This window comes from Rathayibacter sp. VKM Ac-2762 (genome assembly GCF_009866585.1).
GTDB lineage: Bacteria > Actinomycetota > Actinomycetes > Actinomycetales > Microbacteriaceae > Rathayibacter.
Genome location: NZ_CP047419.1, coordinates 3,323,752 through 3,378,881, shown reverse-complemented (window position 1 = coordinate 3,378,881; position 55,130 = coordinate 3,323,752). Strand labels below are relative to the sequence as shown.

Sequence of the window (55,130 nt, the reverse complement as noted above, 5' to 3'; positions counted from 1 at the left end):
GCGCCGGGTCGATCGACGCCGCCGCGTCCCGGACGGCGAGGCGCACCTGGACGGCGAGCACGGTGATCTGCTCCTCGACCTCGTGCAGCGCCTCGGCCGAGGGCGCGGCGGCGGGCATCAGGAGCGCTCGATCACGTCGACGGAGCCGGTGGGAGCAGCGTGCCGGGCGTGCCCGACCGGCTCCTCCTGCCGCTCCTCGTCGGCGTGGCGGCCGTGTCCGACGGGAGTGGCCTCGCGACCCTCCCGGGCGTGCGTCGCGTCGTCCGTCCGCCTGGCCTGGCCGACGGGGCGGAGCGCCGCCTGGCCGTCCGAGGCGGCGATGAGGGCGTCCTCCGCGGCCTGCAGCGGAGTGGTCGGCTCCGCCTTGAGCTGCACCGCGTTCTTCGAGCCGAGGCTCACGTTGGGCAGGAGGACGACGGCGATCAGCGTGACCACGGCGAGCGGGATGCTGTAGAGGAACACGTCGCCCACGCCGATCCCGTAGGCGCTCTCGACCACGACGCGCACGGCGTCGGGCAGGGTGGCCGGCTGCGGGATCGTGCCGCTGCCCAGCGCCTGCGCGGCGAGAGCCTGGTCGGCGGGAGCGAGCCCCGCGATGCCGGTCTTGATGCGGTCGGCGATCACGGTGCCGAGCATCGAGCCCAGGACCGAGACTCCGACGGTGCCGCCGAGGCTGCGGAAGAACGTGACCGCGCTGGTCGCGACGCCGAGGTTCTTCACCTCGATCGAGTTCTGCACCACCAGGACGAGGTTCTGCATCAGCATGCCCAGGCCGGCGCCGAGGACGGCCATGTAGATCCCGACGAGGACCAGGTCCGTGTCGTAGCGGAGGGTGCTGAGGAGGGAGGTTCCGATCACGGCGAGCACGCCGCCGCTGATCATGATCGCCTTCCACTTGCCGGTGCGCGAGATGATCCCGCCGAAGATCGTCGAGGCGATCAGCAGGCCGGCCATCATCGGGATGGTGAGCAGGCCCGACTGGGTCGGCGTGGCTCCGCGGGCCAGCTGCATGTACTGCGCGAGGAAGACGGCGACGCCGAACATCGAGACGCCGACCGAGATGCTCGCCACGACGGCGAGGCTGAAGGTGCGGTTCTTGAACATCCCCATCGGGATGATCGGCTCGGCCACGGTGAGCTCGGTGATCACGGCGGCGATCAGCAGCACGACGGCGCCGCCGACCATGACCGCGGTCTCCCACGAGGCCCAGTCGAAGTTCTTGCCGGCGAGGGAGACCCAGATCAGCAGGAGCGAGACGCCGCCCGCGATGAGCACGGCGCCGAGGTAGTCGATCCGCACCTTCCGCTTGGGGTGCGCGGGGAGGCGGAGGGTCATCTGGAGGAGGACGATCGCGACGATCGCGACGGGCATCGCGATGAAGAAGTTCCAGCGCCAGCCGAACGCGTCGGTCACGACGCCGCCCAGGAGCGGGCCGCCGACGGTGCCGATCGCCATCACGCCGCCGAAGAGGCCGGCGTACTTGCCGCGCTCACGGGGGCTGATGATGTCGGCCATGATGATCTGGCTCAGCGCGGCGAGTCCGCCGGCGCCCAGGCCCTGGAACACGCGGAAGACGATCAGCATGTTCGTGTCCTGCGAGAAGCCGGCCAGGGCGGAGCCGATGACGAACAGCCCGAGGGCGAGCTGGATCAGCAGCTTGCGGTTGAACAGGTCGGCGAACTTGCCCCAGAGCGGGGTGGAGACCGTGGTCGCGAGCAGGGTCGCGGTGACGACCCAGGTGTAGGCGTTCTGGTCGCCCTTGAGGTCGGAGATGATCCGGGGCAGCGAGGTCGACACGACCGTGCCCGCGAGGATCGAGACGAACATGCCCAGCAGCAGGCCGCTGAGCGATTCGAGCACCTGGCGGTGCGACATGGCGCCGTCCGGCCCGGCGGGGGCGTGCGGCGCGGTGGTTCCGCGCGATGCGGCGCGGTGTTCGGGGTGTGACATGGGCTCCTCTTCAGCACGGCGGCGGTTCTAGTTGACTGCGATCAACTATTGACCGAGAGCAACTATATAGCCGGGCGTCACGAATCTCCAGTGTCACTCTGCTGCCGTCCAGGCGCCGCTCCGGCCGCGCCTATCCTCGGAGCATGGACAACATCGATCGGAAGATCCTCGATCTGCTGCGCCAGAACTCCCGCGCGGGCTACGGCGACATCGGCGGCGTGGTCGGGCTCTCCGCCTCCGCGGTGAAGCGCCGCGTCGACCGCCTCGTGGCCGACGGCGTGATCCGCGGCTTCACGATCAAGGTCGACCCCGCGGTCGACGGCATGGCCACCGAGGCCTACGTCGAGCTCTTCTGCCGCGGCACCGTCGCTCCGGACGAGCTCCGCCGCATCCTCTCCGCGGTCCCCGAGGTCGTCGACGCGGGCACGGTCACCGGCTCCGCCGACGCGATCGTCCACATCCGCTCGCGCGACATCCCCAGCCTCGAGCTCGCCCTCGAGAAGGTCCGCATCGCGCCCAACGTCGACCACACGCGCTCCGCGATCGTCCTCTCCCGCCTCATCCAGCGCAGCGAGGCTTGACGGATCGCGCCACCTCCTCGACGCGCGTCGCGACCGCCTGGTACCCCATACCTGTATGGTGAATCCAGGAGGGCGAGCATGAGCGACAGGGAACAGGCCGGTACGGCGGCACGACGGAGACGGCGCATCTGGCTGATGCTGCCGGCACTGTTCGTCGGCGTCCTGGCCGGGCACCTCGTCGCGACCGCGGTGGGCGCCGAGGATCCGTGGGACGTCGTGGTCACCGCCGCCGTCGCGGCAGCGGTGGCGTCCGTCGTCCTCGCCCTCGTCGACCGGCGGCGCTGAGCCCTCCCTCCTGGATCGGAATCCGATGGAGGGAACGACGATGGAACGACAGAGGACGAGCACGGCACTGGTCGCGGCGGCGGCCGCTCTGCTGGCGGTGCCGCTGTTCACAGCGCAGGCCGCGCACGCCGAGCCGGCGAGGCAGGAGACGAGCAGCCGGGTGCACCTCGAGGCACGGGGCGGATCGGCGTCGACGGTGACCTTCGACGTCACCGACGACACGCGGATCGTCGAGCTGGCGGGCGGCGGGGTCGGCTTCACGGACGGCGCCGAGACGTCCGACGCACTCCCGGAGAGGATCGACGTCGGACGCGGCCGCACCGTGTCGGGCCACTGGTCGATCGACGACTCCGACACGCTCACCTTCCACTTCGCCCCGGACTCGGCGTCCCGCTCGGCGGCGGGCGGCCTGCACCTGAACAGCGACTGGAGCTCGCCCGAGTGGGGCCACTGCGTCGCCGGGAGCGGCGTCAGCGGTGCCGCGACCGGCGGGGTGATCGGCGCGATCTCCGGTCCCGGCGCGATCGCCTCCGCGACCGGCGGGCTGCTCGCTGGGATCATCGGCGGAGCGATCACCTGCTGAGCGCCGCCTCCTGAACGACCCGGATCAGGCGGGCGCGTCCGCTGCGGTGTGGACGCGCTCGCCGCCGATCCAGGTGCCCAGCACCCGGGTGTCCCCGATCGCGCGGGGGTCGCCGGCGAAGGGGTCCCGGTCCAGCAGGGCGAAGTCCGCCGCGAGTCCCACGGCGATCGAGCCCGACTCGCCGTCCAGGCCGTTCACCCACGCCGAGCCGGCCGTGGAGGCGGAGAGGGCGGTGGCGAGGTCGAGGCGCTGCTCCGGGAGGAACACCTCCTCGCTCCACCCCGGCTCGCGCTCGGACGGCGCCGAGAGCCGGTTCACCGCGACGTGGATCGCGGCGAGCGGGTCGGGCGTCGACACCGGCCAGTCGCTCCCCGCGGCGAGCACCGCGCCCGAGCGGAGCAGGTCGCCGAACGGGTACTGCCACGAGCCGCGCCGCTCACCGAGGAACGGCAGCGTCAGCTCCACCATCTGCGGCTCCAGCGAGGCCCACAGCATCTGCAGGTTGGCCGCGACGTCGAGCGCACGGAAGCGCGGCAGGTCGTCCGGATGCACGACCTGCAGGTGGGCGAGGTGGTGGCGGTTGCCGCGGCGCCCGTTCGCCTCGATCGCCCGCTCGACGGCGTCCAGGCACTCGCGCACGGCGCGATCGCCGATCGCGTGGAAGTGCACCTGGAACCGGGCCGCGTCCAGGAGCGGCACGGCCTCGTTCAGGAGGCGCGGGTCGACCATCGAGAGGCCGTCGCCGTGACCGTGGCCGCCGTGCCCGTCGAGGTAGGGCTCGAGCATCGCCGCCGTGAAGTTCTCGGCGACCCCGTCCTGCATGATCTTGACGGTCGTCGGCGCGAAGCCGTCGGCGGCGAGCGCCGCGCGCCGCTCGACGAGCTCCGGGATCTGCTCGACGCCGCGGCCCCGGTCCCACCACAGCGCACCGCGGACGCGCCCGGTCAGCTCGCCGCTCAGCGCCGCGCGGCGGTACACCGGACCGGGGTCGCCCACATCGCCGTAGGAGCCGATGATCGCGTCCTGCCACGCCGTCACTCCGAATGAGTGCAGGGTCTCCTGCCCGAGGAGCAGCGCCCGGTGGAGCTCGTCCGCGCTCGCGGGCGGGAGGTGGCGGCGGACCGCGTCCATCGCCCCCTCGTGCAGGGTGCCGGAGGGGGTGCCGTCGGCCAGGCGCTCGATGCGGCCGTCGGCGGGGTCCGGCGTCATGCGGTCGATCCCCGCGAGGCGCAGTGCGGCGGAGTTGACCCAGGCGCCGTGCCCGTCGGCGTTGGTGAGGAAGGCGGGCCGGTCAGGGACGACCGTGTCGAGCTCGCGGGCGGTCGGGGTGCCTCCGGGGAAGTCGGGCAGGTTCCAGCCGCCGCCGAGGATCCACTCCGCTCCGCTCTCCCGAGCCGCGTACCCGGCGACCGTCGCCAGGTGCTCGGCGGGCGACCCTCCCGCTCCGAGCCAGCAGCGCAGCAGCGCGGCGCCGCCCCAGACCGGGTGCACGTGGGCGTCCTGGAAGCCGGGGACGAGCATCCGGCCCTCGAGGTCGACCACCTCGGTGCGCGGCCCGATCAGGTCGGAGGCGTCGGCGCCGACCGCGACGATCCGCCCTCCGACGACAGCGACGCCGTGCGCTCGGGAGCGCACGGCGTCGGCGGTGAAGACGGCGCCGCCGGTCAGGACGAGATCGGCGGCGCGCACGGGTTCAGAAGCCCGCGGGAGCGAAGGCCTGCGTCATCTGGGAGAAGAGCGACACCGTCCAGCCGATCGCGATGAGGAACGACACGACCACGACGCCGAGGAAGACCCAGAGCGGGAGGAGTCCGCCGCCGGTCACGCGCTTCACGACCACGCTTCGGCCGATCACGTAGACGTAGGGAGCGGCGAGGAAGGCCCACGCCCAGTGGAACGGACGCTGCAGGCCGGCTCGCTTCAGCTGGCGCCAGTCGAGGAAGGCGAAGACGACCTCCGCCGCGTAGATCAGGAAGCCGACGACCTGGAGCACGCCGAGGCCGACGAGGTAGGCGGTCGACATCCCCATCGACGAGCTCGGCCCGTAGGTCGAGGCCATCGACGAGTCGACGATCGCGCTCGGCGGGAGGAGGAAGATCGACAGCGCCGAGAGCAGCGGCAGGAGGACCACCACCCAGATCCACGGGGTGGACGTGACGATGCTCGTGTCGCGCTGCTGCACGGGTGCTCCGGGAGCCGCGGCGTAGGCCGGGTACTGCGGCTGCTGCTGGCCGTAGGGCTGCTGCGGCTGCTGGCCGTACTGCTGGGGAGCCTGCTGGCCGGAGGGCTGCTGCGGCTGCTGACCGTAGCCCTGCCCGTAGCCCTGCTGCCCGTAGCTCTGCTGCGGGTCGGCGGACGACGGCTGCTGCGGATACCGACCCGAGGCCGACTGCCCGTAGCTCGTCGCCGCTCCGCTCGACGTCTCCCCGTAGGCGGGACGCTCGGCGGGCGGCGCGGGCGGAGTCGGTGCGGTCGGCGGAACGGGAGTCGCGGCGGCCTGCGCCGACCCGCTTTCGGCCGGGGCGGTGGGAGTGGCCGCCGGCGCGTCGCGGAGCGACTCCGTCCAGCCGGTCCCGTCCCACCAGCGCTGACGGGACGAGCCCGCCGGGTCCGGGTACCACCCGGCGCGGGGTCCGGAGGCCTCGCCGCCCGTGCTCGCGCCCTGGTCCGTGCCGGTTCCGTTGTCGTCCGTCATGACGTCCTCCACTCCCCTCCGGGCGTCTGCCCGCGATCTCGGACCACCGTAGCGCCGCGACACGATGCGTGGCCTGAGGGCGGGCTGATCGCGCGCTGTCCGAGCGCTGTCCGCACCGGCAGGCGCCGGAGGCCGCCGACCGCCAGGATGGACGCATGCCCCACCTCCTCCGAGCCCGCGCCGCCCTCTTCGACATGGACGGGACGCTCGTCGACTCGACGGCCGTCGTGGAGACCATCTGGGGTGCCTTCGCCGAGCGCTTCGCTCTCGACCACGACGCGGTGCTCGGCGCCGTTCACGGTGTCCGCGCCGCCGACAGCGTCCGCCGCTTCGCTCCGGCCGGCAGCGACGTCGACGCGATCGTCGCGGAGCTCGACGCGTACGAGCTCGAGCACACCGAGGGCACCGTCGAGATCCCCGGCGCGACGGCGTTCCTCGCCTCACTCCCCCGCGAGCGCGTCGCCCTGGTCACGTCCGCGAGCCCGGCGCTGGCGGCCGCACGTCTGGCTGCGGCGGGCGTCCCCTCCCCCGACACCGTCGTCACCGCGCACGACGTCGCGAACGGCAAGCCTGCTCCCGACGGCTACCTCGCCGCCGCGGCCCTGCTCGGCGTCTCCCCCGAGGACGCGCTGGTGTTCGAGGACGCCGAGGCCGGCATCCGGGCGGGTCTGGACGCCGGCATGCGCGTGATCGTCGTCGGGAGCCACGAGAGTGCGAGCACCCGGGGGCTGCCCCGGATCGCGCACTACTCCGACGCGCACGCCGCGCTCGAGGGCGACGAGCTCGTCGTCACCCTCGGCGGGCCTCAGTAGCGGATCGCGTCGATCACCTTCACCCGCACGGCGACGATCGCCGGCACCAGGCCCGCGAGCGCGCCGACGAGGGTCGCCGCCCCGAGCCCGAGCAGCGCCGCCTCGGCCGGGAAAGGCGGGATGTCGGCGATGCCGTTGTCCTGCACGAAGGCCACGGTCCACGGGTTCGTGACGAGGATGACCGCGATCGTCACGCCGACCACTCCGGCGACCACGGTCGCCACGACGCTCTCCATCATGATCGAGAAGAAGATGCGGCCGGAGGAGGCGCCGAAGCTGCGTCGGATGCCGATCTCGCGGATCCGCTGCCGGACGGTGACCAGGGCGATGTTGAGCAGTCCGAGCGCGCCGAGCGCCAGCACCAGGCCCGCCACGCCGCCGATCACCCAGGTCAGCACGCCGAAGGGGTCGGAGTCGTAGACCAAATAGTCCTGCCGGTCGACCGACACCTCGAAGTCGGATCCCAGGGCGCCGGCCACGTCGCGCTCCACCGCCGCGGCGAGGGGCTCGGCCAGGTCGAGCGGCACCCACATCTCGTAGTTCGGCACGCCCTGCCCGCCGAACTGCGGGTCGGCGTCGCGGGCGACCGCCGGGTAGGCGTCCGCGAGCATCATCATCGACGGATCCGTCTCGAACTGCGAGGAGGGAGTCACGCCGACCACCACGCCCGTGACGTCGCGCTCGGAGCCGAGCAGGGTGACCACCGGGTGGGTGCGCAGATCCGGGCTCCCGATCCGCTCCCAGAAGCGCTCGTTGACGACGAGGGCGGGAGCGAGGCGCTGGGAGTCGCGGGCGGTGAACCAGGAGCCGTCCACGATCTTCAGCCGGTGCATCTCGGCGAAGGGCTGGTCGACCGCCTGCACCGCGACGTCGACGGCGCCGTCGGCGAACTGGACGCGCGCGCTGCCGTAGGTCGAGCGGCTCGCGTAGGTGATGGAGTAGCGCTCGAGCGCACCGGTCCACGCGGCCTGGAGTGCGTCGGCATCCACCTCGGAGGTGCCGGTACCGGAGGGGTAGGCGGAGAGGAAGAGGCTCGCCGGGCGCCCGCTGGAGCGCTCGGCCTGCTCGATGCTGGCCTGGCGGGCGATGCCGCCGGCGGCGACGACCGCGGTCAGGGCGGCGACGGCCACCGCGACTCCGATCAGCGAGAGCAGCACGCGGCCGCGGTGGATCCGCAGCTCGGTCCACGCCTCGACGATCGCGCCGGCGATCCCGACGAGCGCGCGCATCAGAGGACCACCGCCTCGGCGACGGGACCCGCATCCGCGGTCGAGCCCAGGCGGCCGTGGTCGAGCCGGTAGTGGCGCTCGGCCCGCGCCGCGATGGCCGGGTCGTGGGTGATGGTGACCAGCGCGGAGCCGGACTCGCGGGCGATCTCGTCGAGCAGGCCCATCACGCTCTCGCCGGTGTCGGTGTCGAGGGCGCCCGTCGGCTCGTCGGCGAGGATCAGCCGCGGTCGGCGCACCAGGGCGCGGGCGATCGCGATCCGCTGCTGCTCGCCGCCGGACATGCGCCCGGGCATCGAGTCCACGCGGTGCCCGAGGCCGACGCGCTCCAGCATCTCGGCCGCGAGGTCGCGGCGGCGCCAGAACTCCGATCCGGTCGCGTAGAGCAGCGGCGTCATCACGTTCTCGCGGGCGGTCCGCCCCTCCAGCAGGTTGAACTGCTGGAAGATGAAGCCGATGCTGCCGCCGCGGATGCGCGCGCGGGCCCGCGAGGACAGGGTCTCGGTGGGAGCACCCTCGAGCAGCATCCGACCCTCGGTCGGCTCGTCGATCAGTCCGAGGATGTTGAGCAGCGTCGACTTGCCGGAACCGCTGCGCCCCACGACCGAGACGTGGTCGCCCTCGCCCACCTCGAGATCGACGCCGTCGAGGATCGTCAGCGGCGGCGCATCGGGCAGCGGGACGACCTTGCGGATCCCCTCGAGCCGGAGGATCGTCACGAGCAGAAGACCGAGCCGTCGGGCTGCGCGATGCAGTCGCCGCCCAGCTGGACGTCGGGAGCAGCCTCCTCCGCGCCCGGCACGAACTGCAGGAGCTCGGCGCCCTCCTCCACTCCGCCGGTGATCTCGACGGAGCTGCCGTCGGTGAGTCCCAGCGTCACCGGGACCTCCTCGGTGCTGCCGTCGTCCGCCCGGCGGAACACGACGCCGGACTGGGCGGTGCCCTCGACCGCGGTGGTCGGCACGACGAGGACGTCCTCCGCCTTGCCTCCCGCGAGCGTCACCGAGGCGGCGAGCCCGGGGAACACGGTGACCTCCGTCGGCACCTGGCAGGTGAAGCTCGTGCCGGAGCCGCCGGTGGAGGTTCCACCGCCGCCGCCGTCCGTCGCTCCGCCGGTCGTGCCGCCCTCGCCGGCTCCGGCGAGAGGGGTGCTGATGGTGAGGTCGGTGCAGGTGAAGTCCGCGGGCCCGCCGGTGATCGCGACCTGCGCCTCCGTCGGCCGGTTCTGGATGCGGTAGAGCTGCTGCGCGTCGATCGTGCCGGTGACGGCGTAGCTCGGCGGCGCGACCTGTCCGGTCACCTCGCCGACCGTGACGGCCTGGTCGTGGATGACGCCGAGGGCGCTGAGGGTGCCGCCGGTCGCGGCGTAGACCCGCTCGAAGCGCACGGAGGGCTCCTGCTGGGTGAGGGTGACGGCGCCGTCCGGGCCGGTCGTCTCGACCGGGTCGCGCGGAGTCTCGACGCGGATGTCGTAGATGAGATCGCCCGACGCGACGGCCGCGCCCTGCTGCACGTAGACGTCGTCGACCGTTCCGGCCGCCGTCGCCTTCAGCGGCACGGCGGGGTCGGCGGCGACGGTGCCCTGGAGGGTGAGGTCGTTGGTGACCGTGCCGCGGGCGACCGTGACGGTCGGCTCGGTGATCTCACCGGTCGGCTGCGTCGGATCGGCCTCGGCCGCGCCGTCCGGGAAGAACGCGATCTTCACCAGGGCGATGCTCGCCGCTCCGATGATGACCATCCACACGATCGGGAACACCCAACGCCGAACCGCACCCATCAAGTCCCCCGACTCCGCTTCCAGGGCGCTCCGCCGTGGGGCGCCGGAGGCAGCCTATCCGGCGACGAGGTGGCGTCCCGGACCGTGGCGCGCCCGTCAGCCGACGAGCGCCGCGACGATCGAGGCGACGCGGCGCGCCCTCGTCTCGGCGGCCTTCGCGCCCTCGACCGACGTGACGTGGGCCTTCCGCGCGCTGGGCGAGAGCGCGGCGAAGCGCTCCACAGCGCCCGCTGAGGCCAGCGCGGACGCCAGGTCCTCCGGCACGACGACCTCGCGCGGCGCGGTGTCGAGCTCGATCACGACGTCGATCGCGTCACCGCCGGCGAGCTGCGTCTCGCGGCGCTTCTCGGCCGAGAACGGGATGAGCGCGCGTCCGCCCATTGCTCCGACCGTGCTGGTGAAGCGGTAGCCGTTCACCGTCACCGCGACGGCGGGACGCTTGCCGCCGCCGAGTGCCTCGAGGACCTCGGGCGGCACCTCGATGCCGGTGTTGTTGCCGATCCGGAAGAGCGTCGTGGTGAACTGCACGAGGCGATGATGGCACGGACTCCCGCGTGTCGCGCGGCCGATCGCTGTACTGACGCGGAGGGCCGTCGACTCGATCCTCGTCGACCTCCCGTTCACGGATCCGGAGCGCTCGAGGGCGTTCTCCCCGGCGCTCGGCCGGACCCTGGATCCTCTGTTCAGCCCTGAATCCGCTGTTCAGCGACGACGCCGTCTGCTCCGTCGCCTCCGAGCACGTGTCCGCGATGCTCCTCCCGCACCCCTCCTTCTCGACCTCCAGGTCGAAGGAGATCATCGACGCGCGCTCCCGGGTGCAGGGCCTCTTCGCGGTGAGCGTCGGCAGCCGGGAGGAGATCGGCGAGGTGCTCGGGAACGGGCCGGCCTCAGGCGGCGCCGAGCCGGTCGCGGTGCAGGACCTCGGCTCCATGCGGGCGCGGCCTCGAGGACCCTGACGGGCACGTCCGGGAGTCCCTGTACACGGATCCGGCCGCGGCCGAGGCCGGTCCGCCCCGGGAGTGAGGGGTCGGTGCGCTCAGCAGGAGCGGGTGTCGGGGTCTCCGAGCGAGGAGCGCACGGCGTCGACCGTCATCCTGCCCTCGGGGTCGAGCCGGGCGAGCATGCGCGACATGATGTCGGCCAGCTGCGGGATCTGCTCGGCGTCGAGCGGATCGATGACGTCGGCCAGCACGGTCGCGACGTGACCGGGCGCCGTGTCGACGATCTTCTGGAGGCCGGCGTCGGTGAGCACCGCGTTCGTGGCGCGGCCGTCGGAGGCGCAGGGGCGGCGCTCGAGGTAGCCGCGGGCGACGAGGCGGGTCACCACGTGCGAGAGCCGGGGCAGGGTCGCGTTGGTGCGGGCGGCGAGCGTGGTCATCCGGAGGGCGCGGTCGGGCGCCTCGGACAGCATCGCCAGGGTCAGGTACTCGAAGTGCGTGAGCCCTGCGTCGCGCTGCAGCTGCGTGTCGAGGGCGCCCGGCAGCAGTTCCACGACCGCGATGAAGCGCAGCCAGGCGTCGAGCTGATCGGGCGTCAGCCAGCGTGTCTCGGGCGCACTCATCCCCCCACCCTACCCACTACTTGCCGCGACAAGTAAGTCCCCCGCGCCTCGTTGAGCCGCGTCCCGGGGCTCCGTCGGGAGGCCGACGCGCGCCAGCCTGATCCCACCATCCCCGCAAGCACCGTCCCCGAGGCGAACCAGCGATCCGCGTACCAGCGGATCGCTGTAGCCGAACGCACCCCGCTCCTCAGAACGCCCCCCGTCGCGAAGCCGACCGCGCCACGCCCGTCAGGGACGGGCGTGGCATCGACTACAGCACGTCGTCGCTCAGATCGATCGGGTTGCCGAAGCGGTGGTTCGTGATCGAGATCGCCTGCTCGCGGAGGAAGGGCAGCAGTTCGACGCGGCCGGCGGGGGTGACCGGGTCGGCGTAGACGGCGGTGTCGAGGGCGCCGCCGAGGGCTTCGGCGAGGGCGGTCGCGAGGGGGACGCGGGATCCGTCGGCGCGGGTGAGCGGGACCGGCTTGCCTGTGCTGCCGCGGGTCATGCCGGCGACGACGTCGGTGAAGGAGCCGGTCGAGTCGGACGATCGGCGGACGACGGCCTGCTGTCCGTGCGTCGGGCTGCCGGGGGCCTGCGGGCCCGCGTAACCGTCGACGCGGTCGGAGACGATGTCGCCGATGATGCGGATGCGCGGGGCCGTGATGCGGCCGGCCGCGGCGCGCTCGAGCCACTGGGCGTCGGTCTCGACGACGATGCGCGGGACGAGGCCCGCCATCTCGGCGAGCTCGTCGCCGCCGAGCATCTCCTGAACCCGCGGCGGGAGCGGGAGGGACGTGGAGATGTCCATCCGGGAGCGGGTCAGCAGGCCCGCGGCGATGACGCGGAGGAGCTCTCCGAGGTCGCCGCCGTCGGCCAGGCGCAGCGCGATCGGCACGCGGAGGTAGCGGAACAGGTTGCGCTCGACGCCGACCTTCGAGATGTCGGTGACGACTCCGAACTCGGTCGCCCAGGCGAGCTGGTCGGAGAGTGCGGAGCGGCGGAGCAGGTCGAACTGCTCGAACCGGAGCGAGGACTGGGCCGCCTCGATGAACTGGCGCGCGCGGTCGTCGAGGCCGCGCAGGTGCAGCGTCGAGGAGGAGCGCGCGGGCGAGGGCTTCCAGGAGCCGAGGCCGATGAGGTGGTTGGGTCCGCCCGCCTTCGCGCCGCCGCCGACGGACGAGCGCTTCCAGCCGCCGAAGGGCTGGCGCCGGACGATCGCTCCGGTGATGCCCCGGTTGACGTAGAGGTTGCCCGCCTCGACCGAGTCGATCCAGAGGGCGAGCTCGTCGGCGTGGAGGGAGTGGAGCCCGGCCGTGAGCCCGTACTCGGTGCCGTTCTGCATCCGGACGGCGTCCTCGAGGGTCGCCGCGTGCATGATCCCGAGCACCGGGCCGAAGAACTCGGTGAGGTGGACGTAGCTGTCCTCGGTGACGCCCTCGCGGATCCCGGGCGACCAGAGCGTGCCGCTCTCGTCGAGGCGCTGCGGCTCGACGAGCCACGACTCGCCTCCGCCCAGCGTGGTGAGCGCGTGCAGGAGCTTGCCGGTGGGCTCCTCGATGAGCGGCCCCATCACCGCCGACGGGTCGTCGGGTCGGCCGACGCGGAGCGACGTGACGGCGTCGACCAGCTGGGCGCGGAAGCGCTTGGAGCGGGCGACCGAGCCGACCAGGATCACCAGGGAGGCGGCGGAGCACTTCTGGCCGGCGTGCCCGAAGGCGCTGCGGACGATGTCGGCGACGGCGAGGTCGTAGTCGGCGTGGGGAGTGACGATGATCGCGTTCTTGCCGCTGGTCTCGGCCTGCAGTGCGAGGCCGGGCCGCCAGGAGCGGAAGAGGCGGGCGGTCTCGTAGGAGCCGGTGAGCAGCACGCGGTCCACGAGGGGGTCGGTGATCAGCGCCCGTCCCAGCTCGTCCTCGTCGAGGTCGACCAGGGCGAGGAGCTCCTGCGGGATGCCCGCGTCCCAGAGCGCCTCGACGAGCACAGCCGCCGAGCGGCGGGCCTGGGGCGCCGGCTTCACCACGACTCCGGAGCCGGCGGCGAGCGCCGCGAGGATCGATCCGGCCGGGATGGCGACCGGGAAGTTCCACGGCGGAGCGACGACGGTGACCCGCGCGGGGACGAAGGTGGCCCCGGTGACGGCGTCGAGCTCGCGGGCGCGGGTGGCGTAGTAGTGGGCGAAGTCGATGGCCTCGGAGACCTCGGGGTCGGCCTCGGCGATCGTCTTGCCGGTCTCGGAGGCCATCACCTCGATCAGGCGGTCGCGGTTCGCGGCGAGGACGAGGCCGGCGCGGTCGAGCACGGCCGCTCGGTCGTAGCCCAGGCGCTCGCCCCAGCGCTCCGCGCGGCGGGACACCGTGCGCAGCACCTCCTGGAGCTCCGCCTCGGTGCTCACGCGCGCGGCGTCGGCCGTGCCCGCTCCGATGGTCGAGCCGGCGATGCGCTCGGTGATCAGGCGCGCCCAGCGGCGGTTGCCGGGGAGGGCGGGGTCGGTGTCGGGCTCGTTGTGGAAGCCCGCGGTCGCGGCGGCGGCACCGGAGCCGCGGCTGAGGCCGAGGACGGCCTGCGTCAGGCCCGCGGCGGCCGGGTCCTGCGCCCGCTCGCCGGCGCGGGCGTGCTCCTGCACGAGGCGGCGGCCGGAGCCGGAGGACCACTCCCGCAGGCGGTCCTGCGTGCGGTTCGGCGGCGGGACGGAGTCGTCGAGGGCCTCGAGCGAGGCGCGGAAGCGGCCGAGCTCCCGCTGCAGCACCTCCTCGTCGTCGAGGCGGAACGCGGCCGACAGGAAGTTCTCGGGGCTGCTGTTCTCCTCGAGCCGGCGGATGAGGTACGAGATGGCCACGTCGAACTCGTGCGGGTGCACGACGGGCGTGTAGAGGAGGAGGCGTCCCACGTCCTCGCGGACGGCGCGCGCCTGCCCGGTCGCCATCCCGAGCAGCATCTCGATCTCGACCGCGCCGGTCACCCCGCGCTCGGTCGCCGTGAGCCACGCCCAGGCGAGGTCGAAGAGGTTGTGCCCGGCGACGCCCACGCGCACCGCGTCGACGCGCTCCGGCCGCAGCGCCCGGTCGAGCAGGCGCTTGTAGTTCGTGTCGGCCTCCACCTTGCTGCCGACGGTCGCGAGCGGCCAGTCGTGCAGGGCCGCGTCGACCCGCTCCATCGCGAGGTTCGCGCCCTTCACGACGCGCACCTTGATCGGGGCTCCGCCGCGGGCCCGACGCTCCTGCGCCCACTCGGTCAGCTCGTCGAGCACGCGGACGGAGTCGGGCAGGTAGGCCTGCAGGACGATGCCCGCCTCGAGGTCGAGCATGCCCGGCTGCTCGAGGAGGCGCCGGAACACGGCGACCGTCAGGTCGAGGTCGCGGTACTCCTCCATGTCGAGGTTGATGAAGGTGGGGTCGGCTCCGGACGCGGCGGCCTGGTAGAGCGGGGTGAGACGCTCCACGACGCGGTCGACCTCCTCCTCGAAGGCCCACATCGACAGCTGGCTGACGACGCTCGAGACCTTGACGCTGACGTAGTCGACGTCCGGCCGCTCGAGCAGGCGGAGGCTCCCCTCGAGGCGCCGGCGGGCCTCGCGCTCGCCGAGCACGGCCTCGCCGAGGAGGTTGAGGTTGAGCCGGTCGCCGCCCTCGCGCAGCGCGGCGACGGCCGCACCGAGACGCGCCTCCGAGGCGTCGACCACGAGGTGCCCGACGAGGCGGCGGAGGACCCGGCGGGCCGCGGGCACGACCACCCAGGGCAGCACGGGGCCGACGGCGCCGCCGGTGCTGATCGCGGCGCGCAGGTAGGAGGGGAGGAAGGCGGGCGTCTTCGCGGTGAGCGCCGCGAGGTTCTCGGCCGCGACCGAGAGGTCCTCGGGCCGGGCGACGCCGTCGACGAACCCGACGGTGAAGTCGAGTCCGTTCGGGTCCTGGAGCACGCCCGCGAGCCGCTGGGCGGCGGGCTCGACCGGGAACTCGCCGCTGCGCGCGATCCAGCGGCGGACCAGGGACTCGACGCGCTCGATCATCGGGCGGTCGTCGACCTCGGGCTCGGCGGCGGCGGGCGCGGCGAGCTCCGACTCCGACGCGGCGTCGGGCCCGCGCAGGACCTCGTCCTCAGCATCGCGCACGACCTCGTCGTCGGCATCGGGCTCGCTCACGGCCGCGTCCTGAGCGTCGCGCACGACCTCGTCCTCGTCCTGAACACCGGACTCGCGCAGGTCCTCGTCCTCAGCGTCGGACTCCTGCGCGTCCTGAGGCTCGGCCACGTCCTCGGACGCGGACTCCGGCGCCGGCACGACCTCGGCCCCGCTCACGGAGTCGCGCGCCTCACCGGCCTCGACCTCGTCGTCCGACCCCGTGCCGCCCTCCGGCGTCCGACCACCGACCGTCGCGTCGACGCCGCTCCGCACGGCCGCGTCGTCGGGCTCGCGCTCCGGGTCGCTGCCGGGCACACCTGGGGTCGTGGACTGCTGCATCCTCCGAGGCTAAGCCCGACCCGCCGCCCGGACGCGGCGTGACGCGGTGGTCGCGCCGACTCGCCCGCGAGCCGCCCTGTGGAGGAGCGGATCAGTGCCGGCGGTGGTCCTGGATGGTCATCCGCGGGCCGTGCCGCGGCTTCCTCGCTCCGCTGCAGCCGATCAGCCGGATGACCCGCTGCCGGTGCCCGCGCCACGGCTCGAGGAGCTCGAGCATGCCGTCGTCGTCGACCCCGAGCCGGCCCGTGAGCGCGAAGCCGACGGCCGCGGCCAGGTGGTAGTCGCCCACGCTGACCGCGTCCGGATCTCCGTGGGCGCGCATCATCACCTCGGACGCCGTCCACGGCCCGATCCCCGGCACCGACTGCAGCCGGCGGGCGACCTCGTCGCCGCCCCGCCCGAGCGCGAGGGTCCGCTCGAGGCCGGAGGCGACGAGCGCGGCGGTGAGGACGGTCCGCGAGCGCCGCGGATCCACTCCCGCGCGGTGCCAGTCCCACGAGGGCACGCGCCGCCACTGCTGCGCGCTCGGAGCCACGTGCAGAGCGACCGGCCCCGGGGCGGGCTCCCCGTGGAGGCGCACCAGCACCCGGTAGGCGCGCCACGCCTCCGTGCTCGTGACCTTCTGCTCGAGGACCGACGGCGCGAGCATCTCGAACACCAGGTTCGCGCGCGTGAGGCGCAGGCCCGACGAGCGGCGGAGCACCTCGGCGAGCGGCGCGTGGGCCGACAGGTCGAGCCCGCTCCAGTCGTCGCCGTGGCCGAGGAGCTCGGGGACCGCGTCGATCAGCCACTCCGCTCCCCCGCCCCAGGCGCGCGCGTGGACCGCGCCGTCCGCCGCCTGCCGCAGATGCAGCGTGCCCGGGCCGAGCGGCGTGCGGAACGCCCGCCAGAAGCCGGACGCGTCGAGGAGCATGGTCGGGTCGCCCGAGCCCCGCAGCAGCGTGCGGAGGGTGAGCGCGAGGCTCACCGGCTCCGACGGCGCGTAGACCGTCGCCCAGGAGGGCTCGGGAGCGGAGACGGGGATCGACACGCAGTGATGCTAACCGGCGGCTCCGACACCGGATCGGACGCTCCTCCGCAGAACCCCCATCCACGACGTGTTCGGAGCGACACGCCCGGCGGATTGGTTCAGACGGCGTGAACACATGCGCGGATCCGATCGCCCGTTTCCACTGGTCAGCAGGTCGATCCCGGGCGTAGCTTCGCGCTGTCGCGGCGGCGCTCCAGCTGCCCGGCACCCGCCTATCACTGGAGATGCGCACATGTTCGACACGACCTTCATCCGCAACGCGATCGTCAAGAGCTCTGAGACCGCTCTCGACCGTCGCCGCTTCTTCGAGGCCACCGGCGTCGCCGGCCTCGGCATCGGAGCCGCGGCCCTCGCCGCGCCCACCGCCTCCGCCGAGGAGGTCGCTGCCAGCGGCCCCAGCGACGCCTCGATCCTCAACTTCGCCCTCAACCTCGAGTACCTCGAGGCCGAGTTCTACCTCCGCGCCGTCTACGGCACCGGCCTCGGCGGCTCGGACGTGACCGGCAAGGGCACGCCCGGCGGCGTCATCGGCGGCCGCCCCGTCGACTTCAAGACCCCGTGGCTGAAGAGCTTCGCCACCGAGGTCGCGAACGACGAGAAGGCCCACGTGAAGTTCCTGCGGGCCGCGCTGGGCACCGCGAAGGTGGCTCGCCCGGCGATCAACCTGAAGGACAGCTTCAACTCCGCCGCCGTTGCGGCGGGGCTGATCAAGGCCGGTCAGTCGTTCGACCCGTTCGCGAGCGAATCGAACTTCCTGCTCGGCGCCTTCGTCTTCGAGGACGTGGGAGTGACCGCCTACAAGGGCGCCGCCCCGCTCATCCAGTCGAAGACCTACCTCGACGCGGCCGCCGGCATCCTCGCGGTGGAGGCGTACCACGCTGGCGCGATCCGCTCGGCGATCTACGCCGCCGACCTGTCCGACTCGGCGAACAAGCTCTCCGACGCTCGCGACAGCCTCGACGGCAAGACCGACCTCGACCAGGGCGTCAAGGTCAACGGCCAGGCGAACATCGTCCCGACCGACGCCAGCTCGATCGCGTTCAGCCGCACCCCGGGCCAGGTCCTCAACATCGTGTACCTGAACCCCGCGGCCGGGACGCGCACCGGCGGATTCTTCCCCCGCGGCGTCAACGGCGAGCTCGTCACGACCTAGTCCCACCAGCACCGAGCACGACGACGGGCCCTTCCTCGAGGCGGCGAGGAGGGGCCCGTCGTCGTCCGCGTGCACATCCGTTCACCGGGTCCTCTAACCTGAGCGGGTGAAGATCGGGATCCTGACCTCCGGTGGCGACTGCCCCGGCCTCAACGCCGTCATCCGCGGTGCCGTCTACAAGGGCATCAAGGTCTACGACCAGGAGTTCGTGGGCTTTCGGAATGGCTGGCGCGGAGTGGTCGACGGCGACCTCCTGCCCCTGGGCCGCCCCGAGATCCAGGGCATCGCCAAGCAGGGCGGCACGATCATCGGCACCAGCCGGACGAACCCGTTCGAGGGCGAGAACGGCGGCCCCGAGAAGATCGCCGAGATGATGGACCGCAACGGCATCGACTCGATCATCGCGATCGGCGGCGAGGGCACCCTGGCTGCGGCCAAGCGCCTCACGGACGCGGGTCTCAAGATCGTCGGCGTCCCCAAGACCATCGACAACGACCTCGGCGCCACCGACTACACCTTCGGCTTCGACACCGCCGTCGGCATTGCGACCGACGCGATGGACCGCCTCCGCACCACCGGCGACTCGCACGGCCGCTGCATGGTCGCCGAGGTCATGGGCCGCCACGTCGGCTGGATCGCCCTGCACTCCGGCATGGCCGCGGGCGCCCACGTCATCCTCATCCCGGAGAAGCGCACCTCCCTCGACCAGATCGTCGAGTGGGTGCAGAGCGCGCAGGATCGCGGGCGCGCACCGCTCGTCGTGGTCGCCGAGGGCTTCTCGCTCGACACGATGGACGACGCCCACTCCGAGCGCGGCCTCGACGCCTTCGGCCGGCCCCGCCTCGGCGGCATCGGCGAGCTGCTGGCACCGCTCATCGAGGAGCGCACCGGCATCGAGACCCGCGCCACGACGCTCGGCCACATCCAGCGCGGAGGCACGCCCACCGCGTTCGACCGCGTCCTCGCGACCCGCCTGGGCATGGCCGCCATCGACTCCGTCGTCGCCGAGCACTGGGGCCGCATGGTCGCCCTGCGCGGCACCGACATCTACCACGTGGACTTCGCCGAGGCGCTCGGCACCCTCAAGACGGTCCCGGACGCCCGCTACGAGGAGGCGCGCACCCTCTTCGGGTAGCGCGCGCTCCCCGCGGAGCGGGTCAGCCCTTCGCGCCGTCCGGCGTCGCCGTGGCGACGATCTGCGCCCGCGCAAGGGTGTGGAAGTGCGCGTTGAAGCCGAGGATCGCCGGCGTCGACTCCGGATCGAGGTCGAGCGACTCGACGTCGAGGGCGTGCACCACGAAGAAGTAGCGGTGCTCGCGGTCCGGCGGCGCCGCTCCGACGAACTGGCGCAGCCGCATCTCGTTGGGCAGCGTCTGCGCGCCCGCCGGGAGCAGCTCGAAGCCGGCGGCTCCGGCTCCCGTGGGGAGCTCCGTGGTGTCGGCCGGGAGGTTGTAGACGGCCCAGTGCCAGAAGCCGGAGCCGGTGGGCGCGTCGGGGTCGAACACCGTCACGGCGAAGCTCTTCGTCTCGGCGGGGGCTCCCGACCAGCGCAGGTGCGGCGAGACGTCCTCCCCGCCGGAGCCCTCGCCGTAGTGGCGGGCGGACAGGGGCGCACCGTCGGCGATGTCGTCGCTCTCGAGCGCGAAGGTCGGCACCTCGCCGAGGCGGGCGTAGGGGTCGTAGGTCCAGTCGGACATCCGGTTTCTCCGTTCGGGAAGGGCGGGCGGGGGCCCGCGCCCTCAGCCTAGGAACCCGGCGGTGCGCGCCGAAGGGCTTGCGGAGGGGGTCAGGACCCGAGATAGCGCCCGGGCCGGTGGTTGAACGCCAGGACCAGGTTGAGCACCACCACTCCCGCCGCCGAGATCAGCACGTTCAGCGGAGGCACCACCAGCAGCGCGGCCGCGACCACGCACGCGTCGAGCGCCATCATCACGTAGCCCGCCCGCCACCCGAGCCGCTCCTGCGCGATCAGGGCGACGATGCTGAACCCGCCCAGGCTCGACCCGTGCCGGAAGAGGATCAGGAGGCCGATCCCCGCGAGCACGTCGCCCGTGAGGACGCCGTAGACGGGCTCGATCCGCAGCTCGCCGAACGCCAGCGGGTGCAGCCCCGCCAGGACCGAGACCAGCACGATCGAGAACATGGTCCGCAGCGTGAACCGCCAGCCCTTCTTCCACAGCGAGAGGGCGAGGAACGGCACGTTGACCGTGACGAGGATGACGCCGAACGGGATGTCGAGCGGGTATCCCAGCAGCAGCGCGAGACCCGCGGTACCGCCCGTGACCGCCTGGCTCGCGCGCAGCAGGTAGAGGCCGAGCGACACGACGAACGCACCGGTGACGAGACCGAAGACGTCCTCGAGGCGGGAGTGCGGCACGGGGGCGGAGGCGTCGGGCACCCGACGATGCTGCCACACGCCGCGCCCCGGTCCGGACGTCCTCGTAGGATGTGCCGGTGCTGCCGAAGATCCTCCTGTTCTACCGCTTCGTGCCGCTGGCCGACCCCGAGTCCGTGCGGCTCTGGCAGCGCGAGCTGTGCGAGTCGCTGGGCCTGCGCGGGCGCCTGCTGATCTCGGAGCACGGGGTGAACGGCACGCTGGGCGGCGGGATGGACGCCCTGAAGCGCTACGTCCGCCGCACCCGCGAGTACTCGGCCTTCCGCGGGCTCGAGGTGAAGTGGAGCGACGGCTCCGGCCTCGACGACGCTGGCCGCAGCCTCGACTTCCCCGGTCTCTCGGTGAAGGTGCGCGACGAGATCGTCTCGTTCGGCGCGCCCGACGAGCTGCGGGTGGACGCCGAAGGGGTCGTCGGGACGGCTCCGCGGCTCGACCCGGACCAGCTGGACGCCCTGGTCGCCGAGCGCGACGACGTGGTGCTCTTCGACGGCCGCAACGCCTTCGAAGCCGAGATCGGCCGGTTCGAGGGGGCGATCGTGCCGGGGGTCTCCAGCACCCGCGAGTTCGTCGAGCAGCTCGACGCCGGCGTCTACGACCACCTCAAGGGCCGGCCCGTGGTCACGTACTGCACCGGCGGCATCCGCTGCGAGGTGCTGTCGAGCCTGATGACGGCGCGCGGCTTCGGCGAGGTGTACCAGCTCGACGGCGGCGTCGTCCGCTACGCCGAGGCGCGGCGTGACCGCGGACTGTGGAAGGGGGCCCTGTACGTCTTCGACGGCCGCGGCTCCGTCTCCTTCTCCCCCGACGCCGAGGTGCTCGGCCGCTGCACCTCGTGCGCCGCGCCGACCAGCCGGATGCGCAACTGCACCGACCTCTCCTGCCGCGCCCAGCTCGTGGTGTGCGCGGACTGCGATGCGGCGGCCTGCGCCGCGCACGCGGGCCCTACGCTCGTGCCATGAGCATCGAAGCGCGCGGGCGCACCCTCGTCGACCTCCACACCGCCCCCGAGCTGCTGCAGGTGGTGAACGTCTGGGACGTGATCAGCGCGACCACGATCGCCGCACTCCCGGAGACCCGGGCGCTCGCGACCGCCAGCCACTCCATCGCGGCGGCGTTCGGCTACGAGGACGGCGAGCGGATCCCGCTGGAGCTGCACCTGGGCATGATCGAGCGCATCGTCGCCGCCGTCGAGGTCCCGGTCTCGGCCGACCTCGAGGCGGGCTACGGCGACACGGGCGAGACGGTCCGGCGCGCGATCGGGATCGGCGTCGTGGGCGCGAACCTGGAGGACCAGGCGAAGCCGCTCCCGGAGGCGCTGCGGGCGGTCGAGAAGGCCGTCGCCGCGGCCGAGGAGGAGGCGGTGCCCTTCGCGCTCAACGCCCGCACGGACGTGCTTCTCCGTGCCGGCGACCGCGACCGCGACGAGGTCCTGGCCGACGCCGTCGAGCGCGGCCGCGCCTACCTCGACGCCGGCGCCACCTGCTTCTTCGTCCCCGGGCTGCTCCAGGACGCCGAGCTGGAGTCCCTCGTCGCCGCCCTCGGGCGGCAGCGCGTCAGCGTCATCGGCGTCCCCGGATCCCAGTCCCCCGCCCGCTTCGAGGAGCTCGGGCTGGCCCGCGTCTCCTACGGTCCGTGGACGCAGCGCGTCGCCCTGACGGCGCTCCAGGACGCGGCCGCCGCCCTCTACTCCGGCGGATCGCTCCCCGAGGGCACCCGGCCCCTGAACTGACCGCCCGGCCGCGGGCCCGCGGGCGTAGCGTGGGCCCATGTACCGAGCCATCGTCGTCGAGCGGCACTCCGACTCCGACACCGACACCCCCAACCGAGCCCGCCTCCTCGAGCGCGACGATCCCGACCGCTCGCACGGCGACGTGTCGATCGCCGTCGAGTACTCGAGCGTCAACTACAAGGACGCCCTGGCGCTGGCGGGGCGGCCCGGGATCGTGCGCCGCACCCCGCTCGTCGCCGGCATCGACCTGGTCGGCACCGTGGAGTACGCGGACGGCGAGGCGGGCGAGCGCTTCGACTCCGGCGACCGGGTGGTGCTCAACGGCGCCGGCCTCGGCGAGCGCCACGACGGCGGGCTCGCCGAGCGGGCGCGTGTCGACTCCGCGTCGCTGCTCCGGCTGCCCGGCGCCATCTCGGCGGCACGGGCCGGAGCGATCGGCACCGCGGGCTTCACGGCGATGCTGGCCGTGCTGGCGCTCGAGCGGCACGGCGTGCGGCCGGGCAGCGGTCCCGTCCTGGTGACGGGGGCCTCGGGAGGCGTGGGGTCGCTCGCCGTCGCGCTCCTGGCGCGCCTGGGCCACGAGGTCGTCGCCTCGACCGGCCGGCTCGGCGAGCACGGCGCTCTGCTCCAGCGCTTGGGCGCCTCCGACGTCATCGACCGCGCCGAGCTGCAGGAGGGCGGGAAGCCGCTGCAGTCCGAGCGCTGGGCGGGAGCGGTGGACTCCGCCGGCTCGCACACGCTCGCGAACGCCCTCGCGCAGACGCGGTGGGGCGGGACCGTGGCGGCATGCGGTCTCGCGCAGGGGCCGGACCTGCCGGTGAGCGTGATGCCGTTCATCCTGCGCGGAGTGACGCTGGCCGGCATCAACTCGGTGGAGGCGCCGCGCAAGCTCCGCGAGGAGGCCTGGCGCCGCCTCGCTCACGACCTCGACCTGGAGCTGCTCGACGAGCTGACGACGACGGTGCCGCTCGGCGGGGCGGTCGACGCGGCCGAGGACGTGCTCGCCGGCCGCTTGCACGGTCGGACGCTGGTGGACGTCCGCGCCTGAGTGCACGGCGTCGCCGGAGGGCGTCCGCCCGCCTCGAGCGTGGCGTAGGGGGGCGCCCCGGCCGGCGCTGCGGGGCGGCTGCTCGTGCGGCGGTGCGCTACTCCGCGGCCTCGGTGGCGCCGCTCGGCTCGGCCGACGCGTGACCGACGGAGGAGTCGGGCCGCGCGGCGCGGGGCTTCGCCGGCGTGCGGGGCTTCGGCGCTGGCTTCGCGGCCGGCCCCGGCTTCGCGGGGGCGGGCTCGGCGGACTCGGATCCGGCGGGCTTCGGCTCAGCGGCCTTCGATCCCGCGGACTTCGGCTCGGCGGGCTTCGGCTCCGCGGACTTCGGCTCGACGGGCTTCGGCTCCGCGGGCTTCACCGGGGCTGCGGACTCGATCGGCTCGGAGCCGATGACGTCCACGGGCGCGGAACCCCCGGACCCGGCCGGCGTGCTCGCGGCGGTCCGAGCACTCGTCTTCGGAGCGGCCTTCGGAGTGGCCTTCGGGCTCTTCGGAGCGGCCCCCGCTGCTGACTCCGTCGGAGCCGCGACGTCCTCCGCGGCGCCGTCCGCCTCCGGAGCCGCGGTCGCCGCTGTCGCCGCGCTCCCGCCGCTCGCAGCCTCCCGGCCCTCGACCACCGTCGCCGGACCCGCCGCTTCCGCGGCCACGGCCGCGGCCTCCGCCGCCTTCGCCTTCTTCTTCGCGCGCTTCTCCGCGGCGGCCGCCTGGGCCCGCTCCGCCTGCTCGGCGACCTCGGGGACGATCACGAGGTCGTCGGTCTCGATCACGGGGATCGCCGCGGTCGTCGTTCCCAGCTGGAGTGCCGCGATCAGCTCGGGAGCGTGCTTGGTGCTCACGATCAGGCGGGAGTAGTCCTCGTCGACCAGGTCGATCACGACGGCCGAGGCGGTGCGCTTGATCAGCAGGAAGTCCTTGCCGCCGTGGAACTTCCACGTGCCGGCCGCGAGCGTGAGCGGCACCGCGGTGCCCGGCGCGCGGATGCCCCGGACCCAGATCCAGGGGTCCTCGGTGACCGTCGCCGAGCGGATGCTCGACCGGTCGACGACGACGTCGCTGCGGTGGAACGCGAGCAGTCGCTCGGCCGCGGTGAGGCGGAGTTCGAGGCGGTCGGGGAGCACGGTCACGACGGGCATGCCTCTAGTCTGCCCCGCCGCCCGCCGCCGGGTCAGCGCCGGATCGCACAACGATGCCCCGCCGCCCGCGTGGGTGGCAGCATGGTCGGATGCCGATGGATCCGGACGAGGCGCGCCTCCTCGACGCGCTGCTGGCCGAGCGGCAGGCCGAGACGCGCGACGAGGTGGCCCGGCTCGAGGCCTCGCTGGCCGAGCTCCTGCGCGACCGTGCCGACGGCACCGCCGATGACGAGCACGACCCGGAGGGCACGCCGCTCTCGGCCGAGTGGTCGCGGATGGCCGGAGTCCGCGACGCTCTCGGCCGCACGGCGCGCGAGCTCGACGCCGCTCGCACCCGCCTCGGCACCGGCGGCTACGGGGACTGCGCCTCGTGCGGCCGCCCGATCGGAGCCGCCCGCCTCGCCGCCCGGCCCACGGCCGAGCTCTGCATCGACTGCGCCCGTCTGGCGGAGTCGCGCACCCGCTGACACCCCGCGAGGCGAGCCTGCGGCGAGCCCTCCGCCTGAAGGCCCCCACAGATCCCGGCGTGCGGAAACCCGGTTTCTCCTGCGAGCATTCACATCCGGTCGCGTCCCTCGAACAGGTCTGACGGACCCCCCTCCCCCCCCCCTGCTCGAAAGGCACTCCTGCGATGACCGAGACGTCGACCGCCCGATCGACCGGCGCCCCTCCCGCCCCCGACAAGCGCGCCTGGCGCTCGCTGATCGTCCTGCTCGCGGGCATGTTCATCGCCCTGCTCGACACGACCATCGTGAACGTGGCGCTGCCCACCATCCGCACCACGCTCGACGCCTCCGAGTCGACGCTCTCCTGGATCATCTCCGGCTACGCCCTCGCGTTCGGCCTCGCCCTCATCCCCGCCGGCCGCCTCGGCGACCGCTTCGGGCACAAGTGGGTCTTCGTCAGCGGCATCGCCCTCTTCACCGTCGCCAGCTTCGCGTGCGGACTGGCCGCGGACGACACCCAGCTCGTCATCGCCCGCATCGTGCAGGGCCTGGCGGGCGGCGTCTTCGTCCCGGCGGTCAACGCCTACATCCAGATCCTCTTCCGCGGTCCCTCGCGCGGCAAGGCGTTCGCGGTCATGGGCGCGGTCCTCGGCGTCTCGTCGGCGCTCGGCCCGATCATCGGCGGCCTGATCATCCAGGCCTTCGGCGACGAGAACGGCTGGCGCCTGGTCTTCTGGGTGAACCTGCCCATCGGCGTCGCGACCCTGATCGCCGCCGCGGTCCTCCTCCCCGCCCGCCGCGACCTCGAGGCCGGCGACCGCGCCCCGAGCGGAGGCGTCGACTGGCTCGGCCTCGTGCTCGTCTCCGGCGGCCTGGTCGCCCTGCTCGTCCCGCTCATCCAGGGCGAGGACGAGGGCTGGCCGCTGTGGACCTTCCTCTCGATCGCCGGCGGAGTCCTGCTCCTCGCCGCGTTCGGCGCCTGGGAGGTCCTCCACGTCCGCCGCGGCCGCGCTCCCCTGGTGCCGCCGTCGCTGTTCCGACACCCGGCCTTCACCGGAGGCGTGATCCTCGCGCTGGTCTACTTCGCGGCCTTCACGAGCATCTTCTTCACCATCTCGCTGCTCTGGCAGTCGGGCCTCGGCCACACCGCGCTCGAGTCGGGCCTGGTGTCGATCCCCTTCGCGATCGGCAGCATCATCAGCTCCTCGCAGAGCAACCGGATGACCGCGCGCCTGGGGCGCAACGTCCTGGTGATGGGCAGCGGACTGCTCGCCATCGGGCTCGGCTGGGTCTGGCTGGTGCTGCTGACCGCGACCCCGGACTCGATCAGCAACTGGCAGCTCCTGCCGCCGCTGCTGATCGCGGGCCTCGGCAACGGCTTCTTCATCGCCCCGAACGTGCAGTTCATCGTCTCGACCGTCGACCCGCAGGACGCGGGCGCGGCGAGCGGCGTGATCTCGGCGATCCAGCGCATCGGCTCGGCCGTGGGCATCGCGGTCATCGGCAGCGTGCTGTTCGGGAGCCTCGTCATCACAGGTCCGGACACGGTCGCCTCGGGCTTCCTCGACGCCGCGGCTCCCGCGATGCTCCTCAGCACCCTGATGGCGGTCGCCGCCTTCGCGCTGGTGTTCGTGCTGCCGAAGTCGGTCTCACGCCGGGGCTGAGGGCCCCTGCCCGGTCACCGCACGCCGACGGCCGGGCGCGCGGGACGTCCGCCGCTCCAGTGCGGCGGGCGCCTCCCGCCTGATCCGCGGGTGGCCCAGGAGCCTACGCCCGAGCGGCCGCCGCGGCCTTCGCCGCCGCCGGCAGCGCGTCCACGATGCGCCCGATCGCCGCGTCGTCGTGCGCGGCCGAGACGAACCAGGCCTCGTACACCGACGGCGGCAGCGAGACGCCCGCGTCGAGCATCGCGTGGAAGAACGCCGGGTAGCGGAACGACTCCTGCGCCTGGACCTCGGCGTAGTCCCGCACCGGCCGGCCCAGGTCCGTGAACATGAAGCTGAAGAGGCTCCCGGCCGTCTGCACCGTGTGCGCGACGCCCTCGGCCGTCAGCGCCGCCGACACCTCGCGCTGGAGCGTCAGCGCCGTGGCGTCCAGCGAGGCGTAGACCGCGTCGTCGGCCAGCTGTAGCGTCCGGATGCCCGCGGCCACCGCGACCGGGTTCCCGGAGAGGGTGCCCGCCTGGTACACCGGCCCGAGCGGTGCCAGGTGGTCCATGACGTCCGCACGGCCGCCGAGAGCCGCGACCGGCATCCCTCCGCCGATGACCTTGCCGAAGGTGTAGAGGTCGGCCCGGTACGGAGCCTCGGCGCCGCGGTTCTCGAGCCCCCACCAGCCGCCGGCGCTCACCCGGAAGCCGGTCAGCACCTCGTCCATGATCAGCAGCGATCCGTTCGCGTGCACGAGCTCGGCGAGGGCCGCGTTGAAGCCCGGGTCCGGAGCGACGACGCCCATGTTGGCGGCCGCGGCCTCGGTGATGACCGCCGCGATGTCGGCGCCGCGCTCGGCCAGGACCGCGCGCACCGCCTCGAGGTCGTTGTACGGCAGCACGATCGTCTGGGCCGCGGTCGCGGCCGTGACGCCGGCGGAGGCGGGCAGCGAGAGAGTCGCGAGACCGGAGCCGGCATCGGCGAGCAGCCCGTCGGAGTGGCCGTGGTAGTGGCCGGAGAACTTGATCAGCAGGTCGCGGCCGGTGACGCCGCGGGCGAGGCGGATCGCCGTCATCGTCGCCTCGGTGCCGGTGGAGACCAGGCGGAGCTTCTCGATCGGCGAGACTCCCCCGGCCGTGATCCGCGCCTCGACCAGCTCGGCGAGATCCGTCTCGGCGGGAGTGGACGCGCCGAACGAGAGACCGCGGGCGGCCGCCTCCTGCACCGCCGCGACGACCTCGGGGTGCGCGTGCCCGAGGACCGCGGGGCCCCAGGAGCAGACGAGGTCGACGTACTCGCGCCCGTCCGCGTCCGTGATGTACGGGCCGGCGGCCGAGACCATGAAGCGCGGGGTCCCGCCGACCGAGCGGAACGCTCTGACGGGCGAGTTGACGCCTCCGGGGATCGCGTGCCGGGCACGCTCGTACAGGGTGTCGTTCGCCGAGGTGGTCACCCCTCCAGGGTACGCGCGCCGCCCGGCGCCCTCGCGCCGGAGGAGCGCTTTCGGACGAGATGCCGAGGCTCGCTCCCGGGAGGAGGAGCGGCTACTTCAGCAGGTCGCGAGCGATCTCGACGGCCCAGTAGGTGAGAACCGCGCCGGCCCCCGCGCGGAGGATCCCCGTGACCGACTCCAGGATCGCCGGCTCGCGCGAGATCCAGCCGTTCGCGGCGGCGGCCTCGATCATCGCGTACTCCCCCGACACCTGGTACGCCCAGACCGGCACGTCCGAGACGGAGGCGACGTCCGAGAGCACGTCGAGGTAGCTCATGGCCGGCTTCACCATCACCACGTCGGCGCCCTCGGCGAGGTCGAGGGTCGCCTCGCGCAGGCCCTCGCGGCGGTTCGCCGGGTCCTGCTGGTAGGTGCGGCGATCGCCCTCGAGCGTGGACTGCACGGCCTCGCGGAACGGACCGTAGAAGCTGGAGGCGTACTTCGCCGAGTACGCGAGGATCGCGGTGTCCAGGTGCCCGGCACCGTCGAGAGCGGCGCGGATCGCTCCGACCTGGCCGTCCATCATCCCCGAGAGCCCGAGCAGGTGGGAGCCGGCCTCGGCCTGGGCGAGCGCCATCTCCTCGTAGCGGAGGAGCGTGGCGTCGTTGTCGACGCGCCCGCGGTCGTCGAGCACGCCGCAGTGGCCGTGGTCGGTGAACTCGTCCAGGCACAGGTCGGTCTGCACGACCAGCGCGTCGCCGACCTCCTCGACGACGACCCGCGTCCCGGCGTTGAGCACGCCGTCGGGGTCGGTCGCACCGGAGCCGACCGCGTCGCGCGTGGTGGGCACGCCGAACAGCATCACGCCGCCGATCCCCGCCTCGGCCGCCTCCGTCACCGCTCCGCGGACGCTGTCCAGCGAGTGGTGCATCACCCCCGGCATCGACCCGATCGGCCGGGCCTCGGTGATCCCCTCGGCCACGAAGAGGGGCAGGATCAGCTGCGCCGGGTGGATGCGCGTCTCCTGGACGAGACGGCGGAGTGCGGGGGTCGTGCGGAGGCGGCGCGGGCGGATGGCAGTCATGTCCTCCAGCGTAATCCCGCCCCGCCGAGCACCTCCCGGGAGCGCGGACGCCTCACCCCGTGGAGGTGCTCCGGACGCACGACGTCAGCCGAGAGGCGGGTCCCCGGCCTGTGGGGCGAGGCCCGCCCCTCCCGGCCGACGTCGCGCCGGGGAGGCGGCTCAGCGGGGAGCGCGCTCCGTGGCGACGGCGGCGACCGCGTCGATGAGGGAGGAGGCCGAGCGCTCGTCGGCGACGACGTCGACGCGCAGGCCGAAGGCGCGGGCGTCCTTCGCGGTCTGCGGGCCGATCGCGGCGACGAGGATCGACTCGGGCACCGGGCCGAGCTGCTTCTGGACCTGCTCCGCCACGCTGCCCGAGGTGACGAGGATCGCGTGCACGGCTCCGCCGGCGACATCCGCCACGACGCGCTCCTCCACCGGGACGCCGACCGTGCGGTAGGCGACCACGGAGCGCACGTCGTGCCCGATGCGGGTGAGGCCCTCGGTGAGCAGCGGCTTGGCGATCTCGGACCGCAGCGTCAGCACGCGCAGGGGGTGCCGGCCGCCGGTGGCCTCCTCCCACTCGGCCAGGAGGCCGCGGGCGGAGTTGTCCTCGGAGGGGACGAGGTCCACGGAGTAGCCGGCGGCGACGAGCGCGGCCGCCGTGGTCTCGCCGACCGCCGCCACCTTGGTGCTCGCGGGCACGGTGGTGCGCAGGAGGGAGAGGACATCGACCGTGGTGGCACTCGTGACGGTCATCCAGTCGAAGGCGCCGGCCTCGAGGTCGGCGAGGGCCTGCTCGAGCGCGGGGAAGTCGTCGGTCGGCGCGAAGTTGATCATCGGAGCGACGACGGGCGAGGCTCCCTTGGCACGGAGAGCGGCGGCGACACCGTCCCCCCACGGGCCTCCGCGGGGGACGAGGATGCGCCACCCCTGCAACGGCTTCTCCCACTGGGAGTAGGCGGCGGGGACGATCACGAAGGGGCTCCCAGGGGTGCGAGTTCGGCGGCACCCGCACCGAGAAGCGCGTCAGCGAGCAGAGAGCCGCAACGGAACGCGGCTTCGACGACGGGCAGTTCGCGACCACCATACTGCGGATCCGCCCGGTGTCGACCACCGCCGACCGAACCGTTATCGACCGGCTCCGCGACCTCCCGTGCGAGGGACGCCGTGCCGTCGACGGCGAAGACCACGCCGTGCAGGACGACGCGGTCCTCCTCGACGACCGCGGAGGCTCCGATCGGAGCGGCGCACCCGGCCTCGAGGGAGGCGAGGAGCGACCGCTCGGCCGTGATCGCCGCGCGGGTCGGCACGTGCTCGACCGCTGCGAGAGCGGCGCGAAGCTCCTCCGACGGCTCCTCGTCGCGCACCTCGATGGCCAGCGCTCCCTGACCGGGGGCGTGCGGGGAGACGTCGAAGCCGAGCACCTCGGTGATCGCGTCGACACGGCCGAGGCGGCGCAGGCCGGACAGGGCGAGCACGATCGCGTCCAGCGGCGAGTCGCTGCCGGGCAGCACCCTCCGGAGCCGGGTGTCGATGTTGCCGCGGATGTCCACGATCTCGAGGTCCGGACGGGCGGCCAGCAGCGCCGCGCGCCGACGGGGCGAGCCCGTGCCCACGCGGGCTCCGACCGGCAGGGTCGCCAGGGTGAGCCCTTCGCGGGCGCAGAGCGCGTCGCGCGGGTCCTCTCGCTCGGGGACCGCTCCGAGCAGCAGGCCCTCCACCGCAGCGGTGGGCAGGTCCTTCAGCGAGTGCACGATCGCATCGCAGCGCCCGGCGAGCAGCGCGTCGCGCAGGGCGCTGACGAAGACGCCGGTGCCGCCGAGGGAGGCGAGCGAGCCGCGCATGCGGTCGCCGTCCGACTCGATGCGCACCAGCTCCACGGGGACCCCCGCGGCGGCCGACATCAGATCGGCCGTCATCCGGGTCTGCGCCACCGCGAGCGCGCTCGCGCGGGTGCCGACTCTGATGCTCACGACAGACGACTCCTCATCACGGTGCGACTCCCGCCAGGGCGGGCTTGAACCCCGCTCGCACGTTCTCGCAGCAGCCGGGGCGGCAGACGTCGTACCAGGGGCCGAGCGCCGTCATCGAGGCCCGGTCCTCGGTCGGCACGCCGTTGACGCGCTCGAGGACCAGGTCGACCAGGCCGGAGACGTAGACCGGGTCCGTGCCGGGGGTCGCGACGCGGAGTGCGACGAGTCCGTGCTCCTCCGAGGTCTCGAGGGCCTCGTTGTCGAGGTCCCACATGACCTCCATGTGGTCGGACACGAAGCCGAGCGGGACGATCAGCAGCGCGCGGCGGCCGCGGGCCGGCAGCTCCGCGATGGCGTCGTTGATGTCCGGCTCGAGCCAGGGCTGGGTGGGCGGGCCGGAGCGCGACTGGTAGACCAGCTGCCAGGGCACGTCCTCGTCCGTGGCGGCGGCCATGACGACCTCGGCGACGGCGAGGTGCTGCGCCTCGTAGGCGCCGCCCGGTCCGAACTCGTGCACGTCGACGACGGTGCCGTCGTCGTGGCGCTCGTGGGGTCCGCTGCGCTCGGCGTCGGCCATGGGGATCGAGTGCGTCGAGAACAGCACCTCCACCTCGGACGTGACATCGAGGTCGGGCATCCGCTCGCGCAGCTCGTCGAGCCCGTCGTGGACGGCCTTGACGAACGGCATCACGAAGCCGGGGTGGTCGAAGAACTGGCGCACCTTGTCGATCCGCAGCTCGCCCTCGAGGCCGGTCGCTTCGAGCGCCGCCGCGTAGTCCTCGCGGTACTGCCTGCAGGACGAGAAGGAGGAGTACGCGCTGGTGGCGATGGCGAGCAGGTTGGTGAACCCGCGCTCCTTCGCCTCGGCGACGGCCTCGCTCATGTAGGGCGCCCAGTTGCGGTTGCCCCAGAGCACGGGGAGGTCGATGCCGCGGTTCGCGAGCTCGGCCTCGAGCGCCTTCTTCAACGCGCGGTTCTGCGCGTTGATCGGGCTGACGCCGCCGAAGTGGCGGTAGTGGTGGGCGACCTCCTCGAGGCGCTCCTCCGGGATGCCGCGGCCGCGGGTGACGTTGCGGAGGAACGGGATGACGTCGTCCTGACCCTCGGGCCCGCCGAAGCCGGCGAGGAGGATCGCGTCGTAGGCCACGGGGACCTCGACGTGCTCGGGGCCGGACGCCGCCGCGGGGGTGGCCCCGCGGACGAGGATCGGCTCGCTGGTCGTGTCGCTCATCGGAGCACCTCGGCGATCTGGTCGGCGTCGATGCGCCGGCCTGTGTAGAAGGGGACTTCCTCGCGCACGTGGCGGCGGGCCTCGGTGGCGCGCAGGTCGCGCATGAGGTCGACGAGGTTGACGAGCTCCTCGTCCTCGAGGGCGAGGATCCACTCGTAGTCGCCGAGCGAGAACGAGGCGACCGTGTTGGTCAGGACGGAGCGGAACCGCGAGCCCTGGCGCCCGTGCTGGGCGAGCATCGCGCGGCGCTCCTCCTCGGGGAGGATGTACCACTCGTAGGAGCGGACGAAGGGGTAGACCGTGAGCCAGCGGGCCGGCGCCTTCCCGCGCATGTAGGCGGGGAGGTGGTTCGAGCTGAACTCGGCGTCGCGGTGCACGCCCATCGCGTTCCACGTCGGCAGGAGGCCGACCAGCAGCTCCGTGCGCCGCAGCTCGCGGTAGGCCCGCTGCAGCTCCTCGGGCGCCGGGCCCGTGAGCCACAGCATGATGTCGGCGTCGGCGCGCAGGGCCGAGACGTCGTAGGTGCCGCGGACGGTCACGCCCTCGCCCTCGAGCTGGGCGACGAGGTGCTCGTACTGCTTCACCGCGGGATCCACGGCGTCGCTGGAGAGGGTGAACGGACGTGCGGGATCCCTGCGGAGAACCGCCCAGAGCGTGTATCCCAGGGCCTGATCGGAGTGATCCTGATCGGCGGGGGGCTGCGGCGCCGGAGCGGCGGCGCTCGTGTCGGGGGCGGACTGAACGGGACCCGCCGTGCCGGCGGTCTGATCGGTCATTGATCCATCATCCCTCCGCTCGTGCCGATGCACAAAAGCGACGGGGGCTCTGGCGCCCGAGGGCCCGGGACGCTAGCGCCCCGGGCCCTCCGGCGCTCAGTCCTCGATGATCTGCTTCGCGACGCCCCAGACGACGAGGCCCACGGCGGCGGCGGCGCCGACCGCTCCGGCGATCAGCGCGGAGGGGTTCTGGCGGCGCACGACCTGGAGCTTGCGCTCGATCGTCCGCTGGGCGGTACGCACCTTGCGCGGCACGTTGACCTTGTACTCGATCGCGTCGAGGGTCGCGGCGAGCTCGGAGCGGGCGCGCTCGATGTCGGCCTTCAGCTGGCCGGGCTTCAGCTCCGCCGGGTCGACGAAGCGGGGCGTGGTGCTGCTGACGGATCGCTCAGTTGTCATAGCTGCCCACTCCCTTGAACGCCTGGACGTCCTTCTTGATGCTGTCGATCGAGTCCTGCGGCACCGGCGGCACGGCCTTCTTGATGGTGCGCACGCCGACGAGGGCGAGGATCACGGCCACCAGGAGGAAGAAGACCGTCACGATCAGCGCCGACAGCCAGGCCGGAAGCCAGGAGGCGATGCCGATGATCGCGAAGGCGACCAGCGTCGCCCACGCGGTCAGGAGGAGGAAGGCCGCGACCGCGAACAGGCCGACGGCCAGACCCGCGCTCTTCGCCTTGCCCGCCAGCTCGTTCTTCAGCGAGGCGACCTCGGCCTTGACGAGCTCGATCACGAGGCCGGGCAGGTCGCTGACCAGCTCTCCCAGTGATCGGGCGTTCTTGGGATTGCGTTCGTTCACCACGGGAGCTCCTCGAGGGTGGGACGTGCCGGCCGGCGCGCGCCTGGCACGGCCGGAGGGATGAGCACTAGGCCCTGCTGGTGGAGGTGGACGCCGTCGACCCGCCGGAGCCGGCCGACGCCGCGGCCTCGTCGACCTTCGAGGCCGCCTTGCGGGCGGCCGCCGACGCCTCCGCGTCGCTCGCTCCCTGGGCCTTCCTGCCGCCGGACACGGCCTTGACGACCACCGAGCGCACGACCTCGTACGCCTTGTCCGAGACGCTGCTCAGCTGGGTCTTCGCGGCACCGCCGACGGCGCCCGCGACGTCCTGCACCGGCTGGGTCCGCCAGAAGCGGCCTGCCGCCGAGGCGATCTGCTCGTACCGCTTGCGGCCGGCGCGTGCTCCCAGCACGTACCCGGCTGCGGCTCCTGCCACGAAAAGAATCTTGCCCTTCACGCCTACTCCTCGTCCTGGGTCGCTCTCGCGATCGTCCACGCGGTCGGTGACCACTCGTGCCGGGGCACGCCGCGCGCTCGCGCGGATGCCTGGGCCTAAGAGTAGCCGTCGGCGTCGCGGGCGTCGCTCGGCAGCCCGACTCCTTGACGCACCAGTCGGCGCCGGATAAGGGCGGCCGTCTCGGCGGCGTGCGGGAGCACCGAGGCGAGGCCCGTGCCCGCGATCCAGGTGCCGGTCACGGCGACTCCCTCGATCGGGAGGAGCGCCTCGCGGAACGCCTCCAGGTGCGCGCGGCGGCCCAGCGCCGCGGCGGGCCGGACGTTGGCCCAGCGCACCCGGGCGGAGTCGACGAGCGACGCCGGATCGAGGGCGAGTCCGAGCAGCGTCGAGGCGTCGAGCAGGGCGATCGCGGCCGCCTCGGCATCGGTGCGCCCCTCGAGCGGCGGGCGCTCGCCCGGGCGCCCGTAGGAGAGGCGCAGCACGTGGCGGCCGGGAGGGAGGGAGGCGGCCAGCCAGTCCCACTTCGCGGTCGCGTGCGTGATCGCCTTGGCCGTGACGTCGGTGGCAATGGGCGCCACGAGCACGCCGGAGCCGCGGGGGGCTGCGTCCAGGCGGGCGTCGTCGAGGACGAGGGTCACCAGCTCGACGGAGTCGTGGGGCGCCTCGTCTGCGCGGTCCGCGACGGCGGGAGCGAGGCCGGCGAGCAGCGCCCGGGCGTCGCGCTCCGGCGTCGAGACGATCACCGCTCGGGCGCTCAGAGCGCCGTCGGCGAGGGTCAGGACGAAGTCCCCGTCGGAGCCCTCGAGCCGCTGCACGGAGGCGCCGGTGCGGATCTCGCCGGAGAGGTAGTCGATCCGCTGGACCAGCGCGGCGACCAGGCGGTGCATCCCGCCCTCGAGCCCGCGGACCGCGACTCCGGCCGGGAGGTTCGCGCGGAGGGCGGCCACGGCCCGGGCGAGGGAGCCCGCGCGGGTGAGCGCGCCGTTCAGTCCGGGTGCGGCGAGGTCGACGTCGATGTCGTCCGGCCGGCTCGAGTAGACGCCGGAGACGACCGGCGCGACCAGGTCCTCGAGCACGCGCTCGCCCATCCGGGTGCGCACCAGCTCGGCGAGGGAGTGGGCGCGGCCGATGCGCAGCACCGGCATCAGGGTGTCGAGCCAGGCGCGCCAGGCGCCGCGGCGGCCGATCGCCCGCACGACGTCGGGGGCGAGCGGCGTGCCGGGGATGCCGAGGATGCCGGCCCGGGGCGACGGCACGGAGCGGCCGCCCGAGAGGTGCAGCCACGAGCCGTGCGTCCGCGGCTCGACGATCGACTCGGCGAGCGGGACGCCGTCGAGGGTCAGCGCGGCGAGCGCCCGCTCGACGTGGCCGCCCCGGGTGGCGAAGCTCTCGGCGCCCGCGTCGAGCAAAGCGCCGGCCAGCGCGAGCGGGGAGACCGAGCCCCCGACCCGCTCCCCCGCCTCGAGCACCACGACGCGCAGGCCGATGCGCAGGCACTCCGCGGCGGCGGCGAGCCCCGCCACTCCGCCGCCGACGATCGCGACGTCGTACGACGCCGCGTCGCGGGGGCGCTCCTCGCTCACGGCCGCCAGGCGTGCACGAACGCGACGAGGCGCGTGAGCACGTCGGGGTCGGTCTCGGGCGGCACGCCGTGGCCGAGGTTGAGCACATGCGCGGGGGCGCTCAGGCCTCGGCGGAGCACGTCGTCGACGTGGGCCTCGAGGACCTCCCACGGCGCGGTCAGCAGCGCCGGGTCGACGTTGCCCTGCACCGGCACGAAGCCGCCGAGGCGGTGGTTGGCCTCGTCGAGCGGGATCCGGTAGTCGACGCCCACCACGTCGGCGCCGATGCCGTGCATCGCTCCGAGCAGCTCGCCGGTGCCGACGCCGAAGTGCACGATCGGGACGTTGCGGCGCGTCTCCCCGTGGTCGAACGCCAGGTCGCGCACGTGGACGAGGGCGCGCGCGGAGGCGGGAGCGACGTGGGTCGTGTAGTCCGAGAGCGAGAGCGCCCCGGCCCAGGAGTCGAAGAGCTGCGCGGCGCTGGCCCCGGCGAGCACCTGCGCGCGGAGGAAGCGGCCGGTGACCTCGGCGGTCCACTCCATCAGCTGGGCCCAGGCGGCGGGGTCGGCGTGCATCATCGTCCGCGCGCGCAGGTGGTCCTTGGACGGGCCGCCCTCCACCAGGTAGGCGGCCAGGGTGAAGGGAGCGCCGGCGAAGCCGATGAGCGGGGTGTCGCCGAGGCCCGCGACGGTGCTGCGCACGCCCTCGCGGATGGGCTCGAGCGTCTCGTCGAGCACGGACGGGTCGATCGAGGCGAGCTCGGCGACGTCGGCGGCCGTGCGCACCGGCTTCTCGAGCACCGGACCGCGCCCGGGGACGATGTCGACGCCGACGCCCGCGAGCCGCAGCGGGATCACGATGTCGCTGAAGAAGATGGCCGCGTCCACTCCGTGGCGCCGCACCGGCTGCAGGGTGATCTCGCTCGCCAGCGCCGGGTCGAGGCAGGCGTCGAGCATCTTCGTGTCGGTGCGCAGGGCCCGGTACTCCGGGAGGCTGCGGCCGGCCTGTCGCATGAACCAGACGGGCGTCCTCTCGCCCCGCTCGGAGCGGTAGGCGCGCAGGAGCAGCGAGTCGGCCGTGCGGCCGGCGGAGAGGGGGTGCAGCGGATCGAGCAGGCCGTCGGTGGGGGAGGTCACCGCGGCATTATTCCAGGCGCATCCGTGCATTCCTCCCCAGTCCGGGGACCCCGCCCCGCAGAGCGCGCGTAGACTGACGTGGTGCTTCTGTGTCTGACGGCGTCGCACAAGAACGCCAGCTTCGATCTCCTCGAGAAGCTCTCCGTCGACTCCTCCGCCGTGACCGCGGCCCTCTCCGAGGGGATCGACTTCGTCTCCGGAGCCGTCGTCGTCGCGACCTGCAACCGCTTCGAGGCCTACCTCGACATCGAGGAGCCGCTGACCGCCGCGCAGGCCGTCGCCGTCGAGGCCGCCACCGCCGCCGTCAGCGCCGCGACCGGCGTCGAGCAGGACGAGCTGCGCGGGAGCGTCGACGTCGTCTCGGGCGACCGGGTGGCCGAGCACCTCTTCGCCGTCTCCAGCGGGCTCGAGTCCGTCGTGGTCGGCGAGGGCGAGATCGCGGGCCAGGTCCGCCGGTCCCTCGAGGAGGCGCGCCGCCTCGGCACCACCTCCTCCGAGCTCGAGCGGCTGTTCCAGCGCGCCTCGCAGACCTCGCGCGGCATCAAGAACCGCACCGGCCTCGGCAGCGCCGGCCGCTCGATCGTGCGCCTCGCGCTCGACCTGGCCGCGAGCCGCGTCACCGACTGGCGGGCCGCCCGCGTCCTCCTCGTCGGCACCGGCAGCTACGCGCGGGCGACCGTCGCGGCCCTGCGCGACCGCGGAGTGGTGGACATCGCCGTGCACTCCCCCTCCGGCCGCGCCGAGGGCTTCGCCGCCCGCCGCTCGCTCCGGCCCATCGCCGCCGCCGATCTCGCGCTCGAGGCGGTCTCGGCCGACATCGTCATCACCTGCACCACGACCCAGGAGCCGGTGCTCGACGCCGCTCTGCTCGCCGCCGGGCGCCTCCAGGGCTTCTCCCGCGAGCGCCAGCTCGTGATCGACCTGGGCCTGCCGCGCAACGTCGCCTCCGACGTCACCTCGGTCGCCGGCGTCGAGCTCCTCGACCTCGAGACGATCAGCCTGCACGCGCCTCTCGACGTGCTCGACGCGTCACAGCAGGCGCGCGCGCTCGTCGACAAGGCGGCCCGGAAGTTCTCGGACGTCGCCGACGAGAAGAGCCTCACTCCGGCCGTCGTCGCCCTGCGCGCCCACGTGTTCGACGCGCTCGACGCCGAGATCGAGCGGGCCCGCTCGCGCGGCGACGAGGACGGCCGCACCGAGCAGGCGCTCCGCCACCTCGCCGGCGTGCTGCTGCACACCCCGAGCGTCCGCGCCCGCGACTACGCGCGCGCCGGAGCGCAGGAGGCGTACCTCACCGGGCTCGAGGCGCTCTTCGGCATCGAGGTCCCGGCCGAGCCCGCCGCCGCGCGCCCCGACTCTGACGCCGCTACCGCGTGAGCCTCCGGCTCCCCTTCGACGCGGAACCGCTGCGCTCCGCGCCGCTGCTCACCGAGCGCCTGCTCCTGCGTCCCCTCGGACCGGAGGACGCCGAGGACCACGCGCGCTACCAGGGCGACGCCGACGCCGTCCGGTTCCTCCGCTGGCCGGTGCGCACCCCCGAGGAGTCGCGGGCGCACCTGCAGCGCCGCCTCCCCTCGACACGGCTCGCCGCCGACGGCGACGTGGCCGTGCTGGCGATCGTCCCCCGGGAGGGCGTCCTCGCCGGGCGGATGATCGGCGACCTCACGCTCATCGCGACGTCCGTCGAGCAGGAGGCGGTCGAGATCGGCTGGGTGCTGCACCCGGAGGCGCAGGGGCGCGGCTACGCGACCGAGGCCGCCCTGGCGCTGCTCGACCTCGCGTTCGACACCCTCGGCGCCCACCGCGTGATCGCGCAGCTCGACGCTCGGAACACCGCCTCCGCCCGCCTCTGCGAGCGCCTCGGGATGCGCCTCGAGGCGCACCACCGGGAGGACGAGTTCTGCAAGGGCGAGTGGACCTCGACCCTCGTCTTCGCCCTGCTCGCCCGCGAGCGCTGACCGCAGGGCCGGCTGGACCGCGTTCGGCGGGACGCCGCCGGCCCGTCCGGTCGGCGGCGTCCCGGAGGAGCGTCAGGCCCCGCGGAGCCCGGTGAAGAGGTACGACTCGAGCTGCTCGAGCGGGATGCGCTCCTGCTTCATCGTGTCGCGGTCGCGGACGGTCACGGCGTCGTCCTCGAGCGAGTCGAAGTCGACGGTCACGCAGTACGGGGTGCCGATCTCGTCCTGGCGGCGGTAGCGGCGGCCGATCGCTCCGGAGTCGTCGAAGTCGACGTTCCAGAGCTGGCGCAGCTGGTCGGCGACGCGGCGCGCGAGCGGCGAGAGGGCCTCGTTGCGCGAGAGCGGCAGCACGGCCACCTTCACCGGCGCGAGGCGCGGGTCGAGGTGCAGCACGGTCCGCGTCTCGACCTTGCCCTTGGCGTTCGGCGGCAGCTCCTGCTCCTCGTAGGCGTCGACGAGGAACGCCATGAGCGCGCGGGTGAGGCCGAACGACGGCTCGATCACGAACGGCACGTAGCGCTCGTTCTTGTTCTGGTCGAAGAACGAGAGGTCCTTGCCCGAGTGCTCGATGTGCGTCTTGAGGTCGTAGTCGGTGCGGTTCGCGACTCCCATCAGCTCGCCCCACTCGCCCGAGGCGAAGCTGAAGCGGTACTCGATGTCGACGGTGCGCTTCGAGTAGTGGGAGAGCTTGTCCTTCGGGTGCTCGTACTGCCGGATGTTCTCGGGGTTCATCCCGAGCCCGACGAACCAGTCCCAGGCGAGCTGCATCCAGGTCTCCTGCCACTCCTCGTCCGTGCCGGGCTCGACGAAGAACTCGAGCTCCATCTGCTCGAACTCGCGGGTGCGGAAGATGAAGTTGCCGGGGGTGATCTCGTTGCGGAACGCCTTGCCGATCTGGCCGATGCCGAAGGGCGGCTTGCGACGGGCGCTCTGCAGCACGTTCGCGAAGTTGGTGAAGATGCCCTGGGCGGTCTCGGGACGCAGGTAGTGCAGCCCCGACTCGTCGTCGACGACGCCGAGGTAGGTCTTCATCAGGCCCGAGAACTGCTTGATCTCGGTCCACTGGCCGACCTTGTCGGGGTGCTCCGGGTCGGGGATGTCGGCGAGGCCGTTCACGGGCGGGTGGCCGTTGACCTCCTCGTACTTCTCGAAGAGGTGGTCGGCGCGGTAGCGCTTGTGGGTGATCAGCGACTCGGTCAGCGGGTCCGAGAAGACGCCGACGTGTCCCGAGGCGTGCCAGATCGCCGTGGGCAGGATGACCGCGGAGTCCAGGCCGACGACGTCGCCCCGGCCCTGCACGAAGGTCTTCCACCACTGGCGCTTGATGTTCTCCTTGAACTCCACGCCGAGCGGCCCGTAGTCCCACGCGGAGCGGGTGCCCCCGTAGATCTCACCCGAGGGGAAGACGAATCCCCTGTGCTGCGCGAGGGTGATGACTTTGTCGAGGGTGGTGGGTTCTGCCACGGGTTGCTCCTCAGCTGTTCGGGCGCACGGGGCCCCGGCGCGCGCCGGCTGCGCGCGTCCTTCTGGTGTGCCCCCATGGTAGCCGCGGGGGCGCCGCGACGGTCCGTCCGCGGCGGGCATGATGAGCGGATGAGCACCCTCCCGCCGATCGTCGTGTCCGCCGTCGCCGTCCTCCGCGACCGGCGCGTCCTGATGGTCACGGCGCGGGGCCGCGACGCCCTCTACCTCCCCGGCGGCAAGGTCGACGAGGGCGAGAGCGGGATCGAGGCGGCGGCCCGCGAGGCCCGCGAGGAGCTCGGCGCCGTCGCGCTCGGCCTCGAGCCCCTGTTCACCGTCCGCACCCAGGCGCACGGCGAGCCGGAGGGGCGGGAGGTCCACATGAGCGTCTTCGCCGCCGAGCTCGACCGGGAGGCGCGCCCGAGCGGCGAGATCGACTCGCTGCACTGGGTCGACGGCTCCGATGCGGGCCGCTGCCCGCCCGCCGGGGTCGAGACCCTCCGGCTGCTGCGCGGTCTCGATCTCGTCGACTGACCCTCCGGCTCCGGGCCGACCGCGGGGCGGCTAGCCTCGTGGCGTGGAGACGAGACGGCGTGCACGGGACCGGTCGAGCGCGGAGGAGCCGGACCGGCTCGAGCCGGTGCGACTGGAGGCGGCCGTGCCCATCCTGCGGATCTTCTCGGTCGCCAAGGCGGGCGAGTTCTACGTCGACTACCTCGGCTTCGAGGTGGACTGGGAGCACCGCGCCGCGCTCGACGCCCCCCTCTACCTGCAGGTGTCGCGCTCGGGGCTCCGCCTGCACCTCAGCGAGCACCACCGCGACGGCAGTCCCGGCGCCGCGGTGCACGTCGCCCTCCGCGGTGTCCGCGAGCTGCACGCCGAGCTCGACGCGAAGGCGTACCCCTACCTCAACCCGCGGATCACCCGCACGCCGTTCGGCTTCGCGCTCGACGTGATCGATCCGTTCGGCAACCAGCTGCGCTTCGCGGAGCCGGCCCCGGTGCCGCGCCTGCCCTGATCGGTGCACGTGAGGGTGCTTGTACAACCTGAGCGCCGACTGATCAACCGTTCACCGGCCGTCCATGCACTTCGGAGTCCCATCCTTTAGCGTGGCTCCGATGGCTTCACGGGGGACGATCGAGCGGCCGGACACGGCCCGGGCAACGGGACGGCAGCGCCGACCGCGGCTCCGCTTCATGGAGGCCGCACCGCTGGCGACGGGCCTGCTGGGCTCGATCGCGATCCTCCTCGGCTCGCTCGGCGTGGGCTACCTGCCCGCCGGCTCGCCCATCCGCGACTGGCCTCTCGTCGCCTCGATCCGCGCCACGGGCTGGCTCACCGAGTCCAGCGGCGCCCTCGTCGTGGGCGGCGGGATGCTGCTGCTGATCGCGTGGCTCCGCCTGCGCACGGTCGCTCTCGCGGCGGGCCCCGGCTCCGTCCGCACCATCGTGGTGGCGGCCCTCGCCTGGACCGCTCCGCTCCTCGTGACGGTGCCGCTGTTCAGCCACGACATGTTCTCCTACGTGGCGCAGGGTCGCCTGATGACACAGGGCATCGACCCCTACACCCACGGCGTCGCGACGCTCCCGGGCTGGTTCGACCTCGGCGTCGACCCGCTCTGGGCCGACACGCCCACGCCCTACGGGCCCCTCTACCTCCTGATCGAGCGCACCGCCGTGCAGTTCGCGGGCTACGGCGCACCGGAGCTCTCGATCGCGATGCTCCGCGCCGTGTCGGTCGCGGGCGTCGCCGTCATGGCCGTCTACGCGCTCCGCCTGGCGCGCCTGCGCGGCCTCTCGGTCCCGCTCACCGCCTGGACGATCGTCGCCAACCCGCTGACCCTCGTGCTCTTCGTCGTCGCCGGCCACAACGACTCCGTGATGCTGGCGCTCATCCTCGCGTCGCTCTACTACGCCCAGACCGACCGGCGCATCGCCGCCGTCGTGCTGATGGCCGGAGCGATCGCGATCAAGCCGATCGCCGTGATCGCGCTCCCCGTGCTCGCGCTCCTGTGGCTGCGCCACGACGCGACGTGGCGTGAGCGCACCCGCGGCTGGCTCTGGACGGGCGCCGGAGCGCTCGGCCTCGTGGTCGCCGTCGGGCTGCTCGCGGGCGTCGGGGTCGGCTGGGTCGCGGCGATGGTCGTGCCCGGCTCGATCCTGCACTGGTACGCGCCGATGTCGTTCGTCACGGTCTCGGTCTCCCGCGCCGTCGAGTTCACCGGTCACGACCCCGCCGCGGCGATCGCCGTGGTCAAGATCCTCGCGCTCGGGCTCGCCGGCCTGATCGCTGCGCGCCTCATGCTGTCGCGGCGCTCCATCGATCCGCTCGCCCGCCTGTCCGGTGCGCTGCTCGCGTTCGTGACGGCGTCGACCGCCATCCACCCCTGGTACGCCCTCTGGATCCTGCCGATCGCCGCGCTCGCGCGCCCGTGGAGCCGCTCCCACGTGCACCTGGCGGTCTACGCGTCGATCTTCCTCATGTGCGTCACGCTCGCCGAGCCGATCGACGGCGGAGGCGGCACGATGGACCAGATCCCGGCGCGGGTCGCGACGATCGCCGCGATCGCCGTGGTCGGGATGTACGTCCTCCTCGGCTACACGGACGAGGAGCGGGTCGAGGGCCTGCCCCTCGTGCGCGCGCTGCCGTTCGGCTCCGTGATCCTCGCCCGCCTCAGTGGCGGCCGCCTGGTCGACGCCCGGATGGCCGCGACGCGCCTGCGCGACTAGCCGGAGCCGCGGCTCAGGAGTCGGACTCGTCGCTCCGACGGCGAGTGCGGCGGTCGAGCGCGGCCTGCGCCGTCTCGGCGGCCGAGTCCGGGGAGCCGACCGGCCCGGTGGGACCGGCGAGGGTGCTCGAGAGCGACGACAGCCAGCCGGAGTCGTCGCGGCCGGCGTTCAGCGCATCCGAGAAGAGGGGGAGGTCGCTGCGGGCGGCGTGGATCGCGTAGGACTCGCGGGAGAACCCGTTGTCGGGGACGACGGGCGTCCTGCGGGACGCGCGCGTGGCGTCCGGGGCCTGCTCCTGTCGCGAGGCGTCCGACGCCTGCTCCTGGCGGGCGTCGCGCTCGTCGCGCGGGGTGCTGCTGTCGTGGTCCACGGCGGTCCTCCTGCTCTCCGCCCCGAGCGGAGGGACGGGCGCCGCGATGACGGGGCGGCGCCCGGTCAGGCTACCCCTCGTTCAGGGCGTGGCGTCGTCGTCGGCCTCTGATCGTGGCGCGGGGCGCCAGACGACCAGCTCGGTCCGGCGCTGCGCGCGCGTGCCGTGGCGCAGAGTGACCACGTCCCCCTCGAGTCCGGCGGCGAACACGCGGCGGCCCGGCCGGTTCAGGAGCTCGTCGGCGAGGGCCGACTCCAGCTCGCGCACCCGCTGCGAGAGCGACTGCACCTGGTTCTCGAGCTGCAGGATGCGCGCGATGCCCTCGAGCGAGACGCCCTCGGAGGAGAGCCGGGCGACCTCGCGCAGCTGCACCACGTCGCGCATCGAGTAGCGGCGCGACTTGCCCGCGGTGCGGGTCGGGCTCACGAGCCCGAGCCGGTCGTACTGCCGGAGCGTCTGCGGGTGCATCCCCGCCAGCTCGGCGGCGACGGCGATCGCGAAGACGGGCGTGTTCTCGTCCATGTCTCCTCCTCCGACCGGTCGCGCCGATCCGGTGCTAGTAGCGGGCCTTCTCCAGGATGTCCTCGCGCGGGTCCTCGTCCGGCTCGGCGGCGGCGTAGGCCTCGAGGGCTTCACGGGCGGCGGCGGACAGGTGGCTCGGGACGGCGACCTGCAGGACCGCGAGCAGGTCGCCCGTGCCCTTGGGAGTCGTGACGCCGCGGCCCTTGACGCGCAGGACGCGGCCGCTCGGGGTGCCTGCGGCGACCCGGAGCTTGACGGGCTCGCCGCCGAGGGTCGGCACCTCGATCGTCGCGCCGAAGACGGCCTCGACGAAGGTCACGGGGACCGTCACGCGCAGGTTCAGCCCGTCGCGCTCGAACACCGGATGCTTGCGGACCGAGACGGTGAGCACCAGGTCGCCGGGATCGCCGCCGTCCGGGCTGGGGCGGCCCTTGCCGCGGACGCGGATCTTCTGGTCGTCGGCCACGCCGGCCGGGATGCGCACCGAGAGGGTGCGCCCGTCGCCGGTCTGCAGCTGGACGGTGTCACCCCGGGTCGCGGTGCGGAAGTCGATGGTGGTGCTGGCGGTGACGTCGGCGCCCTTCTGCGGGCCGCCGAAGCCGCGGTAGCCGCCGCTGGGCTGGCCGAAGCGGCTGCCTCCGCCGCCGAACATGCCGCCGAGGATGTCCTCGAAGCCGGGCGGCGGGCCCTGCTGGGTGCTGTACGAGGTGCGCCCGCCCTGGCCGAACATGCCGCCGAAGACGTCGTCGAACCCTCCGGGCTGGCCTCCCGCGGTGAAGCGCGCTCCGCCGCCCATGGCGCGGATCTGGTCGTACTCCTTGCGCTGCTCGGCGTCCGAGAGCACGGTGTACGCCTCGCTGATCTCCTTGAAGCGCGCCTCGGCCTTCGCGTCCCCCGGGTTGGAGTCGGGGTGGAACTGGCGGGCGAGCTTGCGGTAGGTCTTCTTCAGGTCCGCGGCGGAGACGTCCTTGGACACGCCGAGGACCTTGTAGAAGTCCTTGTCGAACCAATCCTGGCTGGCCATGTGCCTCTTCCTGTGTCGAATGCGGCGAGGGACCCCGCCCCGGTCCGGCAGCGGGCTGCCGAGCGGGGCGGGGTCCTCCGCGGTGGTGGTGCCGGTGGCGGTGTCAGTCGGCGGGGACTGCCACGACCACCTTGGCGGCCCGCAGCAGCGAGCCTCCGAGGTAGTAGCCCGCCTCGACGACGTCCGCGACCGTGGAGGTCTCGGCGCCGGGGGTGGGCTGCTGGAAGATCGCCTCGTGGATGTTCGGGTCGAACAGGTCGCCCACGGCGCCGGTCTTCACCAGGCCGAGCTTCTCCACTCCGCCGCGCAGCTTCTGCGCGATGGCCGTGAAGGGCCCGCCCTCGGCGAGGTCGCCGTGCTTCTCGGCGCGGTCGAGGTCGTCGAGCACGGGGAGGATGACCTTCACCGCGTCGCCGATCGCCCGCTCCTTGTCGATCTGGCGGTTCGCCTCGGTGCGCTTGCGGTAGTTCGCGTACTCGGCGGTCACCCGCTGGAGATCGGCGAGGTGCTCGGCCGCGAGCGTCTCGGCGCTGGACTGTCCCGAGAGGAACGAGAGGTCGGCGTCCGAGAGGCTGGTCTCGACGTCGGGCCCCTCGGCCTCGATGAGGCCCTCCTGGTCCTGGGCGTCCTGCGCCGCCTCCGCTCCCGCCTCGCCGCCGGTGGCCGGCTGCTCCTCGGGGAGGTCCTGGGGCTCGTTCTCGGCTGCCATGGCTACTTCGTGTCCTTCGGCTCGTCCTCGTCGATGACCTCGGCGTCGACGATGTCCTCGTCGTCCTTCTTGTCACCGTCGGCCGGAGCGTCCGCGGGGGCGCTCTGCGCGGCCTGGTCCTGGGAGTAGATCGCCTGGCCGATCTTGGTCTGCGAGGCGTTGAGGGCGTCGAACGCGGTCTTGACGGCCGCGTCGTCGTCGCCGGCGAGCGCGGTCTTCAGCGCGTCGACGTCTCCCTGCACCTCGGACTTGACGTCCTCGGGCAGCTTGTCCTCGTTGTCCTTGATCAGCTTGTCGATCGAGTACGCCAGGGTCTCGGCGTTGTTGCGGATCTCGGCGGCCTCGCGGCGGGCCTTGTCCTCGGCGGCGTGCTCCTCGGCCTCGCGGACCATGCGGTCGATGTCGTCCTTGGGCAGCGACGAGCCGCCCGTGATCGTCATCGACTGCTCCTTGCCGGTGCCCTTGTCCTTCGCGGACACGTGGACGATGCCGTTGGCGTCGATGTCGAAGGTGACCTCGACCTGCGGGATGCCGCGCGGGGCCGGCGCGATGCCGGTCAGCTCGAACGTGCCCAGGTTCTTGTTGTCGCGGGTGAACTCGCGCTCGCCCTGGAAGACCTGGATCGCGACGGACGGCTGGTTGTCGTCGGCCGTGGTGAAGGTCTCGGACCTCTTGGTCGGGATCGCGGTGTTGCGCTCGATCAGCTTGGTCATGATCCCGCCCTTGGTCTCGATGCCCAGCGAGAGCGGGGTCACGTCGATCAGGAGGACGTCCTTGCGCTCGCCCTTGAGGACGCCGGCCTGCAGCGCGGCGCCGACGGCGACGACCTCGTCCGGGTTGACGCCCTTGTTGGGCTCCTTGCCGCCGGTGAGCTTCTTGACGAGCTCGGCCACGGCCGGCATGCGGGTCGAGCCGCCGACGAGGACCACGTGAGCGATGTCCTCGACCTTGACGCCCGCCTCGGCGATGACGTCGGTGAAGGGCTTGCGGGTGCGCTCGATCAGGTCGCTGGTGAGCTCCTCGAACTTGGCGCGGGTGAGCGTCTCGTCGAGGTTCGCCGGGCCGTTCTCGGTGAGCGAGAGGTAGGGCAGCTGGATGCTGGTCGAGGTGCTCGAGGAGAGCTCCTTCTTCGCCTGCTCCGCGGCCTCCTTGAGGCGCTGGCGAGCGATCTTGTCCTTCGAGACGTCGACGCCGGTCGAGTCCTTGAAGCGCTTGACCAGGTGGTCGACGACGCGCTGGTCCCAGTCGTCGCCGCCGAGGCGGTTGTCGCCCGAGGTCGCGCGGACCTGGATGGTCGAGAAGTCGTCGTCCTTGCCCACCTCGAGGAGGGAGACGTCGAACGTTCCGCCGCCGAGGTCGAAGACGAGGATGAGCTCGTCCTCCTTGCCCTTGTCGAGGCCGTAGGCCAGCGCGGCCGCGGTGGGCTCGTTGATGATGCGCAGGACGTTGAGTCCGGCGATCTCGCCGGCGTCCTTGGTCGCCTGGCGCTCGGCGTCGTTGAAGTAGGCCGGGACGGTGATGACCGCGTCGGTCACCTTGTCGCCCAGGTACTGCTCCGCGTCGCGCTTGAGCTTGCCCAGGATGCGGGCCGAGATCTCCTGCGGGGTGTACTTCTTGTCCTCGACGCCGAAGGTCCAGTCGGTGCCCATGTGGCGCTTGACCGACGCGATGGTGCGGTCGACGTTGGTGACGGCCTGGCGCTTCGCGGTCTCGCCGACGAGCACCTCCCCGTCCTTGGTGAACGCCACGACGGACGGCGTCGTGCGGAAGCCCTCGGCGTTGGCGATGACGGTGGGCTCGCCTCCCTCGAGGACGGCCACGACAGAGTTGGTGGTTCCCAGGTCGATGCCTACGGCACGGGACATATGCGTTGTTCTCCTTCGCGATCGGCGTCGCGCGGGCGGCTGCCGGTCAGTTGACGGGTGGTGCGGAATCCTCTGCGGGAGTTGAGCCCCACACGCTCAAGTTTACGCATCCGTCGTCTCGCGTCAAGTCCGGAGGCGAGAAGTTGAGTCGCATCGGCTCAACTCTCAGACTCGCGGGTCCCGCCGCTTCCGGCCGTTCACCTCCTCCCCCTACGGTGGGCCCATGACGACGCGCACCGGCCGCTGGCCCGTCCTCGCCTGGGGCCTGTGGGACTGGGGCGGATCGGCCTTCAACGCGGTGGTGACCACCTTCGTCTTCACCGTCTACCTGACCACCGACGGGCTCTTCGGCACCTCGAGCGGAGTCTCGGCCGCGCTCGGCTGGTCCCTCGCCGGCGCCGGCGTGGTCGTCGCCGTGATCGCGCCGATCACCGGCCGCCGGGCCGACCTCGGCGGGCGCCGCCGGCTCTGGCTGGGGATCCACTCCTCCGTCGTCGTCCTCTGCATCCTGCTGATGTTCCTCGTGCGCCCCGACCCGGCCCTCCTCTGGCTGGGACTCGGACTGCTCGCGGTCGGCACGGTCTTCTTCGAGTTCGCGAGCGTCAACTACAACGCGATGCTCCTCCAGGTCTCGACCCGGGCGACCATCGGCCGCGTCTCCGGCTTCGGGTGGGGCATGGGCTACGTCGGCGGGATCGTCCTGCTGCTGATCGTGTACTTCGGCTTCATCTCGCCCGAGGTCGGGCTCTTCGGAGTGACGGGGGACGACGGCCTCGACGTGCGCGTCTCGATCCTGGTCGCCGGCGTGTGGTTCGCCGTCTTCGCCCTTCCGGTGCTGGTCGCGGTGCCGGAGACGCCGGCGCGCGCGAGCCGGGCGGAGCGCGTCGGCGTGATCGCCTCCTACCGCGCGCTCTTCGCGCAGGTCGCCGCCCTCTGGCGCGAGAGCCGCAGCACCGTGGCCTTCCTCATCGCCAGCGCGGTGTTCCGCGACGGGCTCACCGGGGTCTTCACCTTCGGCGGCGTGCTGGCGCAGGGCACCTTCGGCTTCGACGCCGGCGAGGTGATCCTGTTCGCCATCGCCGCGAACGTCGTGGCCGGAGTGGCGACCATCTCGGTCGGTGCGCTCGACGACCGCATCGGCCCCAAGGCCGTGATCGTCGCCTCGCTCATCGGCCTGGTCGTCTGCGGCACCGCCGTCTTCGTCCTGCACGACGGGGGGAGCACGGTGTTCTGGATCTTCGGCCTGCTGCTGTGCCTGTTCGTCGGCCCGGCGCAGTCGGCGAGCCGCAGCTACCTGGCCCGCCTCATCCCGGAGGGACGCGAGGGCGAGATCTTCGGCCTCTACGCGACCACCGGGCGGGCGGCCTCGTTCCTCGCGCCCGCCGCCTTCGCAGCCGCCGTCTCGATCGCCGCGGCCCTCTCGGGCAGCGGCGAGGCGAACGTGCAGTACTGGGGCATCCTCGGGCTCGTCCTCGTCCTCGCCGTGGGACTGGTGCTGCTCCTGCCGGTGCGCCGCCCGCCGGCCACCGCCCCCGTCGTGCCGGAGCCGCGGCTCGCTCCGCCCGCCCGCCGGGACTGACGAGGCCCGGCCCGCGGAGACGCTGGCGAGGCCCCTCCCTGCGCGCCATGGCCGAGGATCAGACCGTGGCGATCCAGAACACGATCAGCAGGAGCGTGACGAGGAAGCCGGTCAGGAAGTTCAGCGCGAGGAAGCGCTTCCAGCCCGCGTTCGCCCGCTCCGCCTCGGCGTCCTCGAGCGACCGGTACGGCCAGATGCTCACCGCGTACGGCACCGCGAGGATCGCCGCGAGGGTCCCCGGCCAGGGCAGCAGGAGCAGGAGCAGGCCGCTCGCGATGTAGGCGGCGATGGCGAAGCGCGTGGTCGCCTTCGCTCCGATCACGGTCGCGATCGAGCCGATGCCGCCCGCGCGGTCGGCCAGGATGTCCTGCACCGCGCCGAAGGCGTGGCTCGCGATCCCCCAGAGGAAGAACGCCACGAGGAGCGCCACCAGAGGTCCGGTGACCACGGTGCCCGCGAGGGCGATCCCGTAGACGGCCGGGCTGACGAAGTGGGTCGCCGAGGTCAGCGAGTCGACGAACGGGCGCTCCTTGAAGCGGAGCCCCGGCGCACTGTAGGCGATCACGGCGAAGACGCTGATCGCGAGGACCAGCCACGAGACCGGGGACCCGAGCAGCACGAGCGCCACCAGGAACGGCACGTTCGTGGCCACCGCCGCGATGAGCGTCGCTCGGTGCTCGCTCCGGTCGAGCACGGCGCCCTCGACGCCGCCCTTGCGGGGGTTCCGCAGGTCGGACTCGTAGTCGAAGACGTCGTTGATCCCGTACATCGCGAGGTTGTAGGGGATGAGGAAGTAGATCGTGCCGAGCACGAAGGCGAGGTCGATCTCGCGGGTGGTCAGCAGGTACGCCGCCGCGAACGGGTAGGCGGTGTTGACCCAGCTCAGCGGGCGGCTCGAGACGAACAGCGCGCGCAGCCGGTTCACGGCTCGCTCCGACGACGCGAGGGCAGGAGCACCCAGAGCGCCGGGAGGGCGAGGGCCGCGGCGATCGCGTAGGCGAAGTCCTCGATCGGAGCAACACCGATCCGGATGCCCGAGATCAGGTCGTCGTCGTAGGCGACCAGCAGGCCCACTCCGATCATGATGTTGTCGAACACGGCGGTCATCACCAGCAGCACGGCGAGGGTGCCGAGGACGGCGGGCAGGCGCAGGACGCGTCGGCGCAGCGCGAGCAGCAGCAGCACCAGCACCACCGCGAGGAACACGGCGTTGAGGAGGAGGTAGGTCACGCGCGCGCCTCCGCTCGCCGGGAGACGCGCTGCGAGAGGAAGCCGTGCACATCCATCGTCAGGTAGCAGAGCAGGGTGAGGAAGAGGACCTCCTCGACCGGGAGCTCCGGCGCGATCTGCAGGCCGGTCATGTAGGAGGTCTCTCCGCGGAAGAAGACGCCCAGGCCGATCCCCACGAGGTCCCAGACCAGGAAGAACGCGACTCCCACGGGCAGCACGATCGCCGCGCGTCGCGCGTCCGCCCAGAAGAACAGCCGGAAGCGGCGGTCGAGCACGATCATCCCGGTGATCGAGACGAGGAGCGCGAGCAGGTAGAGGATCCCCACGCCTACTCCCCCACGGCGACGGGCGCGACCGGAGCGGACGGCGCCACCCGCACGGGCAGCGGCTCGGTCGACACGTCGCCGCGCACGCGCTTGAGCATGACCTCGGCGCTGATGATGCACATCGGCAGGCCGATGCCGGGGATCGTGGAGCTGCCGGCGAAGAGCAGGCCGTCGACGTGCCTGCTGACGTTCCCGGCGCGGAAGAAGGCGCTCTGCGAGAGGACGTGGGCCGGTCCGAGCATCGAGCCGCGCCAGGCGCCGAGGTCGCTCTCGAAGTCGGCCGGGCCGATGGTGCGGCGGACGACGATCCGCTCGGCCAGGTCGGTCGCGCCGGTCCAGGACGCGATCTGCGCGATGGCCTGGTCGGCGATGGCCTCGACGCGCGCGTCGCCCGCGCCGTCGACTCCGCCGTGGCCGATCGAGGTGTCGGCCGGGATCGGCACGAGCACGAACAGGTTCTCGTGCCCCTCCGGAGCCGTACTCGCGTCGGTCGCGCTCGGGCGGCAGACGTAGATCGACGCGGGATCGGGGACGGTCGGGTGCTCGCCGAAGATCTTGTCGAAGTTGTCGCGCCAGTCCTTCGTGAAGAGCAGGGTGTGGTGCTCGAGCTCGGGCAGCTCCCCGCGCACGCCCAGGAGGACGAGGACGGCGCTCGGGCCGGGCTCGCGCTTCTCCCAGTAGGCGGGCGGGTAGGTCCGCAGCTCCTCGGGGAGGAGCGACTGCTCGGTGGTGAAGAGGTCGGAGGCGTTGACGACCAGGTCGGCGGGGATCCGCTCCGTGCCGTCGGGGCCCGTGAACTCGACTCCGACGACCTCGGCGCCGCGGCGTCGGCCGCGGGGCGAGCGGGCGGTGAGGATCCGCGTCGCGGGCGAGGACGTACGGACGGTGACGCCGGCCTCCTCGGCGACGTCGGCGACCGCCTCGATCAGCTTCGTGAATCCGCCCATCGGGTAGAGCACGCCGTCGGCGAGGTCGAGGTGGCTCATCAGGTGGTACATGCTCGGCGCGGCGAACGGCGAGGAGCCGAGGAAGACGGCCGGGTAGCCGAGGATCTGGCGCAGCCGGTTGTCGGTGACCGCCGTCGCCGCGAACGTGTCGAGCGGCGTGAGCAGCAGGCGGCCGAGCCTCCCGGTCCGGCTGAGCACGTCGCGGCGCAGCAGCGGGAGGAAGGAGGAGAAGCTCGTGTAGAGGAAGCGGCGCTTGGCCATCTCGTAGGTGTCGCGCGCGGAGTCGAGGTACGCGCGCATCCGCTCGCCCGCTCCGGGCTCGATGCTCTCGAAGAGCGCGAGGTTCGACTCGAGGTCGGCGAGCACGTCGATCGGCTCGTCGACGCCCTCGCTGTAGACCCGGTAGCCGGGGTCGAGCGTGACGAGGTCGAGGCGCTCCTCGGCGCTGGTGCCCATGAGGCGGAAGAAGTGGTCGAACACCTCGGGCATCAGGTACCAGGAGGGACCGGTGTCGAAGCGGAAGCCCTCGTGCTCCCACGAGCCGGCGCGGCCGCCGACGGCCTCGCGCGCCTCCAGGAGGGTCACGTCGTAGCCGTCGCGCGCGAGCAGCGCGGCGGAGGCGAGCCCGCCGATCCCGCCGCCGATGACGACGGCGCGGTGCGGGCCGGTCCTCGAGCGGGTCGCGCGGACGGGGCCGGGGCCCAGGCGCGGGCCCAGCGTCGACACGGCCGCCTTCGCCGCGAGCGCCGCCTTGGCGGCCGTGGGCACGCTGACGCGGGCGCGGAGGAGCTCCTCGGCGGGCGTCGCGCGGATCCGGTCGGCCAGGGCGGCGAAGAGGGAGTGGGCGAGCAGGACCGCGCGCCGGCTCGAGCGCGGGAGCTCGGGCACGATGGCGGCGGCTTCGGCGAGGTCGTCGTCGAGGTCGGCGAGCAGCGAGGCCTTGTCGCGCTCGGAGAACGCCCGCGGGTCGACTCCGGGGAAGTAGCTGCGGCCGAGGCCGTCGACGTCGGCGGCGAGATCGCGGAGGAAGTTGACCTTCTGGAACGCGGCGCCCAGGCGGCGGGCTCCGGCCACGAGCCGCTCGCGGGCGGCCTCGGAGACGAGCCCCGCGTCCGGCGCCGCGAGGAACACGTGCAGGCACATCAGCCCGACGACCTCGGCGGAGCCGTAGACGTAGGCCTCGAAGGACTCGGGGGTGTGCTCGGTCTCGCGGAGGTCGGCGCGCATCGACGCGAAGAACGGCCGGGTGAGCTCGGTGCCGAATCCGGTCGCCCGCGCGGTCCGCGCGAAGGCGTGGATCACAAGGTTGGAGCTGTAGCCGGAGGCGAGCGCGCGCTCGGTCTCGGCCTCGAAGGCGTCGAGGGACTCCTCCACCGCGGCCCGGTCGAGACGGGCCTCCTCGGCGACGCCGTCGACGATCTCGTCGGCGACGCGCACGAGGGCGTAGACGTCCTCCACCCGCTCGCGGACGCCCGGAGCGAGCAGGCGCGTGGCCAGCCCGAAGGAGGTGGAGTAGCGGTGGATCACCTGCGCGGACGACTCGTGCGCGACGCGGTCGTACAGTTCGCTCTGGCGGCTCATCGTGCCACCGTACGGGGGCACGGCCGGGCGGAGCGCATCGTCGCGCGCATCCGCGCGTGGCGGACAGCGCTCATCGGGTGCGCCCGACCACGCTGGCCACGAGCGGGCGGACCTCGTTGCGGAACGCCTCCGACACCGCGGGCGTCTCCAGAGCCGCCCAGGCGCGGTCGGCGAACTGGTTCGCGAGCCCCTCGGCGTAGCTGCGGGCGCCGCACTCCTCGAGGATGCCGCGCACCTTCTCCGCGGTCTCGGGCGCGAGGTGCTCGTCGCCGATCAGCGCCTCGATGTCGGGCCAGCAGTCCGTGCCGGCCGCGTGGGCGATGAGGACGGTGCGCTTGCCCTCGCGGAGGTCGCCCAGCGTGGTCTTGCCGGTCTGCCCCTCCGAGCCGAAGACGCCGAGCAGGTCGTCGACGATCTGGTAGGCGATGCCGATCCAGCGGCCGAACTCGCCGAGCGCGTCCACCGCGGCGTCCGAGGCCCCGGCGAGGATCGCTCCGGCCTGCAGCGGCGCCTCGAAGGAGTAGACGGCCGTCTTGAGGCGCTCCATCTCGAGCACCTCGTCGACCGAGGGCATGCCCGGCATGAGGGAGAAGTCCACATCGGCCAGCTCACCCGCGGCGGAGGCGAAGACGGCCTCGTCGAGCAGGGTGAGCAGGCGGGCCCGCACGCCGTCGGAGGCGCCGACGCCCTCGACGAGGCGGTGGGCGCCGGTGAGGGCGAGGTCCCCGGCGATCACGGCCACCGAGGTGCCCCGGTGCTCGGCGATCGGGATGGAGAGGCCCGCGGTCGTCGCCTCGTCGCGGTAGCTGCCCGAGACGTTCGGGCCGCCGCGGCGCACGAAGTCGCGGTCGATCACGTCGTCGTGCACGATCAGCGCGGTGTGCAGCAGCTCGAACGCCGCGCCGAGATGGGCGGCGGCCTCCGGATCCTGGCCGCCGTGGGCCTCGTACGCCGAGATCACCATCAGCGGGCGGAAGCGCTTGCCGCCGCGGGTGTTGGCCTCCAGCGTCTGCCAGAGGGTCAGGTAGCGGGGTCCGAGACGCACCGCCCGGGACCTCGCCAACGAGAAGAACCTGTCCAGGACGGCATCGACGTGCTCCTGCCTCAACCGGGACAGAACCACGGGGTCGCGCGTATCCACGGGGGAAGGCTAACAAAGGGGAGAACCAGGACGATAAGCCGGCTGATGTGTTGCGGCGTGCTTGACTTGCGGGTATGACTTCGCCAGCCGCCACTGTGCAGACGGACCGGATCGAGCAGGTGGTCCTCCTCGACGAGGCCGGGAACGCCGTGGGGGTCGCCGACAAGGCGACCGTGCACGACACGGCCACCCCCCTGCACCTCGCGTTCTCCTGCCACGTCTTCTCCCCGGACGGCGCGCTGCTGGTGACCCGCCGCGCGCTCGAGAAGCGCACCTGGCCGGGCGTCTGGACCAACTCCTTCTGCGGGCACCCCGCCCCGGGCGAGCGGATCGAGGACGCCGTCGTCCGCCGGGCCGAGCGTGAGCTCGGCGCCCGGCTGGCCACGCTGGAGGTCGCCCTGCCGGACTTCCGCTACCGCGCGGTCGACGCGTCCGGCGTCGTCGAGAACGAGATCTGCCCCGTCTACACGGCGACGCTGTCGAGCCGCGACGCCCTCGATCCGCGCCTCGACGAGGTCATGGACTACGAGTGGGTCGACGCCGAGGCGACGCTCGCCGCCGTCCGCTCGACCCCCTGGGCGTTCTCCCCCTGGCTCGTGCTGCAGCTCCCCCGCCTGCTGGGCTGACCCCTACGCCCTGATCTCTGCGCCGGCGTCAGTCGGTGTAGACGTCCGTGCGGTGGAAGTTGAGCGCCGACCGCGACGCGGTCGGACCGCGCTGGCCCTGGTACCGCGAGCTGTACTCCGCCGAGCCGTAGGGCTTCTCGGCGGGCGAGCTGAGGCGGAAG

Annotated in this window: 56 protein-coding genes (2 of these 56 only partly in view); 19 read left to right on the top strand and 37 right to left on the bottom strand. The window is 73.0% G+C overall.

The window, feature by feature from the left end:
* Together GTU71_RS15885 and GTU71_RS15880 are read right to left on the bottom strand one after the other, a co-directional pair.
* Positions 1-118: the 5' portion of a MarR family winged helix-turn-helix transcriptional regulator gene (locus GTU71_RS15885; protein ID WP_104222853.1), read on the bottom strand. It extends 326 nt beyond the left edge of the window; the window shows 118 of its 444 coding nt (coding positions 1-118); it begins with the start codon at positions 116-118; the stop codon falls past the left edge of the window.
* Entirely contained in the window at positions 118-1,875 is a 1,758-nt protein-coding gene (locus tag GTU71_RS15880) for an MDR family MFS transporter (RefSeq protein WP_104273714.1), read from the bottom strand. The genes GTU71_RS15885 and GTU71_RS15880 overlap by 1 nt, the downstream gene beginning before the upstream one ends.
* A 218-nt stretch (positions 1,876-2,093) precedes the next feature.
* Here GTU71_RS15880 and GTU71_RS15875 point away from each other — a divergent pair, with 218 nt between their 5' ends.
* From GTU71_RS15875 to GTU71_RS15865, 3 genes are all read left to right on the top strand, one after another.
* Entirely contained in the window at positions 2,094-2,531 is a 438-nt protein-coding gene (locus GTU71_RS15875) for an Lrp/AsnC family transcriptional regulator (protein ID WP_104222855.1), read from the top strand.
* Positions 2,532-2,609: 78 nt separating this feature from the next.
* On the top strand, positions 2,610-2,816 hold the full coding sequence (locus GTU71_RS15870) for a hypothetical protein (protein WP_146076614.1): 207 nt from the start codon (positions 2,610-2,612) through the stop codon (positions 2,814-2,816).
* Positions 2,817-2,856: 40 nt separating this feature from the next.
* The gene (locus GTU71_RS15865; protein WP_104233106.1) at positions 2,857-3,399 is read left to right on the top strand and encodes a hypothetical protein; all 543 of its coding nucleotides are present in this window, start codon (positions 2,857-2,859) and stop codon (positions 3,397-3,399) included.
* A 24-nt stretch (positions 3,400-3,423) separates the two neighbouring features.
* Here GTU71_RS15865 and GTU71_RS15860 read toward each other — a convergent pair whose 3' ends face one another.
* Both GTU71_RS15860 and GTU71_RS15855 read right to left on the bottom strand, forming a co-directional pair.
* Positions 3,424-5,088 carry an amidohydrolase gene (locus GTU71_RS15860; RefSeq protein ID WP_159940985.1) on the bottom strand — a complete coding sequence of 555 codons (1,665 nt, stop codon included), beginning with the start codon at positions 5,086-5,088 and terminating at the stop codon, positions 3,424-3,426.
* A gap of 4 nt (positions 5,089-5,092) precedes the next feature.
* Positions 5,093-6,094 (bottom strand): DUF2510 domain-containing protein, encoded by a 1,002-nt coding sequence (locus GTU71_RS15855; RefSeq protein WP_159940983.1) that lies wholly within the window; start codon positions 6,092-6,094, stop codon positions 5,093-5,095.
* Between the two features lie 155 nt (positions 6,095-6,249).
* On the opposite strand from GTU71_RS15855, the gene GTU71_RS15850 reads away from it, so the two are divergent.
* On the top strand, positions 6,250-6,906 hold the full coding sequence (locus GTU71_RS15850) for an HAD-IA family hydrolase (protein ID WP_104226157.1): 657 nt from the start codon (positions 6,250-6,252) through the stop codon (positions 6,904-6,906).
* On the opposite strand, the gene GTU71_RS15845 is transcribed toward GTU71_RS15850, so the two are convergent.
* From GTU71_RS15845 to GTU71_RS15830, 4 genes are all read right to left on the bottom strand, one after another.
* Positions 6,900-8,135, bottom strand: coding sequence for an ABC transporter permease (locus GTU71_RS15845; RefSeq protein WP_159940981.1), 1,236 nt, complete (start codon positions 8,133-8,135; stop codon positions 6,900-6,902). The two genes, GTU71_RS15850 and GTU71_RS15845, sit on opposite strands and share 7 nt — an antisense overlap.
* Positions 8,135-8,851, bottom strand: coding sequence for an ABC transporter ATP-binding protein (locus GTU71_RS15840; RefSeq protein ID WP_104283158.1), 717 nt, complete (start codon positions 8,849-8,851; stop codon positions 8,135-8,137). The genes GTU71_RS15845 and GTU71_RS15840 overlap by 1 nt, the downstream gene beginning before the upstream one ends.
* On the bottom strand, positions 8,848-9,870 hold the full coding sequence (locus GTU71_RS15835) for an efflux RND transporter periplasmic adaptor subunit (protein ID WP_159940979.1): 1,023 nt from the start codon (positions 9,868-9,870) through the stop codon (positions 8,848-8,850). Before GTU71_RS15835 ends, GTU71_RS15840 begins: the two co-directional genes overlap by 4 nt.
* 135 nt (positions 9,871-10,005) lie before the next feature.
* Positions 10,006-10,437: a YdeI/OmpD-associated family protein gene (locus GTU71_RS15830; RefSeq protein ID WP_104283156.1), complete on the bottom strand. Its 432-nt coding sequence runs from the start codon at positions 10,435-10,437 to the stop codon at positions 10,006-10,008.
* A gap of 212 nt (positions 10,438-10,649) precedes the next feature.
* On the opposite strand from GTU71_RS15830, the gene GTU71_RS15825 reads away from it, so the two are divergent.
* Positions 10,650-10,865 carry a hypothetical protein gene (locus GTU71_RS15825; protein ID WP_104283155.1) on the top strand — a complete coding sequence of 72 codons (216 nt, stop codon included), beginning with the start codon at positions 10,650-10,652 and terminating at the stop codon, positions 10,863-10,865.
* Positions 10,866-10,945: 80 nt separating this feature from the next.
* On the opposite strand, the gene GTU71_RS15820 is transcribed toward GTU71_RS15825, so the two are convergent.
* The 3 genes from GTU71_RS15820 to GTU71_RS15810 form a co-directional block, all read right to left on the bottom strand.
* A complete protein-coding gene (locus GTU71_RS15820; protein ID WP_104233099.1) occupies positions 10,946-11,470 on the bottom strand; it encodes a MarR family transcriptional regulator in 525 nt (174 codons plus the stop codon).
* Between the two features lie 250 nt (positions 11,471-11,720).
* The gene (locus GTU71_RS15815; protein WP_208543650.1) at positions 11,721-15,458 is read right to left on the bottom strand and encodes a proline dehydrogenase family protein; all 3,738 of its coding nucleotides are present in this window, start codon (positions 15,456-15,458) and stop codon (positions 11,721-11,723) included.
* 541 nt (positions 15,459-15,999) lie between these two features.
* A complete protein-coding gene (locus GTU71_RS15810) occupies positions 16,000-16,938 on the bottom strand; it encodes a DNA-3-methyladenine glycosylase (protein WP_104328832.1) in 939 nt (312 codons plus the stop codon).
* A 232-nt stretch (positions 16,939-17,170) separates the two neighbouring features.
* Between GTU71_RS15810 and GTU71_RS15805 the strand changes: the two genes are divergently transcribed.
* A complete protein-coding gene (locus GTU71_RS15805; RefSeq protein ID WP_104283153.1) occupies positions 17,171-18,091 on the top strand; it encodes a ferritin-like domain-containing protein in 921 nt (306 codons plus the stop codon).
* Positions 18,092-18,197: 106 nt separating this feature from the next.
* Complete coding sequence (locus GTU71_RS15800) at positions 18,198-19,226, top strand: 6-phosphofructokinase (protein ID WP_104237632.1); 1,029 nt, start codon at positions 18,198-18,200, stop codon at positions 19,224-19,226.
* Positions 19,227-19,248: 22 nt separating this feature from the next.
* Here GTU71_RS15800 and GTU71_RS15795 read toward each other — a convergent pair whose 3' ends face one another.
* Complete coding sequence (locus tag GTU71_RS15795) at positions 19,249-19,788, bottom strand: YbhB/YbcL family Raf kinase inhibitor-like protein (protein WP_104222867.1); 540 nt, start codon at positions 19,786-19,788, stop codon at positions 19,249-19,251.
* 89 nt (positions 19,789-19,877) lie between these two features.
* A complete protein-coding gene (locus GTU71_RS15790; protein WP_244230588.1) occupies positions 19,878-20,489 on the bottom strand; it encodes a YitT family protein in 612 nt (203 codons plus the stop codon).
* Positions 20,490-20,548: 59 nt separating this feature from the next.
* Between GTU71_RS15790 and GTU71_RS15785 the strand changes: the two genes are divergently transcribed.
* The 3 genes from GTU71_RS15785 to GTU71_RS15775 are packed head-to-tail and all read left to right on the top strand — an operon-like array spanning position 20,549 to position 23,263.
* Positions 20,549-21,445: a rhodanese-related sulfurtransferase gene (locus GTU71_RS15785; RefSeq protein WP_208543649.1), complete on the top strand. Its 897-nt coding sequence runs from the start codon at positions 20,549-20,551 to the stop codon at positions 21,443-21,445.
* A complete protein-coding gene (locus GTU71_RS15780) occupies positions 21,442-22,215 on the top strand; it encodes an isocitrate lyase/phosphoenolpyruvate mutase family protein (protein ID WP_159940975.1) in 774 nt (257 codons plus the stop codon). The genes GTU71_RS15785 and GTU71_RS15780 overlap by 4 nt, the downstream gene beginning before the upstream one ends.
* A gap of 37 nt (positions 22,216-22,252) precedes the next feature.
* Positions 22,253-23,263 carry an MDR family oxidoreductase gene (locus tag GTU71_RS15775; protein ID WP_159940973.1) on the top strand — a complete coding sequence of 337 codons (1,011 nt, stop codon included), beginning with the start codon at positions 22,253-22,255 and terminating at the stop codon, positions 23,261-23,263.
* 97 nt (positions 23,264-23,360) lie between these two features.
* Here GTU71_RS15775 and GTU71_RS16540 read toward each other — a convergent pair whose 3' ends face one another.
* A complete protein-coding gene (locus GTU71_RS16540) occupies positions 23,361-24,395 on the bottom strand; it encodes a hypothetical protein (protein ID WP_244230587.1) in 1,035 nt (344 codons plus the stop codon).
* Positions 24,396-24,484: 89 nt separating this feature from the next.
* On the opposite strand from GTU71_RS16540, the gene GTU71_RS15765 reads away from it, so the two are divergent.
* Complete coding sequence (locus GTU71_RS15765) at positions 24,485-24,862, top strand: TraR/DksA family transcriptional regulator (protein WP_244230586.1); 378 nt, start codon at positions 24,485-24,487, stop codon at positions 24,860-24,862.
* 164 nt (positions 24,863-25,026) lie between these two features.
* The gene (locus tag GTU71_RS15760; protein ID WP_159940971.1) at positions 25,027-26,505 is read left to right on the top strand and encodes an MFS transporter; all 1,479 of its coding nucleotides are present in this window, start codon (positions 25,027-25,029) and stop codon (positions 26,503-26,505) included.
* Positions 26,506-26,608: 103 nt separating this feature from the next.
* Here GTU71_RS15760 and hemL read toward each other — a convergent pair whose 3' ends face one another.
* The 11 genes from hemL to hemE all read right to left on the bottom strand — a co-directional run bounded on the left by hemL (position 26,609) and on the right by hemE (position 36,931).
* Entirely contained in the window at positions 26,609-27,943 is a 1,335-nt protein-coding gene (gene hemL, locus GTU71_RS15755; RefSeq protein WP_104246920.1) for a glutamate-1-semialdehyde 2,1-aminomutase, read from the bottom strand.
* Between the two features lie 91 nt (positions 27,944-28,034).
* Positions 28,035-29,006: a porphobilinogen synthase gene (gene hemB / locus GTU71_RS15750; protein WP_159940969.1), complete on the bottom strand. Its 972-nt coding sequence runs from the start codon at positions 29,004-29,006 to the stop codon at positions 28,035-28,037.
* A gap of 159 nt (positions 29,007-29,165) precedes the next feature.
* Positions 29,166-29,960 carry a uroporphyrinogen-III synthase gene (locus GTU71_RS15745; protein ID WP_104222950.1) on the bottom strand — a complete coding sequence of 265 codons (795 nt, stop codon included), beginning with the start codon at positions 29,958-29,960 and terminating at the stop codon, positions 29,166-29,168.
* On the bottom strand, positions 29,960-30,961 hold the full coding sequence (gene hemC / locus GTU71_RS15740) for a hydroxymethylbilane synthase (RefSeq protein WP_159940967.1): 1,002 nt from the start codon (positions 30,959-30,961) through the stop codon (positions 29,960-29,962). The genes GTU71_RS15745 and hemC overlap by 1 nt, the downstream gene beginning before the upstream one ends.
* 16 nt (positions 30,962-30,977) lie before the next feature.
* Positions 30,978-32,192, bottom strand: a complete 1,215-nt coding sequence (locus GTU71_RS15735; RefSeq protein ID WP_159940965.1) for a ferrochelatase — start codon at positions 32,190-32,192, stop codon at positions 30,978-30,980.
* Positions 32,189-32,968, bottom strand: coding sequence for a hydrogen peroxide-dependent heme synthase (gene hemQ / locus GTU71_RS15730; protein ID WP_104233087.1), 780 nt, complete (start codon positions 32,966-32,968; stop codon positions 32,189-32,191). Before hemQ ends, GTU71_RS15735 begins: the two co-directional genes overlap by 4 nt.
* Positions 32,969-33,064: 96 nt before the next feature.
* Complete coding sequence (locus GTU71_RS15725) at positions 33,065-33,367, bottom strand: DUF3618 domain-containing protein (protein WP_104222879.1); 303 nt, start codon at positions 33,365-33,367, stop codon at positions 33,065-33,067.
* Positions 33,357-33,767 carry a phage holin family protein gene (locus GTU71_RS15720; protein WP_244229489.1) on the bottom strand — a complete coding sequence of 137 codons (411 nt, stop codon included), beginning with the start codon at positions 33,765-33,767 and terminating at the stop codon, positions 33,357-33,359. Before GTU71_RS15720 ends, GTU71_RS15725 begins: the two co-directional genes overlap by 11 nt.
* A 67-nt stretch (positions 33,768-33,834) precedes the next feature.
* Positions 33,835-34,182, bottom strand: a complete 348-nt coding sequence (locus tag GTU71_RS15715) for a YtxH domain-containing protein (protein WP_159940963.1) — start codon at positions 34,180-34,182, stop codon at positions 33,835-33,837.
* A 116-nt stretch (positions 34,183-34,298) separates the two neighbouring features.
* Positions 34,299-35,786, bottom strand: coding sequence for an FAD-dependent oxidoreductase (locus GTU71_RS15710; protein WP_244230585.1), 1,488 nt, complete (start codon positions 35,784-35,786; stop codon positions 34,299-34,301).
* On the bottom strand, positions 35,783-36,931 hold the full coding sequence (hemE, locus tag GTU71_RS15705; RefSeq protein WP_159940961.1) for a uroporphyrinogen decarboxylase: 1,149 nt from the start codon (positions 36,929-36,931) through the stop codon (positions 35,783-35,785). Before hemE ends, GTU71_RS15710 begins: the two co-directional genes overlap by 4 nt.
* 51 nt (positions 36,932-36,982) lie before the next feature.
* Between hemE and GTU71_RS15700 the strand changes: the two genes are divergently transcribed.
* Complete coding sequence (locus tag GTU71_RS15700; protein WP_104222952.1) at positions 36,983-38,278, top strand: glutamyl-tRNA reductase; 1,296 nt, start codon at positions 36,983-36,985, stop codon at positions 38,276-38,278.
* Positions 38,275-38,859 (top strand): GNAT family protein, encoded by a 585-nt coding sequence (locus tag GTU71_RS15695; protein ID WP_244230584.1) that lies wholly within the window; start codon positions 38,275-38,277, stop codon positions 38,857-38,859. The genes GTU71_RS15700 and GTU71_RS15695 overlap by 4 nt, the downstream gene beginning before the upstream one ends.
* Positions 38,860-38,931: 72 nt before the next feature.
* On the opposite strand, the gene GTU71_RS15690 is transcribed toward GTU71_RS15695, so the two are convergent.
* The gene (locus tag GTU71_RS15690; protein ID WP_104226140.1) at positions 38,932-40,323 is read right to left on the bottom strand and encodes a glycine--tRNA ligase; all 1,392 of its coding nucleotides are present in this window, start codon (positions 40,321-40,323) and stop codon (positions 38,932-38,934) included.
* A 129-nt stretch (positions 40,324-40,452) separates the two neighbouring features.
* On the opposite strand from GTU71_RS15690, the gene GTU71_RS15685 reads away from it, so the two are divergent.
* The 3 genes from GTU71_RS15685 to mptB all read left to right on the top strand — a co-directional run bounded on the left by GTU71_RS15685 (position 40,453) and on the right by mptB (position 43,049).
* The gene (locus tag GTU71_RS15685) at positions 40,453-40,854 is read left to right on the top strand and encodes an NUDIX domain-containing protein (protein ID WP_159940959.1); all 402 of its coding nucleotides are present in this window, start codon (positions 40,453-40,455) and stop codon (positions 40,852-40,854) included.
* Between the two features lie 43 nt (positions 40,855-40,897).
* Complete coding sequence (locus tag GTU71_RS15680) at positions 40,898-41,338, top strand: glyoxalase superfamily protein (RefSeq protein WP_208543318.1); 441 nt, start codon at positions 40,898-40,900, stop codon at positions 41,336-41,338.
* A 100-nt stretch (positions 41,339-41,438) separates the two neighbouring features.
* Entirely contained in the window at positions 41,439-43,049 is a 1,611-nt protein-coding gene (gene mptB, locus GTU71_RS15675) for a polyprenol phosphomannose-dependent alpha 1,6 mannosyltransferase MptB (protein ID WP_146078786.1), read from the top strand.
* A gap of 13 nt (positions 43,050-43,062) precedes the next feature.
* On the opposite strand, the gene GTU71_RS15670 is transcribed toward mptB, so the two are convergent.
* The 5 genes from GTU71_RS15670 to dnaK all read right to left on the bottom strand — a co-directional run bounded on the left by GTU71_RS15670 (position 43,063) and on the right by dnaK (position 47,539).
* A complete protein-coding gene (locus GTU71_RS15670; protein WP_159940957.1) occupies positions 43,063-43,419 on the bottom strand; it encodes a hypothetical protein in 357 nt (118 codons plus the stop codon).
* Positions 43,420-43,500: 81 nt separating this feature from the next.
* Positions 43,501-43,941: a MerR family transcriptional regulator gene (locus GTU71_RS15665; RefSeq protein ID WP_104222887.1), complete on the bottom strand. Its 441-nt coding sequence runs from the start codon at positions 43,939-43,941 to the stop codon at positions 43,501-43,503.
* A 34-nt stretch (positions 43,942-43,975) separates the two neighbouring features.
* The gene (locus tag GTU71_RS15660) at positions 43,976-44,965 is read right to left on the bottom strand and encodes a DnaJ C-terminal domain-containing protein (RefSeq protein ID WP_104222888.1); all 990 of its coding nucleotides are present in this window, start codon (positions 44,963-44,965) and stop codon (positions 43,976-43,978) included.
* Positions 44,966-45,068: 103 nt separating this feature from the next.
* Entirely contained in the window at positions 45,069-45,674 is a 606-nt protein-coding gene (locus GTU71_RS15655) for a nucleotide exchange factor GrpE (protein WP_104325539.1), read from the bottom strand.
* Between the two features lie 2 nt (positions 45,675-45,676).
* On the bottom strand, positions 45,677-47,539 hold the full coding sequence (dnaK, locus tag GTU71_RS15650) for a molecular chaperone DnaK (RefSeq protein ID WP_104222890.1): 1,863 nt from the start codon (positions 47,537-47,539) through the stop codon (positions 45,677-45,679).
* A 223-nt stretch (positions 47,540-47,762) separates the two neighbouring features.
* Between dnaK and GTU71_RS15645 the strand changes: the two genes are divergently transcribed.
* Complete coding sequence (locus tag GTU71_RS15645; RefSeq protein ID WP_159940955.1) at positions 47,763-49,118, top strand: MFS transporter; 1,356 nt, start codon at positions 47,763-47,765, stop codon at positions 49,116-49,118.
* A 58-nt stretch (positions 49,119-49,176) separates the two neighbouring features.
* Here GTU71_RS15645 and GTU71_RS15640 read toward each other — a convergent pair whose 3' ends face one another.
* From GTU71_RS15640 to GTU71_RS15625, 5 genes are all read right to left on the bottom strand, one after another.
* Positions 49,177-50,043 (bottom strand): prenyltransferase, encoded by an 867-nt coding sequence (locus GTU71_RS15640; protein WP_167305260.1) that lies wholly within the window; start codon positions 50,041-50,043, stop codon positions 49,177-49,179.
* Positions 50,040-50,348 (bottom strand): lycopene cyclase domain-containing protein, encoded by a 309-nt coding sequence (locus tag GTU71_RS16535; RefSeq protein ID WP_104222893.1) that lies wholly within the window; start codon positions 50,346-50,348, stop codon positions 50,040-50,042. Before GTU71_RS16535 ends, GTU71_RS15640 begins: the two co-directional genes overlap by 4 nt.
* Complete coding sequence (locus GTU71_RS15635; protein WP_104255346.1) at positions 50,345-50,674, bottom strand: lycopene cyclase domain-containing protein; 330 nt, start codon at positions 50,672-50,674, stop codon at positions 50,345-50,347. Before GTU71_RS15635 ends, GTU71_RS16535 begins: the two co-directional genes overlap by 4 nt.
* A gap of 2 nt (positions 50,675-50,676) precedes the next feature.
* Positions 50,677-53,202 carry a phytoene desaturase family protein gene (gene crtI, locus GTU71_RS15630; RefSeq protein ID WP_159940951.1) on the bottom strand — a complete coding sequence of 842 codons (2,526 nt, stop codon included), beginning with the start codon at positions 53,200-53,202 and terminating at the stop codon, positions 50,677-50,679.
* 70 nt (positions 53,203-53,272) lie between these two features.
* A complete protein-coding gene (locus GTU71_RS15625) occupies positions 53,273-54,247 on the bottom strand; it encodes a polyprenyl synthetase family protein (RefSeq protein WP_244229492.1) in 975 nt (324 codons plus the stop codon).
* A 170-nt stretch (positions 54,248-54,417) separates the two neighbouring features.
* On the opposite strand from GTU71_RS15625, the gene idi reads away from it, so the two are divergent.
* Positions 54,418-54,969: an isopentenyl-diphosphate Delta-isomerase gene (gene idi / locus GTU71_RS15620; protein ID WP_104222897.1), complete on the top strand. Its 552-nt coding sequence runs from the start codon at positions 54,418-54,420 to the stop codon at positions 54,967-54,969.
* Positions 54,970-54,997: 28 nt separating this feature from the next.
* Here idi and dcd read toward each other — a convergent pair whose 3' ends face one another.
* Positions 54,998-55,130: the end of a dCTP deaminase gene (dcd, locus tag GTU71_RS15615; protein ID WP_104222898.1), read on the bottom strand. Its footprint extends 452 nt past the window's final position; 133 of the gene's 585 nt are visible here — the last part of the coding sequence; its start codon lies beyond the right edge, outside the window; it ends in the stop codon at positions 54,998-55,000.

What these genes read in the sequence shown, in the direction of transcription:
- hemB (WP_159940969.1), bottom strand. Translation starts at nt 29,006, where the DNA reads ATGACTGCCATCCGCCCGCGCCGCCTCCGCACGACCCCCGCACTCCGC.
- GTU71_RS15875 (WP_104222855.1), top strand. Translation starts at nt 2,094, where the DNA reads ATGGACAACATCGATCGGAAGATCCTCGATCTGCTGCGCCAGAACTCC.
- GTU71_RS15775 (WP_159940973.1), top strand. Translation starts at nt 22,253, where the DNA reads ATGTACCGAGCCATCGTCGTCGAGCGGCACTCCGACTCCGACACCGAC.
- dnaK (WP_104222890.1), bottom strand. Translation starts at nt 47,539, where the DNA reads ATGTCCCGTGCCGTAGGCATCGACCTGGGAACCACCAACTCTGTCGTG.
- GTU71_RS15655 (WP_104325539.1), bottom strand. Translation starts at nt 45,674, where the DNA reads ATGGCAGCCGAGAACGAGCCCCAGGACCTCCCCGAGGAGCAGCCGGCC.
- GTU71_RS15765 (WP_244230586.1), top strand. Translation starts at nt 24,485, where the DNA reads ATGCCGATGGATCCGGACGAGGCGCGCCTCCTCGACGCGCTGCTGGCC.
- GTU71_RS15845 (WP_159940981.1), bottom strand. Translation starts at nt 8,135, where the DNA reads ATGCGCGCGCTCGTCGGGATCGCCGGCGCGATCGTCGAGGCGTGGACC.
- GTU71_RS15835 (WP_159940979.1), bottom strand. Translation starts at nt 9,870, where the DNA reads ATGGTCATCATCGGAGCGGCGAGCATCGCCCTGGTGAAGATCGCGTTC.
- idi (WP_104222897.1), top strand. Translation starts at nt 54,418, where the DNA reads ATGACTTCGCCAGCCGCCACTGTGCAGACGGACCGGATCGAGCAGGTG.
- GTU71_RS15850 (WP_104226157.1), top strand. Translation starts at nt 6,250, where the DNA reads ATGCCCCACCTCCTCCGAGCCCGCGCCGCCCTCTTCGACATGGACGGG.
- hemE (WP_159940961.1), bottom strand. Translation starts at nt 36,931, where the DNA reads ATGCACGGATGCGCCTGGAATAATGCCGCGGTGACCTCCCCCACCGAC.
- GTU71_RS15735 (WP_159940965.1), bottom strand. Translation starts at nt 32,192, where the DNA reads ATGAGCGACACGACCAGCGAGCCGATCCTCGTCCGCGGGGCCACCCCC.
- GTU71_RS15820 (WP_104233099.1), bottom strand. Translation starts at nt 11,470, where the DNA reads ATGAGTGCGCCCGAGACACGCTGGCTGACGCCCGATCAGCTCGACGCC.
- GTU71_RS15760 (WP_159940971.1), top strand. Translation starts at nt 25,027, where the DNA reads ATGACCGAGACGTCGACCGCCCGATCGACCGGCGCCCCTCCCGCCCCC.
- GTU71_RS15665 (WP_104222887.1), bottom strand. Translation starts at nt 43,941, where the DNA reads ATGGACGAGAACACGCCCGTCTTCGCGATCGCCGTCGCCGCCGAGCTG.
- GTU71_RS16540 (WP_244230587.1), bottom strand. Translation starts at nt 24,395, where the DNA reads ATGCCCGTCGTGACCGTGCTCCCCGACCGCCTCGAACTCCGCCTCACC.
- hemQ (WP_104233087.1), bottom strand. Translation starts at nt 32,968, where the DNA reads ATGACCGATCAGACCGCCGGCACGGCGGGTCCCGTTCAGTCCGCCCCC.
- GTU71_RS15725 (WP_104222879.1), bottom strand. Translation starts at nt 33,367, where the DNA reads ATGACAACTGAGCGATCCGTCAGCAGCACCACGCCCCGCTTCGTCGAC.
- GTU71_RS15805 (WP_104283153.1), top strand. Translation starts at nt 17,171, where the DNA reads ATGTTCGACACGACCTTCATCCGCAACGCGATCGTCAAGAGCTCTGAG.
- mptB (WP_146078786.1), top strand. Translation starts at nt 41,439, where the DNA reads ATGGCTTCACGGGGGACGATCGAGCGGCCGGACACGGCCCGGGCAACG.
- GTU71_RS15795 (WP_104222867.1), bottom strand. Translation starts at nt 19,788, where the DNA reads ATGTCCGACTGGACCTACGACCCCTACGCCCGCCTCGGCGAGGTGCCG.
- GTU71_RS15660 (WP_104222888.1), bottom strand. Translation starts at nt 44,965, where the DNA reads ATGGCCAGCCAGGATTGGTTCGACAAGGACTTCTACAAGGTCCTCGGC.
- GTU71_RS15865 (WP_104233106.1), top strand. Translation starts at nt 2,857, where the DNA reads ATGGAACGACAGAGGACGAGCACGGCACTGGTCGCGGCGGCGGCCGCT.
- GTU71_RS15880 (WP_104273714.1), bottom strand. Translation starts at nt 1,875, where the DNA reads ATGTCGCACCGCCAGGTGCTCGAATCGCTCAGCGGCCTGCTGCTGGGC.
- GTU71_RS15870 (WP_146076614.1), top strand. Translation starts at nt 2,610, where the DNA reads ATGAGCGACAGGGAACAGGCCGGTACGGCGGCACGACGGAGACGGCGC.
- GTU71_RS15685 (WP_159940959.1), top strand. Translation starts at nt 40,453, where the DNA reads ATGAGCACCCTCCCGCCGATCGTCGTGTCCGCCGTCGCCGTCCTCCGC.
- GTU71_RS15815 (WP_208543650.1), bottom strand. Translation starts at nt 15,458, where the DNA reads ATGATCGAGCGCGTCGAGTCCCTGGTCCGCCGCTGGATCGCGCGCAGC.
- GTU71_RS15780 (WP_159940975.1), top strand. Translation starts at nt 21,442, where the DNA reads ATGAGCATCGAAGCGCGCGGGCGCACCCTCGTCGACCTCCACACCGCC.
- GTU71_RS15645 (WP_159940955.1), top strand. Translation starts at nt 47,763, where the DNA reads ATGACGACGCGCACCGGCCGCTGGCCCGTCCTCGCCTGGGGCCTGTGG.
- GTU71_RS15855 (WP_159940983.1), bottom strand. Translation starts at nt 6,094, where the DNA reads ATGACGGACGACAACGGAACCGGCACGGACCAGGGCGCGAGCACGGGC.
- crtI (WP_159940951.1), bottom strand. Translation starts at nt 53,202, where the DNA reads ATGAGCCGCCAGAGCGAACTGTACGACCGCGTCGCGCACGAGTCGTCC.